Source organism: Actinoallomurus soli, from assembly GCF_024055715.1.
GTDB lineage: Bacteria > Actinomycetota > Actinomycetes > Streptosporangiales > Streptosporangiaceae > Actinoallomurus > Actinoallomurus soli.
In genome coordinates this window covers 1-56,083 of the sequence record NZ_JAMXMV010000036.1, presented here as the reverse complement: position 1 = coordinate 56,083, position 56,083 = coordinate 1, and the positions used below count along the sequence as shown (strand labels likewise).

Annotated in this window: 53 protein-coding genes and 1 pseudogene; 9 read left to right on the top strand and 45 right to left on the bottom strand. The window is 72.0% G+C overall.

The window, feature by feature from the left end:
- Positions 1-12: 12 nt before the first annotated feature.
- A complete protein-coding gene (locus NDW01_RS40770) occupies positions 13-1,323 on the bottom strand; it encodes an erythromycin esterase family protein (protein WP_252829894.1) in 1,311 nt (436 codons plus the stop codon).
- 38 nt (positions 1,324-1,361) lie between these two features.
- Positions 1,362-2,015 carry a CatB-related O-acetyltransferase gene (locus tag NDW01_RS40765; RefSeq protein ID WP_406567807.1) on the bottom strand — a complete coding sequence of 218 codons (654 nt, stop codon included), beginning with the start codon at positions 2,013-2,015 and terminating at the stop codon, positions 1,362-1,364.
- Positions 2,016-2,095: 80 nt separating this feature from the next.
- On the opposite strand from NDW01_RS40765, the gene NDW01_RS40760 reads away from it, so the two are divergent.
- Positions 2,096-2,746: a TetR/AcrR family transcriptional regulator gene (locus NDW01_RS40760; RefSeq protein ID WP_252829892.1), complete on the top strand. Its 651-nt coding sequence runs from the start codon at positions 2,096-2,098 to the stop codon at positions 2,744-2,746.
- 121 nt (positions 2,747-2,867) lie between these two features.
- Here the strand turns inward: NDW01_RS40760 and NDW01_RS40755 are convergent, their stop codons facing one another.
- Genes NDW01_RS40755 through NDW01_RS40740 form a run of 4 tightly spaced genes read right to left on the bottom strand, consistent with a single transcriptional unit; the run spans position 2,868 to position 6,672 of the window.
- Positions 2,868-3,725: a class I SAM-dependent methyltransferase gene (locus NDW01_RS40755; RefSeq protein ID WP_252829891.1), complete on the bottom strand. Its 858-nt coding sequence runs from the start codon at positions 3,723-3,725 to the stop codon at positions 2,868-2,870.
- Between the two features lie 22 nt (positions 3,726-3,747).
- Positions 3,748-4,092 (bottom strand): VOC family protein, encoded by a 345-nt coding sequence (locus tag NDW01_RS40750; protein ID WP_252829890.1) that lies wholly within the window; start codon positions 4,090-4,092, stop codon positions 3,748-3,750.
- Between the two features lies 1 nt (position 4,093).
- Entirely contained in the window at positions 4,094-4,273 is a 180-nt protein-coding gene (locus NDW01_RS40745; RefSeq protein WP_252829889.1) for a ribbon-helix-helix domain-containing protein, read from the bottom strand.
- Positions 4,274-4,320: 47 nt separating this feature from the next.
- Positions 4,321-6,672 carry an HAD-IC family P-type ATPase gene (locus NDW01_RS40740; protein WP_252829904.1) on the bottom strand — a complete coding sequence of 784 codons (2,352 nt, stop codon included), beginning with the start codon at positions 6,670-6,672 and terminating at the stop codon, positions 4,321-4,323.
- 52 nt (positions 6,673-6,724) lie between these two features.
- Here NDW01_RS40740 and NDW01_RS40735 point away from each other — a divergent pair, with 52 nt between their 5' ends.
- The gene (locus NDW01_RS40735) at positions 6,725-7,573 is read left to right on the top strand and encodes a DMT family transporter (protein WP_252829888.1); all 849 of its coding nucleotides are present in this window, start codon (positions 6,725-6,727) and stop codon (positions 7,571-7,573) included.
- Between the two features lie 118 nt (positions 7,574-7,691).
- Positions 7,692-8,162: a DUF2231 domain-containing protein gene (locus tag NDW01_RS40730; protein ID WP_252829887.1), complete on the top strand. Its 471-nt coding sequence runs from the start codon at positions 7,692-7,694 to the stop codon at positions 8,160-8,162.
- Between the two features lie 91 nt (positions 8,163-8,253).
- Here NDW01_RS40730 and NDW01_RS40725 read toward each other — a convergent pair whose 3' ends face one another.
- Entirely contained in the window at positions 8,254-9,501 is a 1,248-nt protein-coding gene (locus NDW01_RS40725) for an MFS transporter (protein ID WP_252829886.1), read from the bottom strand.
- A 129-nt stretch (positions 9,502-9,630) separates the two neighbouring features.
- Here NDW01_RS40725 and NDW01_RS40720 point away from each other — a divergent pair, with 129 nt between their 5' ends.
- Positions 9,631-10,515 carry a LysR family transcriptional regulator gene (locus NDW01_RS40720; RefSeq protein ID WP_252829885.1) on the top strand — a complete coding sequence of 295 codons (885 nt, stop codon included), beginning with the start codon at positions 9,631-9,633 and terminating at the stop codon, positions 10,513-10,515.
- Positions 10,516-10,605: 90 nt separating this feature from the next.
- Here NDW01_RS40720 and NDW01_RS40715 read toward each other — a convergent pair whose 3' ends face one another.
- Positions 10,606-11,199: a TetR/AcrR family transcriptional regulator gene (locus NDW01_RS40715; RefSeq protein ID WP_252829884.1), complete on the bottom strand. Its 594-nt coding sequence runs from the start codon at positions 11,197-11,199 to the stop codon at positions 10,606-10,608.
- Between the two features lie 102 nt (positions 11,200-11,301).
- Here NDW01_RS40715 and NDW01_RS40710 point away from each other — a divergent pair, with 102 nt between their 5' ends.
- The gene (locus tag NDW01_RS40710) at positions 11,302-12,255 is read left to right on the top strand and encodes an NAD(P)-dependent alcohol dehydrogenase (RefSeq protein ID WP_252829883.1); all 954 of its coding nucleotides are present in this window, start codon (positions 11,302-11,304) and stop codon (positions 12,253-12,255) included.
- A gap of 63 nt (positions 12,256-12,318) precedes the next feature.
- On the opposite strand, the gene NDW01_RS40705 is transcribed toward NDW01_RS40710, so the two are convergent.
- Positions 12,319-12,891 (bottom strand): TetR/AcrR family transcriptional regulator, encoded by a 573-nt coding sequence (locus NDW01_RS40705; RefSeq protein ID WP_252829882.1) that lies wholly within the window; start codon positions 12,889-12,891, stop codon positions 12,319-12,321.
- A 107-nt stretch (positions 12,892-12,998) separates the two neighbouring features.
- Between NDW01_RS40705 and NDW01_RS40700 the strand changes: the two genes are divergently transcribed.
- Positions 12,999-13,961 (top strand): zinc-dependent alcohol dehydrogenase family protein, encoded by a 963-nt coding sequence (locus NDW01_RS40700; RefSeq protein ID WP_252829881.1) that lies wholly within the window; start codon positions 12,999-13,001, stop codon positions 13,959-13,961.
- Positions 13,962-13,995: 34 nt separating this feature from the next.
- Here the strand turns inward: NDW01_RS40700 and NDW01_RS40695 are convergent, their stop codons facing one another.
- From NDW01_RS40695 to NDW01_RS40655, 9 genes are all read right to left on the bottom strand, one after another.
- A complete protein-coding gene (locus NDW01_RS40695; RefSeq protein WP_252829880.1) occupies positions 13,996-15,270 on the bottom strand; it encodes a glutamate-5-semialdehyde dehydrogenase in 1,275 nt (424 codons plus the stop codon).
- A 26-nt stretch (positions 15,271-15,296) separates the two neighbouring features.
- A complete protein-coding gene (gene proB, locus NDW01_RS40690; RefSeq protein ID WP_406567806.1) occupies positions 15,297-16,484 on the bottom strand; it encodes a glutamate 5-kinase in 1,188 nt (395 codons plus the stop codon).
- An 18-nt stretch (positions 16,485-16,502) separates the two neighbouring features.
- Positions 16,503-17,933: a GTPase ObgE gene (obgE, locus tag NDW01_RS40685; RefSeq protein ID WP_252829879.1), complete on the bottom strand. Its 1,431-nt coding sequence runs from the start codon at positions 17,931-17,933 to the stop codon at positions 16,503-16,505.
- 85 nt (positions 17,934-18,018) lie between these two features.
- Positions 18,019-18,276, bottom strand: coding sequence for a 50S ribosomal protein L27 (rpmA, locus tag NDW01_RS40680; protein ID WP_252778778.1), 258 nt, complete (start codon positions 18,274-18,276; stop codon positions 18,019-18,021).
- A 9-nt stretch (positions 18,277-18,285) separates the two neighbouring features.
- Positions 18,286-18,600, bottom strand: a complete 315-nt coding sequence (gene rplU / locus NDW01_RS40675; protein ID WP_252778779.1) for a 50S ribosomal protein L21 — start codon at positions 18,598-18,600, stop codon at positions 18,286-18,288.
- A gap of 211 nt (positions 18,601-18,811) precedes the next feature.
- Positions 18,812-21,580 carry an Rne/Rng family ribonuclease gene (locus tag NDW01_RS40670; RefSeq protein ID WP_252829878.1) on the bottom strand — a complete coding sequence of 923 codons (2,769 nt, stop codon included), beginning with the start codon at positions 21,578-21,580 and terminating at the stop codon, positions 18,812-18,814.
- Between the two features lie 167 nt (positions 21,581-21,747).
- On the bottom strand, positions 21,748-22,566 hold the full coding sequence (locus NDW01_RS40665; RefSeq protein ID WP_252829877.1) for a TIGR03936 family radical SAM-associated protein: 819 nt from the start codon (positions 22,564-22,566) through the stop codon (positions 21,748-21,750).
- Positions 22,567-22,634: 68 nt separating this feature from the next.
- Entirely contained in the window at positions 22,635-23,258 is a 624-nt protein-coding gene (locus NDW01_RS40660; RefSeq protein WP_252829876.1) for a hypothetical protein, read from the bottom strand.
- Positions 23,259-23,302: 44 nt separating this feature from the next.
- Positions 23,303-24,361, bottom strand: coding sequence for a LacI family DNA-binding transcriptional regulator (locus NDW01_RS40655; RefSeq protein WP_252829875.1), 1,059 nt, complete (start codon positions 24,359-24,361; stop codon positions 23,303-23,305).
- 96 nt (positions 24,362-24,457) lie between these two features.
- On the opposite strand from NDW01_RS40655, the gene NDW01_RS40650 reads away from it, so the two are divergent.
- Positions 24,458-24,658 carry a hypothetical protein gene (locus NDW01_RS40650; protein WP_252829874.1) on the top strand — a complete coding sequence of 67 codons (201 nt, stop codon included), beginning with the start codon at positions 24,458-24,460 and terminating at the stop codon, positions 24,656-24,658.
- A 198-nt stretch (positions 24,659-24,856) separates the two neighbouring features.
- A complete protein-coding gene (locus tag NDW01_RS40645) occupies positions 24,857-25,255 on the top strand; it encodes a nuclear transport factor 2 family protein (RefSeq protein ID WP_252829873.1) in 399 nt (132 codons plus the stop codon).
- A gap of 26 nt (positions 25,256-25,281) precedes the next feature.
- Here the strand turns inward: NDW01_RS40645 and NDW01_RS40640 are convergent, their stop codons facing one another.
- From NDW01_RS40640 to NDW01_RS40570, 15 genes are all read right to left on the bottom strand, one after another.
- Complete coding sequence (locus tag NDW01_RS40640) at positions 25,282-27,204, bottom strand: TIGR03960 family B12-binding radical SAM protein (RefSeq protein ID WP_252829872.1); 1,923 nt, start codon at positions 27,202-27,204, stop codon at positions 25,282-25,284.
- A gap of 82 nt (positions 27,205-27,286) precedes the next feature.
- Positions 27,287-27,664 (bottom strand): type II toxin-antitoxin system VapC family toxin, encoded by a 378-nt coding sequence (locus NDW01_RS40635; protein WP_252829871.1) that lies wholly within the window; start codon positions 27,662-27,664, stop codon positions 27,287-27,289.
- 2 nt (positions 27,665-27,666) lie between these two features.
- Positions 27,667-27,930 carry a DUF6364 family protein gene (locus NDW01_RS40630; protein WP_252778788.1) on the bottom strand — a complete coding sequence of 88 codons (264 nt, stop codon included), beginning with the start codon at positions 27,928-27,930 and terminating at the stop codon, positions 27,667-27,669.
- Between the two features lie 169 nt (positions 27,931-28,099).
- Complete coding sequence (locus NDW01_RS40625) at positions 28,100-29,284, bottom strand: hypothetical protein (protein WP_252829870.1); 1,185 nt, start codon at positions 29,282-29,284, stop codon at positions 28,100-28,102.
- 27 nt (positions 29,285-29,311) lie between these two features.
- Positions 29,312-31,090, bottom strand: a complete 1,779-nt coding sequence (locus NDW01_RS40620; RefSeq protein ID WP_252829869.1) for an ATP-binding cassette domain-containing protein — start codon at positions 31,088-31,090, stop codon at positions 29,312-29,314.
- The gene (locus NDW01_RS44155; RefSeq protein WP_252829868.1) at positions 31,087-32,880 is read right to left on the bottom strand and encodes an ABC transporter ATP-binding protein; all 1,794 of its coding nucleotides are present in this window, start codon (positions 32,878-32,880) and stop codon (positions 31,087-31,089) included. Before NDW01_RS44155 ends, NDW01_RS40620 begins: the two co-directional genes overlap by 4 nt.
- Before the next feature lie 85 nt (positions 32,881-32,965).
- On the bottom strand, positions 32,966-33,808 hold the full coding sequence (locus tag NDW01_RS40610) for an HAD-IIB family hydrolase (RefSeq protein ID WP_252829867.1): 843 nt from the start codon (positions 33,806-33,808) through the stop codon (positions 32,966-32,968).
- Positions 33,805-34,413: a sugar transferase gene (locus NDW01_RS40605; protein ID WP_252829866.1), complete on the bottom strand. Its 609-nt coding sequence runs from the start codon at positions 34,411-34,413 to the stop codon at positions 33,805-33,807. Before NDW01_RS40605 ends, NDW01_RS40610 begins: the two co-directional genes overlap by 4 nt.
- Complete coding sequence (locus tag NDW01_RS40600) at positions 34,410-36,470, bottom strand: aminotransferase class I/II-fold pyridoxal phosphate-dependent enzyme (RefSeq protein WP_252829865.1); 2,061 nt, start codon at positions 36,468-36,470, stop codon at positions 34,410-34,412. The genes NDW01_RS40605 and NDW01_RS40600 overlap by 4 nt, the downstream gene beginning before the upstream one ends.
- The gene (locus NDW01_RS40595; protein ID WP_252829864.1) at positions 36,471-37,256 is read right to left on the bottom strand and encodes a class I SAM-dependent methyltransferase; all 786 of its coding nucleotides are present in this window, start codon (positions 37,254-37,256) and stop codon (positions 36,471-36,473) included.
- Positions 37,257-38,339 carry a radical SAM protein gene (locus NDW01_RS40590; protein WP_252829863.1) on the bottom strand — a complete coding sequence of 361 codons (1,083 nt, stop codon included), beginning with the start codon at positions 38,337-38,339 and terminating at the stop codon, positions 37,257-37,259. It abuts the gene before it with no gap.
- A complete protein-coding gene (locus tag NDW01_RS40585; protein ID WP_252829862.1) occupies positions 38,336-39,100 on the bottom strand; it encodes a class I SAM-dependent methyltransferase in 765 nt (254 codons plus the stop codon). Before NDW01_RS40585 ends, NDW01_RS40590 begins: the two co-directional genes overlap by 4 nt.
- A complete protein-coding gene (locus NDW01_RS40580) occupies positions 39,090-39,599 on the bottom strand; it encodes a hypothetical protein (protein ID WP_252829861.1) in 510 nt (169 codons plus the stop codon). The genes NDW01_RS40585 and NDW01_RS40580 overlap by 11 nt, the downstream gene beginning before the upstream one ends.
- Complete coding sequence (locus NDW01_RS40575; protein WP_252829860.1) at positions 39,599-39,952, bottom strand: hypothetical protein; 354 nt, start codon at positions 39,950-39,952, stop codon at positions 39,599-39,601. Before NDW01_RS40575 ends, NDW01_RS40580 begins: the two co-directional genes overlap by 1 nt.
- 286 nt (positions 39,953-40,238) lie before the next feature.
- On the bottom strand, positions 40,239-41,246 hold the full coding sequence (locus NDW01_RS40570; RefSeq protein WP_252829859.1) for an NAD-dependent epimerase/dehydratase family protein: 1,008 nt from the start codon (positions 41,244-41,246) through the stop codon (positions 40,239-40,241).
- 223 nt (positions 41,247-41,469) lie between these two features.
- Here NDW01_RS40570 and NDW01_RS40565 point away from each other — a divergent pair, with 223 nt between their 5' ends.
- A complete protein-coding gene (locus tag NDW01_RS40565) occupies positions 41,470-42,357 on the top strand; it encodes a metallophosphoesterase (RefSeq protein WP_252829858.1) in 888 nt (295 codons plus the stop codon).
- Here NDW01_RS40565 and mftF read toward each other — a convergent pair.
- The 12 genes and pseudogenes from mftF to NDW01_RS40505 all read right to left on the bottom strand — a co-directional run bounded on the left by mftF (position 42,354) and on the right by NDW01_RS40505 (position 55,875).
- Positions 42,354-43,727 (bottom strand): mycofactocin biosynthesis glycosyltransferase MftF, encoded by a 1,374-nt coding sequence (gene mftF / locus NDW01_RS40560; RefSeq protein WP_252829857.1) that lies wholly within the window; start codon positions 43,725-43,727, stop codon positions 42,354-42,356. The genes NDW01_RS40565 and mftF overlap by 4 nt on opposite strands.
- 97 nt (positions 43,728-43,824) lie before the next feature.
- Positions 43,825-44,982 carry a rod shape-determining protein RodA gene (rodA, locus tag NDW01_RS40555; RefSeq protein ID WP_406567808.1) on the bottom strand — a complete coding sequence of 386 codons (1,158 nt, stop codon included), beginning with the start codon at positions 44,980-44,982 and terminating at the stop codon, positions 43,825-43,827.
- 15 nt (positions 44,983-44,997) lie between these two features.
- Positions 44,998-47,256: a penicillin-binding protein 2 gene (gene mrdA, locus NDW01_RS40550; RefSeq protein ID WP_252829855.1), complete on the bottom strand. Its 2,259-nt coding sequence runs from the start codon at positions 47,254-47,256 to the stop codon at positions 44,998-45,000.
- 17 nt (positions 47,257-47,273) lie between these two features.
- Positions 47,274-47,819 (bottom strand): rod shape-determining protein MreD, encoded by a 546-nt coding sequence (gene mreD / locus NDW01_RS40545; RefSeq protein WP_252829854.1) that lies wholly within the window; start codon positions 47,817-47,819, stop codon positions 47,274-47,276.
- Positions 47,820-47,822: 3 nt separating this feature from the next.
- Positions 47,823-48,974, bottom strand: a complete 1,152-nt coding sequence (gene mreC, locus NDW01_RS40540) for a rod shape-determining protein MreC (protein ID WP_252829853.1) — start codon at positions 48,972-48,974, stop codon at positions 47,823-47,825.
- Positions 48,975-48,985: 11 nt separating this feature from the next.
- On the bottom strand, positions 48,986-50,017 hold the full coding sequence (locus NDW01_RS40535) for a rod shape-determining protein (RefSeq protein WP_252778807.1): 1,032 nt from the start codon (positions 50,015-50,017) through the stop codon (positions 48,986-48,988).
- A 189-nt stretch (positions 50,018-50,206) separates the two neighbouring features.
- On the bottom strand, positions 50,207-50,617 hold the full coding sequence (gene ndk / locus NDW01_RS40530; RefSeq protein ID WP_252778808.1) for a nucleoside-diphosphate kinase: 411 nt from the start codon (positions 50,615-50,617) through the stop codon (positions 50,207-50,209).
- A gap of 145 nt (positions 50,618-50,762) precedes the next feature.
- Positions 50,763-52,196 (bottom strand): hypothetical protein, encoded by a 1,434-nt coding sequence (locus tag NDW01_RS40525; protein ID WP_252829852.1) that lies wholly within the window; start codon positions 52,194-52,196, stop codon positions 50,763-50,765.
- A gap of 116 nt (positions 52,197-52,312) precedes the next feature.
- Positions 52,313-52,630, bottom strand: coding sequence for a DUF4233 domain-containing protein (locus NDW01_RS40520; protein WP_308211877.1), 318 nt, complete (start codon positions 52,628-52,630; stop codon positions 52,313-52,315).
- 82 nt (positions 52,631-52,712) lie between these two features.
- On the bottom strand, positions 52,713-53,984 hold the full coding sequence (locus tag NDW01_RS40515) for a bifunctional folylpolyglutamate synthase/dihydrofolate synthase (RefSeq protein WP_252829902.1): 1,272 nt from the start codon (positions 53,982-53,984) through the stop codon (positions 52,713-52,715).
- A 96-nt stretch (positions 53,985-54,080) separates the two neighbouring features.
- A pseudogene (locus NDW01_RS40510) lies at positions 54,081-54,569 on the bottom strand (MFS transporter); the annotation flags it as partial.
- A 73-nt stretch (positions 54,570-54,642) separates the two neighbouring features.
- Complete coding sequence (locus NDW01_RS40505) at positions 54,643-55,875, bottom strand: folylpolyglutamate synthase/dihydrofolate synthase family protein (protein WP_252829850.1); 1,233 nt, start codon at positions 55,873-55,875, stop codon at positions 54,643-54,645.
- Between the last annotated feature and the right edge of the window lie 208 nt (positions 55,876-56,083).

Genomic DNA, 56,083 nt, shown 5'->3' with positions numbered 1-56,083 from the left:
GCACGGTGGCGTTCAGCCGGCCGTACGGCTCGTTCGGTCCTTCGGTCGGACGCCGTCGGTGACGGTGGAGGTCGAGGTGCTGAGGACGCCGTCGAACGCGTCGAGAACGGGAGTGTGCACATAGGCGCTCTGGATACGGATGCGGTCGGGGCCGGAGGCGCCAGGGGTCTCCCGGCGTGCCCGGCGAAGATCGGCGAGGCCGAGCCCGAGGCCGGCATCGGCGAACGCGGCTTCGACGCTTCCCGGCTCGGGCGGCTCCAGCGCGGTGTCGTCGACGGCGAAACCGAAGGGCGCCTTCTCGTCGGGGCGCATGTCGGCCGTGTGCCCGTCGACGCTCGTCAGGCCGAGGGCGAAGTACTCGTCACCGAGAACACGGTGCAGGTGCTGCCCCATCGGCAGCCCCGTGAGGTGACCGTCGAACGAGACCGACGTCTTCTGGATGTGGGCGTTGTGAGCCGCCAGCACGACGCGGGTTCCGGGTTCGGAGCGCTCCAGGTGCCACCGGACCGATCCGGCCATGTAGACGTCCCGGGCCGAGGTGTCGGCGGTCAGACCGCTTCCGGCGAAGAGGTCGGCCATGGCGCGGAAGCCGTAGTCCCCATGGCAGGCGGCCTCGATGCGGCGCAGGGCGATGTCGTAGCCGCGCTGGTCGCCGCGGGAGACGTACAGCGGTTCGACGGCACGGAACCGGATGAGCAGGCGCATCAGGATCGCGCTGAGGGCGTCCTGTTCGGCGGTCGCCAGGCGGGTCCAGGCCGGTGCGGCCGAGGCCGCGGAGGCCCCGGCGAACGATTCGGCGATCCGCATCGCCGACTGGACCGCCGGCAGGGCTTCGGGATCGATCTCGCGCAGGTAGTCGGCGACCGGGGCGAGGGCGGGAAGCAACGACCCGCCGGCCGCCGGGATGTCGATCCCGGCGAAGCGCACCGGTCGTGAGGCCGTGCGGTTGTGCCGGCGGATCCAGCGCAGCGGCTCCTCGACTCCCACGGGAATCGTGCCGGCCAGGTGGGTCGACAGGTCATCGTCCGTACCCTCGCCCTGAGCCCAGGCGTCGAGGGGGACGCCTTCGCTGAAGCCGTACTCGAAGGCCAGGACGCTGAAACCACAGCGTTCGACCAGGAACCGCAGGATGCGTCGGCGCAGGAGGGAGAACTCGTCGATGAAGTGGGAGTTCTCCCCGATCGCGACCACGCGCGCGTCGCCGATGACCTCGCGCAGCGGCTCCAGGTCATCGAGCGGCGCGTCAGGTTCGAGGTGGGTGAGGGGGACGGCATGGGCGCGAAGCCAGCCGACGAAAGGGTCGTGGTCGGACGAGACAGACATGCCGGCAGCTCGATTCTCAGTGCTGGAACGCGGGTGGATCACTGGTGCGGGAGCGCGGGCGCGGCGTTCTCCAGGTCGCTGACGCTGCCGGACATGATCGTGCGGAGATGCTCGGTGATGTGCTGGAGCGGCCAGTCCCACCAGGCCAGAGCCAGGAGGCGGTCGACGTCCGCGTCGCTGTAGCGACGGCGGATGAGCCGGGCCGGGTTGCCGCCGACGATGCCGTAGTCCGGGACGTCGTCGACGACGACGGAGCCGGAGGCGATGACCGCCCCGTGCCCGATGCGGACGCCCGGCATCACCATGGACCGGTAACCGAGCCAGACGTCGTTGCCGACCACGGTGTCACCACGTCCGGGCAGACCGGTGATGAGATCGAAGTGTTCGGCCCAGGAACCGCCCATGATCGGGAAAGGGAACGTCGAGGGGCCGTCCATGCGGTGGTTGGCACCGTTCATGAGGAACCGCACGCCTTCGGCCAGGGCGCAGAACCTCCCGATGACCAGCTTCTCCGGCCCGTAGTGGTAGAGCACGTTACGGGTCTCGAAGGCCATCGGATCATCCGGATCGTCGTAGTAGGAGAACTCCCCGACCTCGATCAACGGTGAGGTGATCAGCGGCTTCAACAGCACGACACGCGGCTGTTCGGGCATCGGATGCACCACGGTCGGGTCTGCGGGGAAAGCCGGCATCGATCACTCCACTAGTGCGACAACTGCTGCATTAAGATACTGTCACGACGCCCTTCCCTTGAGCAACCGGATTGCCAGCCATGACTCCCTCAGCCCCACGACCGGACGACCCCCGCCCGGCGCGACCGATCCGGCGCCGCCCCGGCGGCCGCACCGCCCGTATCCGCGCACAGGTGCTCGACGCGGTCCTCGCGGAGCTCGGAGAGCACGGTTACGACGGGCTCACCATGGACGCCGTCGCGGCCCGCGCGGACGTGCACCGCGCGACGGTGTACCGCCGCTGGGGCGACGTCGGCGGCCTGCTCGCCGACGTCCTCGACGCGGCGAGCGACGACGAGTGGCAGCCCCCGGACACCGCCTCCCTGGAAGGCGACCTAGCGGCGCTGAACCACGAGATCCAGGCGGCCCTGACCGCCGAGCCGCCGATCGTCGCGGCCCTGATCGCCGCCTCATTCCGCTCCGAGAAGGCCGACCGCGCCCAACGGCGGCTCTGGGAGGACCGGTACGCCCGCTGTGAGATCATCGTCACCCGGGCCGTCCGCCGCGGCGAGCTCCCGCCGCACACCGACGCTCGGCGCCTGCTCATCGCCGCCACCGCGCCGCTGTATCACCACCTGGTGCTGCTCCGTACGCCGCCCGACCCGCACCTGCCCGACGACGCGGCCAGAACCGCGGCCCTCGCCGCATCCGCCGGCGCCTTCACCGAATTCCCGCCGACCACCGGCACCTGACGGACTCCTCCCCGGCACCCGAGGGCCGTAGCACCGGTGTCCGGGCCTGAGACCGCGGAGGCCGCGGGGCGATCACCGATCCCCCGCGGCCTCCGCGCTCGGAGTGATGTGTCGGCGAGGGTCAGGTGGTGGCCAGCAGCAGGTCCTCTCCGCTCGAGGGTCGAAGGCCGTCGGCGCGATCGGCGAAGTAGCGCTCGGCGTGCGACCTCCCCGACACGTGCCGCACGTCCGTGAAGCCGGCCTCGCGGGCCAGCGCGAGCATCTCGGACGGGGTGTAGAAGCTGACGAACGGCGTTCCGGACGTCTGCGCGCCTTCTTCGCTCGCCCGAAGGCCGGGCCGGTCGGCTTCGTCGAGGAGCTCGAACGGAAGCAGGAAGCTCATCGCGAGCGTCGAGCCGGGCGCGAGCCCGGCGATCTGGCGCAGGGTGGCCGCGGTGGCGTCCCTGGTGAGGTACATGCTGACGCCGGTGGAGACGATGACCGCCGGCCGGCCGGTGTCGAAGCCGGCGGCGACCACCCGCTCCAGCCAGTCTTCACTCGCCTCGAAGTCGACCGGCACCAGGCGCAGCCCGTCGGGGATCCCATAGCCGAGGTCGGCGAGGCGATGGCGCTTCCATGCCTGCGGACCGGGCTGGTCGACTTCGAAGATCCGCAGGCGGGCGGCGAGCTCCGGCCTGCGCTGGGCGAAGGTGTCCAGGCCGGCGCCCAGGATGACGTACTGGGTGACGCCGCGGCCGGCCTGCCCGGCGATCAGGTCCTCGATGAACCGGGCGCGGGCCACGATGGCCGCCCGAAACCCCCGGGTGGCCTGCGGGTCCATGTCCGGGCGGTCGCGCCAGCCGTCGCCCGGGGCCGCGAGCCGCAGGCCGATCTCGTCCTCGACCACATGGGGCGGTGGGTCGACCTGGAGGTGCATCGCCCGCCAGAGGGCGGTCCGCACCGCGGTGTGATCCGGGGCCACGGTCTGCTCGGCCGTCATGATGTCCCCCTTCCCACCGCGGTCAGTTCCCGGCGGGAGCCTGGAGGCTCCACAGACGTCCGTCGGGGTCGCGGACGGTCATCTCCCTGGTCCCGTAATGGGTCTCTTCGAACGGCGTGACCACCTCGACGGCCGGGTCGGGACGGAACGCGTCCGCGTCCGGCGTCTTGAAGACGATCCGCGTCTGAGGCTCTCGGTCCTCGGGGACCTCGGCGACGAACACGTACGGCCCGTCGCCGTTGCGGAACTGGCCCGAGCTGTGGTCCGTCTCGAACTCCAGCTCGTAGCCCAGCGCCTGGAAGAACTTCGCCGCCCTGCCCCAGTTGTGGGTCTCCAGGAACACGGCCTCGATTCCTTCGGTCGTCATGTCAGCTCTCCTGCTCCTTCGGTCGCTCTTCGTGCCCGTGGGCGTCATCGAGGTAGGCGCGCAACGCGTCGGCGACCAGCGCCGACAACGACATGCCCGACTCGATGGCGCGGTATTTGACCTGCTTGATCAGCCCGATCGGCAGGTACACGTTGAACTGCTTGACTTCCTCATCGCCCACGAGCGGATGCTAGCACCCTAGGATGCTAGCCTCCAGCGAGAGCAGGACTATTTCTCCCCCGCCCCCTGAGATCCGGCGCGCCTGGTTCGTCTCCAGGCCGCCTCGAGTGCCGCCGCGGCGAGGGCCGCGATGCCGGCGGCCGTCCAGGGGATCTGGAACCCGACCAGTTTCAGGGCGAAGAAGTGCTGCAGCCACGGCACGACGAGCACGGCGGCGAAGGCCGCGGCCATGGCGGCGACCAGGGCCGCGCGCCATCGCGTGTAGGGGCGGGCGATGATGGCCAGCACCCACAAGGAGATCAGGAAGAGCGTCAAAGTGGCGGCGCTGGTGGCTGCGGCCGTCGCGGTCGTACCGCGGTAGTGGTGGCGGGCGATCAGGTAGGTGGCGAAGGTCGCCGTGCCGGCGATGATCCCGCTGGGCAGGGCGAACCGCATGACGGTGCGGACGAAGTGCGGCCGGGCGCGTTCGGTGTTGGGGGCCAGCGCCAGGAAGAAGGCGGGGACGCCGATGGTGAGCGTCGACAACAACGTGGAGTGACGGGGCAGGAACGGGTAGGGGACCCGCCAGATGACCACCAGCAGGCCGATCAGGACCGCGTAGACGGTCTTGGTGAGGAAGAGATTGGCGACTCGCGTGACGTTGCCGATGACCCGCCGGCCTTCGGCGACCACGGCGGGCAGGGCGGCGAAGTCGTTCCCCAGGAGCACGATCTGGGCGACGGCGCGGGTGGCGTCGCTGCCGGTTCCCATGGCGACACCGATGTCGGCGTCCTTCAGGGCGAGAACGTCGTTGACACCGTCACCGGTCATCGCCACCGTGTGACCGCGTGACTGGAGGGCCCCCACCATGTCGCGCTTCTGCCGCGGGGTGACGCGCCCGAAGACGGTGGCCTTCTCAACCGCCGAGGCCATCTGCGCGGCGCTGGCGGGGAGCCCGCGGGCGTCGAGGGGGTGCTCGGCATTCGGCAGGCGGAGCCGGGCGGCGATCGCCCCGGTGGCCAGAGCGCTGTCGCCGGAGATGACCTTGGCGGCGACGCCCTCCTCGGCGAAGTACCGCAGTGTGGCGGCGGCGTCGGAACGCACCTGTTGATCGAGAACGACCAGGGCCACAGGGGTGTCGTCGCGGGCCAGGGCGGGATCATCCAGCCCCTTGGTGGTCTGGGCGAGCAGGAGGACACGCAGCCCCCGGGCCGCCAGGGCGTCGGCCCTGGCCAGTCGCGGATCGCCCGTGGGCAACAGGACGTCGGGAGCGCCCAGCAGCCAGGTGGTACGCCGGCCGTCGGGACTGTCGAGTACGGCCGCGCTGTACTTGCGGGCCGAGGAGAACGGCAGCGACGCGGCGCAGCCCCAGCCGTCGCGCTGATCTCCGTAGGCGTCGAGGATGGCCTGCAGACTGCCGTTGGGACGCGGGTCCGCGGCGGCCAGACAGGCCAGCGCGGAGGCGGGCCGCGCCGCGCCGGTGCCGTCGAGCGGAATGAGGTCGGTGACGCGCATGCCGCCCTGGGTGAGGGTTCCGGTCTTGTCGAGGCAGACCGTGTCCACCCGGGCCAACCCCTCGATCGCGGGTAGTTCCTGGACCAGGCACTTCCTGCGGCCCAGCCGGATCACCCCGATCGCGAAGGCCACCGATGTCAGCAGAATCAGGCCCTCGGGGACCATGGGGACGATGCCGCCGACCATCCGCCGAACCGCCTGACGCCAGTCATGGTGATAGAGGTACAGCTGGCCGATGATCAGCGCGACCGCGACGGGGATCATCATCCACGTCACGTACGCCAGGATGCGGCTGATGCCGGAGCGCAGTTCGGAACGCACCAGGGTGAAGCGGCCGGCCTCCTCGGCGAGCTGGGCGGCGTACGCATGGCGGCCGACCTTGGTAGCGGTGTAGGCGCCGCTCCCGGCCACCACGAAACTGCCGGACATGATCGCATCGCCGGGATGCTTGGAGACGGGGTCGGGCTCGCCGGTCAGCAGCGACTCATCGATCTCCAGCCCATCAGCGTAGGCGACGATGCCGTCGACAACGCACTTGTCACCGCTGCCCAGCTCGATCACGTCGTCCAGCACGATCTGGGAGACGGGAAGGGCGACGGGCGCGCCGTCACGGCGAACGATGGGCCTGGCCTGGCCGATGACGGCGAGCGCGTCCAGGGCCTTCTTCGCGCGCAGCTCCTGCAGGATCCCGATCCCCGTGTTGGCGACGACCACCAGACCGAACAGGCCGTCCTGGATCGGGCCGACCACCAGCACGATGGCGAACAACGTGCCGATGATCGCATTGAAACGAGTCAAGACGTTGGCCCGCACGATCGCGGCGGTCGAGCGGGAGGACCGGGCGGGCACGTCGTTGACCTGACCGCGCGCCATCCGCTCGGTGACCTGGGCGCTGGTCAATCCCATCACGCCTCCGACGGTACGTGCACCCGCGGCGACCAGCGAGCATGCTGTGATCGTGGCCACTGCCATCGCTGTGCTGACCGCTCTTTCGGCGGCGTGTTGTTTCGGCGTCGCCGCCGTCGTGCAACAGGCCACGGCCTCCTCGATGCCCGAAGCGCAATCCCTGCGGCCGCGGCTGCTCTGGGCGCTGGCACACCGGCCGCTGTGGCTGGTCGGTATCAGCATGTCGGTGGCCTCGTACTTCATCCAGGGGGTCGCCCTGGCCTTCGGCTCCCTGGTGCTGGTGATGCCATTGGCCTCGACCGACCTGCTGTTCGCTCTCCCTCTGGTCGCCTGGCGTCGCGGACAGCGCCTCACCCCGGCCGAGGTGGCCGGCGCGGCATGCACCGCGGGCGGGGTGGCCGCCTTCTTGGTGGTGCTGCCCCATACCGCCGGCGTGACCGCACCAGGACTAGGGGGCTGGTTGCCGCTCCTGCTGGTCACCGCCTCATTGGTGACCGTGCTGGTCTCGGCCGGGCTCCGCAATCCCGGCAGGCGTCGGGCGGGCCTGTACGCGGCCGCCGCCGGGCTGCTCTTCGCGCTGCTCGACGCTCTGACCAAGGCCGCCGCCGATCTTCTTCGAAACGACGGTTGGGCCGCGTTGTGGCACTGGGAGCCGTACGCGCTGCTCGTCATCGGAGGTACGGGGCTGCTCCTGGCGCAGAGCTCCTACCAGGCGGGGTCACTGGCGATCAGCCTGCCCCTCATCGACACCCTCGAGCCGATCGGCGCCGTCCTGATCGGTACCCGGATCTTCCAGGAACGTCTCGCCTCTTCTGGCGCCCTGGCCATCCAGATCCTCGGAGGACTCCTGGCCGTCACCGGGATCATCATCCTGGACAGATCGCCCCTCGTACGGGCCTAGGCCTACCTCGCCGAAGCGTTCGGCACCGCAGCTCGCCCTCGGTGAGCCGGTCATCAGCACTTCCGGTCTTGGCCTGCTCGTTGCGGCCCGTTGAGTCCGCCTGGGGTAGGAGACGGACATGGTCTTCGGCCTGCCGCTGCATCCGCTGGTCGCCCACGCCGTCGTGGTCTGCGTGCCGCTGGCGGCGCTCGGCGCGATCCTCATGGCATTCTGGCCCGCCGCGGCGCGGCGCCTGTGGCCGGCGGTCCTGTTCGTCGCCACCATCGGTCTGATCGCCGTGCCGCTGACCACCCAGAGCGGCGAGTCCCTCGAAGAACGCGTCGGGGAGAGCGAACTCGTCGAGGCCCACGCCAAGCAGGGCGAGCAGGCGTTGCCGTTCGTCATCGTGCTGTGGCTGGCAGTCGCCGGCATCTGCCTCTTGATCTACCTCCTCCAGCGGACGCGTGGCGTAGCCGACGGCCCCAGACCTCGGTGGCGCCCCGTCGTGACGGTCGTCCTCGCCGCGATGGCCCTGGTGGGCGGAGTCGGAGGTGTGGTCGAGGTCGTGCTCGCCGGCCACAGCGGCGCAAAGGCCGTCTGGACGAAGTAGCTCCTCGAACCGGCCGATCAGCACGGCCGGAAAGACGTCTGATCGACCGCATCGGGAACCCACGACTTCCGAGTCGTGGGTTCCCCGATCATCAGGAGCGGCCACCGCCGATCGCCAGGATGAGGCCTGCGGCCAGGCAGAGCGCCGCCGCCACGGCGAATGCGGTTCCGGTCGCCAGGCCGCCCATCACGGCGACGCCCAGCGTGGCGCCGACCTGGCGGACCGCGTTGAGCAGGCCGCTCGCCACGCCGGCCGCGCCCTCGGGTGCCGCCTGCACGACTCCGGTGACCAGGGCGGGCAGGGAGAAGGACACGCCGAAGCCGATCAGGAGCATGCCGAGCCAGGACACCGAGGGCGCGGCGAGACAGCCGAGGGTCAGCAGGGTCAGCCCCGCCAGGACCGGCGGGCGCGGCCCGTACCTCGCGACCAGCCGGCCGGTGACGAGCGGGTTGAACGCGGTCGGCAGCGTCAGCGGCAGGAACGCCAGGCCGGTGGCCACCGGGCCCAGGTGACGCTGCAAGGAGAGGGTGAGCACGAACAGACCGCCCGACAGGGCGAAGTTCACGGCCGCGCCCGCGATCAGGCCACGGCGTACGGCCGGCTCGGCGATCACCGCGCCGGGGACGGCCGGGGATGCGCTGCGCCGGTCGACGACCACCATGACCAGGGCCAGGACGCCCGCCGCGACCGCCGACACGACCCGCCGGTCGACGATGGCGTCGGTGAGCACCGCCAGGAAGGCGCAGGCGACGAGTTGCGCCCGCCAGTCGATGGCCCGCCCCGTTGCGGGCACCTGGATGCCGCGGACGAGCAGAAGGCTGACCAGCGCGACCGGGACGTTCGCGAGGAACACGGCCCGCCAGCCGCCGGCCGACACCAGCAGCCCGCCCACGACCGGGCCGGCCGCCAGCGCGCATCCGGTGATCGCGGCCCAGGCGCCGAGGGCCCGCCCGCGCTCGGCCGGAACGGGGTAGAGCCGAGTGATGATCGCCAGCGAGCTCGGCAGGCAGAGCGCGCCCGCCGCGCCGAGCAGCGCCCGCAGGACGACGAGGACCGGCAGGATCGGCGCGCCCGCGCTGAGCAGGGACAGCAGGCCGAACACCGCGACACCGGCGGTGAACACCCGGTGCGCGCCGAACCGGTCCGACACCGCGCCGGCGGTGGGCAGCAGCGCGGCGAACGTCACCGTGTAGCCGGTGACCGCCCACTGCAGCCCGGCGACCCCGCCACCGAGCGAGGCACGCAGGTCGGGCAGGGCGACGGTCAGGACGGTGGTGTCCAGCAGCACCAGGAAGTAGCCGAGCGACAGGCCGAACAGCCGGCTCGCCCGGGAGGACATCGGAAGGGTTTCCGTTGACACGTGAGACTCCAGGAGAATGGGATGCACCCACGGTCGCGTCACCCGCCCGCCGCCCTCCACCGGCGGCGGCGAACGCCCCGTTCGGCAGAACCGAAAGGCCAGGTCAGCGTGGAGTTCCGGCAGTTGCGCACGTTCCTCGCCGTCGCCACCGAGGGCACGGTCACCGACGCGGCGATCGCCGTGGACCTTGCGCCCTCCTCCGTTTCCGAGCAGGTACGGGCGCTGGAGCGGTCACTCGGCGTCTCCCTGTTCGACCGGACGCCGGAGGGCATGCGTCTCACGGACGCCGGGCGGCGCATGAGGACCTGGGCCCGGCGGCTGCTCGACCAGGCCGATCAGGCACGCCGCGAGGTGACCGGCCGGCCGGCCGTCGTACGGCTCGGGGCCCTGGAGACGCTCGCCGCGGTGCTGGTCCCCGACGTCGTCGAGCGCCTCGCGGTGCGCCGCCCCGGCCTGAACGTCGAGGTGGCTCCGCTGAACCGCCGGGACGTCCTCGCCGGCGTCGAGGCCGGCTCACTCGACGCCGGGCTGCTCCTGGACAGCGGCCCGGCCGTGGGCGGCCTGGGGTTCGACGCGCCGCCGCGACTGGACTTCCTCGACGTGGAGGAGGTCCCGCTGGCGTACGTCACCGCCCCGGGAACCGCCCGTGACCGCCTTCTCGTGACGCCGCCGGGCTGCTCGTTCCGCATCATCGCCGACCGCGTGCTGGGCACCGACGGCGAGCGTACCGAGCTGGGCTCGGTCACCGTCATCCACGGATGGGTGCGCCGTGGGCTCGGCGCGGCGCTGCTGCCGGAGTTCGCCGTCGCCGAGGACCTCCGCTCGGGTGCCCTCGTCGGCCATCCGATCGTCACGCCCGACATCGCGCTGCGCCTCGTCTGGCGCGCCGACCGCGAGGACGCAGTCCGCGAACTGCTGTACGCCGCGGCCGGAGGCGTCCGCGACACGGCCCGCCCGACCGGAGACGTACGGGCGGCAGCGGCGGCGGACTGAGCCCGGCCCACGGGGAGCGATGAAGCGGTAACTCTTGATCAGCGTTCGGTGTGAGCCGGCCCTGCCGTCCGGTGGCCGCACTCGGGTTCCCTATGCGTTCTCGGCGGGCTGGAGGCTGATGCCCTCGATCGCGATGTTCAGCAGCCGGCCCGCCTGCGCGTCGTCATCGTGGTGCTCGGCGGCCAGGGAAATGGCGTTGACCAGCGCGAGAAGGTCCTCGGCGCGAACGCCGGGACGGACGGCGCCCGCTTGTTGTGCTCGCTGCAGGAGTTCGCGCGCCGCAGCAGTGATCATTGCCTGGCAGCCTTCGTTCTGATCCAGCAGGTCGGCGTCCCGCCCGTCGTGAAGCAGCGAGGCGGCCAAGCCACGGCTGCCGGCCGCGTAGGCGGTGAGGTCACCCAGCCATGCCAAGAGCGCGGGGCCCGGCTCGCTCTCCTTGGCGCGTTGCGCCGCGTTGGCGCACAACTCCTCGACGCGGTCGTGGAAGACGGCTTCGAGAAGGGTTCGGCGAGAGGGGAAGAGCCGGTGCAGTGTCGCCGATCCCACCCCGGCTCGACGGGCGATCTCCTTCAGGGAGGCCCCGGCGCCCTGACATGCGAAGACCTCCCGGGCCGCACCGAGGATGCGGTCGTAGTTGCGCTGGGCGTCCGCGCGCAGGGGCCGTCGTTCGGTGGTGTAGGCCATGACGACCTCCGGGCTTTGACAAACGGGCTGGTGCTCCGGTTAGAGTAGCGAAGCATAAGTGGGCCCCCAGCCCACTTATGCTCGAGACGACTGGGAGAGATCATGCGCGCCGTCCAATACACCCGTTTCGGCCCTCCCGAGGTGCTCCGTGTCAACGACATGCCCACGCCTCAGCCGGGGCCGGGAGAGGTACTCGTCGAGGTCCGCGCCGCGAGCGTGGACGCCGGGGAACTGGCCTTCCGTGCGGGCAAGCTGCGCCGCATCAGCCGGGCCCGCTTCCCTCGTGGCGTGGGAAGCGACTTCGCCGGCCGCGTCGCGGCCGTGGGCTCCGGAGTTCACGCCTGGAGGGTGGGAGAGGAAGTGTGGGGGCTGATGCCGCACTTCACTTTCGGCGCCATCGCCGAGTACGTCACCGTTCCCGAACAGCGGCTCGCCCGAGCGCCGAAGAACCTGCGCCTGCTGGAGGCCGCCGCCCTACCGGTGTCGGGCACCACCGCCATGACCGCCCTGACGGACAAGGCCGGCCTCGGCAGCGGTGAACGGCTCCTGGTCCGCGGCGCGACAGGGGGCGTCGGCAGCATCGCCGTGCAACTGGGCAAAGCGCTCGGGGCCCACGTCACCGCGCTCGCCGGCGCCCGCAATCTCGCCTGGGTCACCGAACTCGGCGCCGACGTGGCCCTCGACTACCGTACGACCCGGCCGCAGGATCTCGGCCACTTCGATGTGATCCTCGACGTCGTGGGTACCGACCTCGGGACCTACCGGGCCCGGCTCAGCCCGCGTGGCCGCATGGTCGCCCTCGCCTTCGATCAGGACCGCATCCTGACCTCCATGGCCACCGCAGGACTGCGGGCCGCCCTCTCACCCCGGCGGATGAAACTCTTCAGCAACAACCCCTCTTCCACCCGGATCGCCGAGCTCACCGCCTCCGCCGAGGCGGGAGTCATCCGCCCCGCGGTCGATACCGTCTACCCGATCACCGGCATCGCAGAGGCTCACCGACGGCTCGAGGCCGGCGGCGTGCGCGGGAAGCTCGTCATCGACCTGCAGCGTTGACGAGGAGCCTCGGTTCGTCTTCGTCTTCGTCGTCGACCTCGCCGGGGGCGCGTGGCAGGGCGCTCACGGGGCCTGGAACGCCCGGATCATGAGCGCGGCGAAGCGCCGGGAGGCCGTGATCTGGGTGGCCGTCGACGTGGCGTGGATGCCCCGGTTGGCCATGAGCATGAGGATCAGGTCGTCCAGGACGAAGTCGGGGCGCAGGCGGCCGGTGGCCTTGGCGCGGCGGGCCAGCTCGGCGATCGAGGCCAGCGTGTGTTCCCGGCCCGCGGCGAAGTCCATCGCGTCGGGGAAGGCCGACATGAAGGCGTCGGTGAAGCCCCGGTTGCGCGCGTGCAGCTCACAGAGCCGCTCGATCACGAGGCAGAAGCCGCGCCACGGATCCGGATCGGCACGCCCCTCCTCGACGATGGCGTGACACGCGTGCATCTCGTCCGTGAAGACCTCGGTGACCAGCAGCTGCTTGGTCGGGAAGCGGCGGTACAGGGTGGCGGGGCCGACCCCCGCGCGCCGGGCGATCTCCCGCATCGACACGTCGAGACCTTCCGCGGCGAACAGCGCGCGGGACGCGTCGAGGATGCGCTCGCGGTTGTCGAGGGCGTCGGACCGCAGGGAGTGAGGCAAACGGCCGGTCATCGGTCTCACTTTAGCCAACCGGACGGCGGCGTCCGTTAGCGTCCGTCGACGTCCGGGCGCACGGCGCCCGGAGCGGTCCTGAACGAACGCAGATCATGGAGACGACATTGAAGGCAGTCGCGATCCAGGCATTCGGCGGTCCCGAAGGCCTGGCGGTCATCGACCTCCCTGCCCCGGCTCCCGCCGGCGGACAGGTTCTGATCACCACGGAGGCGATCGGCGTCGGCGGCGTCGACACCGTGATCCGAAGCGGTGCCCTCGCCGCGTACGGGTTCACGGAGGGTCATATCCCCGGAGGTGAGGTGGCGGGCACCGTGACCGCGGTGGGCGAGGGCGTCGACGCGTCCTGGATCGGCCGGCGCGTGTGGGCGTTCACCGGCACGGGCGGCGGCTACATCGAACAGGCGATCGCCCCGGTCGAGGAGATCCTTCCCCTTCCGGGGGACCTGTCCGGCGTCGACGCGGTGACGCTCGGGAGCTCCGGGGTGGTGGCCCACTTCGGGCTCTCCCACGCCCACTTCGCTCCCGGCGAGTCGGTGCTGGTGCGCGGCGCGGCCGGCAGCATCGGGATCATGACGGTCCAGCTCGCGGCTCGCGGCGGTGCCGGCGCGGTGGCGGTCACGACGTCGTCGCCCGAGCGTGGCGCCCGTCTGCGCGAACTCGGCGCGACCCACGTGCTGGACCGCTCCGGAGAGGGAGGCGAGGACGCCCCCGCGGGCTACGACGTCATCATCGACGTCGTCGCCGGTCCGGACCTGCCCTCCTTCTTCGCCAAGCTCAACCCGAACGGCCGCATGGTGGTCGTCGGCGCGGTCGGAGGCCGGCCGCCGGCGGACTTCGGCACCAAGATCATGGCGGACTTCCAGAAGTCGATGTCGTTCGCCGCCTTCAGCGCCGCCACGGTGACCGAAGCCGATCGGCGTGCCGTACGGACCGAGCAGTTCGCCGCCGCGAGCCGCGGCGAACTGCGCACGGTGGTGCATGAACTGCTGACCTTGGAACAGGCCGTGCTGGCGCACCGGAAGATGGACGCGGGCGAGGTCTTCGGCAGGATCGTGCTGACGCCGTAGCCCTCCGCCCGCTCCGTCCGGTCGACCGTGGCGGTCAGGCGCCCTTGAGGTGGCCCTCGCCGGTGACGATGTACTTCGTCGAGGTGAGCTCGGGCAGGCCCATGGGGCCGCGGGCGTGGAGCTTCTGGGTGGAGATGCCGATCTCCGCGCCGAACCCGAACTCCTCGCCGTCGGTGAACCGCGTCGAGGCGTTCACCATGACGGCGGCGGAGTCGACGAGCGCCGTGAAGCGCCGGGCGGCGGACTGGGAGGTCGTCACGATCGCCTCGGTGTGCGCCGAGCCGTACCTCCGGATGTGCGCGACGGCGTCGTCGAGGGAGTCGACGACGGCGGCGGCGAGGTCGAGGGAGAGGTACTCGGTGCCCCAGTCCTCCTCCGTCGCCTCGACCACGGTCGCGCCCTCGCCCGCGTGCGCGCGGACCGCGGCATCGCCGTGCACGGTGACGCCTTTCTCCCCCAGGGCCCGCAGCGCGCGCGGCAGGAACGCCTCGGCGATGTCGCGGTGCACGAGGACCGTCTCGGCGGCGTTGCACACCGACGGGCGCTGCGTCTTGGCGTTGACGAGGATGTCCACGGCCATGTCCAGGTCGGCGGCCGCGTCGACGTACACGTGGCAGTTGCCGGTGCCCGTCTCGATGACCGGCACCGTCGACTCCTCGACGACCGAGTTGATCAGCGAGGCGCCACCCCGCGGGATCAGCACGTCGACCAGGCCGCGGGCCCGCATCAGGTGCTTGACGGAGTCGCGGTCGCGTCCGGGCACGAGCTGGATCGCGTCGGCCGGCACGCCGCCCCCGACGTCGGCCAGCGCCGCCCGCATGACCTCGACCAGCGCGGAGTTGGAGTCGTACGCCGAGGACGAGCCGCGCAACAGCACGGCGTTGCCGCTCTTGAGGGTGAGCGCGGCGGCGTCGACGGTGACGTTCGGGCGGCCCTCGTAGATGATGCCGACCACGCCGAGCGGGACGCGGACCTGCCGCAGCTCCAGGCCGTTCGGCAGCGTGTAGCCGCGGACGGACTCCCCCACCGGGTCCGGCAGGGACGCGACGTGGCGCACCGCGGCGGCGATCGCGGCGATCCGCTCGTCGGTCAGGCTCAGCCGGTCGATCATGTACTCGGAGGTGCCGGCCTCACGGGCGCGGGCGACGTCGGCGGCGTTGGCCTCGACGATCCGCGCGGAGCCGGCCACGAGGGCGTCCGCGATGGCGTTCAGCGCGGCGTCCTTGACGGCGCGCGGCAGCGGGGCCAGCTCGGCGGCGGCCTGCCTGGCGCGCCGCGCCACCTCGAGAACCTGCTCCTGACTGCTCATCTGTCCTCCTCCTGGCCGCGCCGGACTCAGTTCCGGCGGGTCGCTGCCTGCTCGCCGACCAGGACGACCAGGTCGTCCCGGTGGATGATCTCGCGTTCGTACTCCGGGCCGAGCTCCCGCGCCAGCCAGCGCGTCGACCTGCCCATCAGATCCGGGATCTCCGAAGCGTCGTAGTTGACCAGCCCGCGGGCGACGACGCGGCCGTCGTCGTCGCACAGGTCCACGGGGTCGCCCGCGCTGAAGTCGCCCTCCACGCCGGTCAGGCCGGCGGGCAGCAGCGACTTGCGGCGGCGGACCACGGCCTCGACCGCCCCCGGGTCCAGGCGCAGCCGTCCCTGCCCGGTCGTCGCGTGCGCCAGCCACAGGCGCCGCGTCGACGGCTGGACGCCCGCCGGGTGGAAGTACGTGCCGACGTTCTCGCCGGCGAGCGCGGGCCCGGCCGAGTCGGCGTTGGTCAGGACGACCGGGACGCCCGCGATGCGGGCCGCCTCGACCTTGGTCACCATGCCGCCGGTGCCGACCCGCCCCGAACCACCGAGGCGTACGCCGTCCAGGTCGGCGGGCTCGCGGACGTCCTGGATTCGCCGTGCGCCCGGCTCTCTCGGGTCGCCGGTGTAGAGGGCGTCCACGTCGGACAGCAGGATCAGCGCGTCGGCGCGGGTGAGATGGGCGACGAGCGCGGCGAGCCGGTCGTTGTCGCCGAAGCGGATCTCGTCGGTGGCGACCGTGTCGTTCTCGTTGACGATCGGCACGACGCCGAAGGCGAGGAGCTGTTCGAGGGTGCGCTGGGCGTTGCGGTGGTGCGAGCGGCGCATCATGTCGTCGGCGGTCAGCAGCACCTGCCCGACGCACAGGCCGTACCGCGCGAAGGACTCGGTGTACCGGGCCACCAGCAGGCCCTGCCCCACGCTGGCCGCCGCCTGCTGCAGCGCCAGGTCGTGCGGCCGGGAGACCAGGCTCAGCGGGCCGAGCCCGGCGGCGATCGCTCCGGAGGAGACGAAGACGACCTCGCGGCCCCTGACTCCGCCCGTACGACCATCGTCGCGGCCCCTGGCCCCGCCCGTACGGCCGTGGTCGCGGCGCCAGCCGGCCAGGACGTCGACGAGCGCGTCGATGCGGGCGGCGTCGATCGACCCGTCCGGGGTCGTCAGCGAGGACGACCCCGCCTTGACGACGATCCGCCGCGCGCGTGCGACCTCCTCACGCACGGCCACGCCCCCGCTCCGTCCTCATCAGCGGCCCTCCAGGCGCAGGTCGGTGCCGCGGCGGCCGAGAGGCTGCTCGGAACCGGCCAGCACCTCGGGCTCCCAGTCGAACACGATCGACTCCTCCTCGGAGCCGATGTAGACCGTGGCGCCGGGCTCGGCGCCGGCCTCGGCCAGGCGCTCCTCGACGCCGAGCCGGGCGAGCCGGTCGGCGAGGTAGCCGACGGCCTCGTCGTTGCTGAAGTCGGTCTGCCGCAGCCAGCGCACCGGCTTCTCACCGGTCACGAGGTAGGACCCGTCGGGCAGGGCGCGCACCTCGAAGTCGGCGCCGCCGACGGGCGCGGGCCGGATGACCAGCCGGGTCGGCTCCTCCATCGGCAGCGCGGCGCGGTGGGCGGCCACCATCTCGGCCATCGCGAAGCTCAGCTCGCGCAGGCCCTCGTGGGTCGCGGCCGACACCTCGAACACCTTCAGCCCGCGCTTCTCGAACTCCGGGCGGACCAGCTCGGCCAGGTCGCGCGCGTCGGGCACGTCGACCTTGTTGAGCACGACCAGACGCGGGCGGCCCGACAGCGGCTCGTCGCCGAGGCTGTCGTACGCGGTCAGCTCCGCCTCGATCACCTCGAAGTCCGACAGCGGGTCGCGGCCCGGTTCGAGGGTGGCGCAGTCGAGGACGTGGACGAGCGTGGAGGCCCGCTCGATGTGGCGCAGGAACTGCAGGCCGAGGCCCTTGCCCTGGCTGGCACCCTCGATCAATCCCGGCACGTCCGCGACCGTGTAGACCACCTCACCGGCGCTGACCACACCGAGGTTCGGGGTGAGCGTGGTGAACGGGTAGTCGGCGATCTTCGGCTTGGCCGCGGACAGCGCCGCGATCAGCGACGACTTGCCCGCGCTCGGGAACCCGACCAGCGCGACGTCCGCGACGGTCTTCAGCTCCAGTACGACGTCGGCCTCCTCGCCCGGCTCGCCGAGCAGGGCGAACCCGGGCGCCTTGCGCCGGGCGCTGGCCAGGGCGGCGTTGCCCAGCCCGCCGTGGCCGCCCTGGGCGATGACGAACCGGGTGCCGGCTCCGACGAGGTCGGCCAGCACCTCGCCGTCGCGGGTCTTGACCACCGTGCCGTTCGGGACGGGCAGCACGAGGTCCGTGCCGTTCGCGCCGTTCTTGTTCGCCCCCTGGCCCTGCTTGCCCCCGGTCGCCTTGCGGCTGGGCCGGTGGTGGTAGTCGAGCAGGCTGGCGGTGTTGGCGTCGACCTCCAGGATGACGTCCCCGCCCCGCCCGCCGTTGCCGCCGTCGGGCCCGCCGAGCGGCTTGAACTTCTCCCGGTGCACGGAGGCGCAGCCGTGACCTCCGTTGCCGGCCTGGACGTGCAGGACGACCCGGTCGATGAACTGCGCTCCCGGCGGCCCACTGTGACCGCGCCGCACCGGCGTCGGCTGCGGCGTCTCGTCCGGCATGTCCTCACCCTTCGTCAAAAAACGACGAGGGCGGGCCGATCAACGGCCCGCCCTCGTCCTGAAGAAACCTGTCGCGTCGGCGGACCTACTCCGCCGGCGGGACGATGCTCACGGCGCGACGGCCGCGGTAGCGGCCGAACTCCACCGCACCGGGGATCAGCGCGAACAGCGTGTCGTCGCCGCCACGGCCCACGCCCGGACCCGGGTGGAAGTGCGTGCCGCGCTGCCGGACGATGATCTCGCCGGCGTTCACGACCTGACCGCCGAACCGCTTGACGCCCAGACGCTGGGCGTTCGAGTCGCGGCCGTTACGGCTGGAGGACGCGCCCTTCTTGTGTGCCATGTCTGCGACCTACTTTCCGGCCTTGATACCGGTGACCTTGACCTGGGTGTACGGCTGACGGTGACCCATGCGCCGCTTGTACCCGGTCTTGTTCCGGTAGTGCATGATGTTGATCTTCGGGCCCTTGGTCGCACCAAGGATCTCGGCGGTGACCTCGTACTTGGCCACCTCGCCGGGCGCGCTGACGACGTTGTCGCCGTCAACGACGAGCACGGCCGGGAGCGTCACCGTCGAGCCGACCTCACCGGCCACCTTGTCGACGGTGAGCACATCGTCGACGGCCACCTTCTCCTGCCTGCCGCCGCAACGGACGATCGCGTACACCGCGGAACCTTTCCTTTGCGTGCCTCGGGCACGACTAACCGAACAAGCTCAGTTTGGAAGCTGCTGCCCGCACCCACCGAACACCGAGGGCCTCAGGCGCGCTAACAACGGCGCGGGAAAGCGCCGGATACCTAGAGTACCGGATTCCCCTGCCGAAGGTCGAACCGGCGGGCGCCCGGCCGTCCGGAGCGGACGACCGGGCGTCGCAGGCTCACTCCGCGGCGGCCTCGGACCTCGCCCGCGGGGACCGGCGCGTGCGCCGGCGGCGGCCGTTGGTCGAGGGCTCGGCGTCGAGCGTGTCGTGCCCGGCCTCCTCGGCCGCCGCAGGGGCCGTCTCGCCGGTCTCGGCGGGACGAACCTCGGCGGCCTCCCGGTCGCCCTCCACCGGGCCGGACACGGCCTCCGCCGGCTCGCCGGCAGCGGCCGTCGCGGCCTCGGGCTCGGCGGCCGCCTTCTCCGCCTCGGCGGCCCTGGCGTCCGCGCGGGCCGCGCGGCGCTCGGCGCGCGCGAGCTTGTCCTCGACCGCCTTCTCGACCTCGCCCTTGCGCTTCTTGCGGCGGCTGGGCGCGGCGGACTTGTCCGCCTTCGGCTCGACCGGCGAGAGGGTGACGTGGATGCCCCGGCCGTTGCAGCAGTCGCACGGCTCGGAGAACGACTCCAGCAGCCCGCCACCGACCCGCTTGCGGGTCATCTGGACGAGCCCGAGCGAGGTCACCTCGGCGACCTGGTGCTTGGTACGGTCCCGCGACAGGCACTCGAGCATCCGGCGCAGCACCAGCTCGCGGTTGCTCTCGAGCACCATGTCGATGAAGTCGACGACGATGATGCCGCCGATGTCACGCAGCCGCAGCTGGTGCACGATCTCCTCGGCGGCCTCGAGGTTGTTGCGGGTGACCGTCTCCTCGAGGTTGCCGCCCTGCCCGGTGAACTTGCCGGTGTTGACGTCGACGACCGTCATCGCCTCGGTACGGTCGATCACCAGCGAGCCGCCGCTGGGCAGCCAGACCTTGCGGTCGAGGGCCTTGGCCATCTGCTCGTCGATCCGGTACGAGGTGAAGACGTCCTCGTCGTCGGTCCACTTCTGCAGCCGGTCGGCCAGGTGCGGGGCGACGTAGCCGACGTACTCCTCGACCATGTCCCACGCGTCCTCGCCCTGCACGACGAGCTTGGTGAAGTCCTCGTTGAAGATGTCGCGGACCACGCGGATGGTCAGGTCCGGCTCGCCGTACAGCATCGCCGGCGCGGAGGCGGTCTTCGACTGGCGCTTGATGTTCTCCCACTGGGCGGCCAGGCGGGAGACGTCGCGGGACAGCTCGTCCTCGGTCGCGCCCTCCGCCGCGGTGCGCACGATGACGCCGGCGTTCTCGGGCATGACCTTCTTGAGGATCTGCTTGAGCCGCGAGCGCTCCTTGTCGGGCAGCTTGCGGCTGATGCCGGTCATCGAGCCGTCCGGGACGTACACCAGGTAGCGGCCGGGCAGCGAGATCTGGCTCGTCAGCCGGGCGCCCTTGTGCCCGACGGGGTCCTTGGTGACCTGCACCAGCACCGACTGGCCGGACTTCAGCGCCGACTCGATGCGGCGCGGCTGGCCCTCCAGGCCCGCGAGGTCCCAGTTGACCTCACCGGCGTACAGGACGGCGTTACGCCCCTTGCCGATGTCGACGAACGCCGCCTCCATCGAGGGCAGGACGTTCTGCACCTTCCCGAGGTAGACGTTGCCGATGTAGGACTGGTGGCTGGACCGGTCGACGTAGTGCTCGACCAGGACCTTGTCCTCGAGCACGCCGATCTGCGTGCGCTCGCCCTCCGAGCGGATCACCATGATGCGCTCGACCGACTCACGCCGGGCGAGGAACTCCGACTCGGTCACGATCGGCGGGCGGCGGCGGCCCTGCTCCCGGCCCTCCCGGCGGCGCTGCTTCTTGGCCTCCAGCCGGGTCGAGCCCTTGACGGCCTGCACCTCGTCCTCGACGACGCGCGGCTCGCGGACGTGGACGACGGTGTTCGGCGGGTCGTCGGGCGAGATCTCCTCGGTGTCGGCCCCGACGCTGCGGCGGCGACGGCGGCGCCGGCGACGGGTACCGCCGCCCTCGCCCTGCTCGTCGTCGGCGGCGTCCTGCTCGGGCTCCTCCTCGGCCTGCTTCGACCCGGCCTCGGCCTCGGACTCGTCCTCGGTCTGGCCGGTCTCCTCGGCCTCCTGGCCGTCACGTGCCTTGCCCCGGCCCCGGCCGCCCCGACGGCGGCGACGGCGCCCGGAACGGTCCGTGCCGTCCTCGTCCTCGTCCTGCTCGTCCTCCGGCTCCTCGGGGGCCGGCGGGGTCTCGGCCTTCACCTCGGTCTTGGCCTTCTCGGCCTTCGGCTGCGTCTCGGCGCGGGACCGCGAGCGCGGCGCCGCCTGCTCCTCGTCGGGCAGCTGCGGCGGCTGGAAGATGACCATCGGCGGCTGGAACGCGGCCTCGGGAACGGCGGGCGGCGGCCCGGCGGGCCTGGTCGCAGCGCCGGTCGGGGCCGACGGCTCCGCCGCGGACGGCGTGAGCGGCTCGGGCGCGCCCGGCGTGGTCTGCCCGGCCGGCTCGGTCTGCGCGGCAGGCTCGGGCGCGGGCTGCGGCGCGGCGGAGGCGGTCTTGCGGGTCCGGCGGGTGCGCGCGGGCTTGGACGCGCTCGCGGCGCTCGGGGCGTCTTCGCCCTTGGCGCTCGGGGCGTCCCCTCCCGGCGCGCTCGTCGCGGCGTCGCCCGGGGCGCCGCCGGTCCCCGTGTCGCTCTCCGCCGCCGGCGGGGCGGCGGACGTGACCGCCTCTGCGGACGCCGCAGCCGCGGGCCGGGTCACCGGCCGCGGAGTGGTGTCCTCCTCAGGCTCGGGCGGAGGGCCCGCCGGGCGGCTCGCGCGCCGCGGGCGGGTGGTCTTCTTGGGCTGTTCGCCGGCTTCAGGGCCGTTGTCCGCGGTGCCGCCGGTGGCGTCACCGAACTCCTTGTCAAGCATCCGGGCTGTCTCCCGTCAGGCTCCCGGGCGCGACCCGCGAAGGGTGCGCCGCACAGGAACGCTTCGTTTGTCGTTGTCGCCGGCACGGCCCTGGCGGGTCGTGCCGACAAAGTCATCAGGGGCGCGCCCGATCGTCCCCGGGAATCCATGCGACGCACGGAATCCGTTTACGACTGGGCGCCGACGGCGTCCGGCGCCGCTGCTCGTACGGCGTCCGCGCTCGCGGCGGCGTCATCGCCTGCCGGTGCGGTCTGCCGGTCGGAGGCCAGCGGGTCGGTGAGCTCACCGGTGGACTCGTCGAGCGGCCCCTGCGCCAGCCGCGTCACCATGGGCGGTGACGGCGGCGCGAGGTCGGCCACCTGGCGAAGGCCGGTGAGGACGTCGTCCGGTCGAACAGCGGGCGTCGTGTGCCGAACAACCATTCGAAGTATGGCACAGTCGACATCCGCGTCCTGGGTGGCACGCCGGTCGACCTCGCACGCGACTACCGCGGCGCGAGCGTCGAAACGCCGGCGTCCCTTCTTCGTGAGGCGCTCGACCTCGATCTCCTCGGCCGCCGTGAACGCACGGACGGCCGCGTCGGCGACGTCGGGGACGACGCCGTCGAGGCGCACGAGCCACCGTGATGCCTCCAGGCGGTCCGCCAGAGCCCCGGCCCCCGCCTCGACGACCTCGACGATGTCGAGCCCGTCGGGCAGTACTGCGTCGAGGGCGGCCCGGACCTGCTCCGGATCACGGCGGACGGTGAGCCCGATCTCGAGATACTCCGCCTCACTGGCGACCCCGGTTGCCGCCGCACCCGTGTAAGAGATCTTCGGGTGCGGAGAGAATCCGGCGCTGAATGCCACCGGGATCCCGGCACGCCGTACGGCGCGTTCCACGGCCCGGGAGATGTCTCGGTGGCTGGTGAACCGCATCCTGCCGCGCTTGGCGTACCGCACGCGCAGTCGCTGGGTCACGGGGGCCGGCGCCGGGCCCTCCGGCATGGGTGCCAGGGTTTCGGTCCTTCCTACTCGTGCCAATCCAAAAGTCTCTGTCCTCTAAGAGTACGGGGTCACGGGCGCCGTGTATCCAGCCCCAGCGCCCGGAAGACCGAACGAACGGCCGCTCCGGCGGGTTTCAGGACGTTGACGCGCACCCATCTGGCGGGTGTCAGCACGGTGACACGCCATGCCCAGGCCAGCGCGCGCAGGACCGGCCGCAGGAAGGTGCGCCAGAACCACCGCACGGGCCGTACGAGGAGATGGAACAGCACGATTCCGGCGAGCCGCCAGAGAAAGGCGATGCCGCGGCCCAAAGCGGCCAGCAGCGGCCACGCGGCGCGCCACAGGGCGGCCAGGCCCCGGCCGATCCAGTGCGCGGCGTACGCGAAGGGCAGGAGGACGATCGTCAGGCACCAGGCCAGCGCCCGCCCGATCGGCCGCAGGAGATGGCGGTACACCGCCCGGACCAGCGGCGCCAGGACCTCCTCCGCCACCCAGCGCAGCGGGATGATCACCAGCACGCGCAGCAGCCAGGCGACGGGCCGGATGAGGCACTGGTACAAGAGCCATCCGATCGGCCGCAGGACGTACCGGCCGACGAGCCGCCCGATCAGGGCGACCAGCTCCCACAGCAGCCGGATCGGGACGACGATGATCATCGCGGGGACGGTGAGGCAGCCGGGCGCTTCGTTCACGCCGGTACGACGCGCGCTCGTCCGTTCGCGTTTCGTATCCTGCGTCACGCGATGGCACCGGGCGGCGGCGCGGTCGTACGGCGGACGACGAGTTCGGTCCCCATGACCACGCAGGGCGCGGGCTCGCGCGCGGGGTCGAGGAGCAGGCGCCCCGCCGTGGTGCCCTTCTCGGTGATCGGCTGGCGGACGGTGGTGAGCCCGGCCGGAGCGGCCGCGGGCACGTCGTCGAAGCCGACGACCGACAGCTCCCCTGGAACCTCGATCCCCCGGTGCGCCGCGACGTCCAGGACCGCGAACGCCACCTCGTCCGTCGGCGCCAGGATCGCGGTCGGCCGCGGGATCCGGTCGAGGACGCGCTCCGCGGCCTGCCACGCGAGCTCCCGGTCGTTCGCCGTACGGTCGAGGACGACGTCCTTCCACTCCAGGCCGCCCGCCACACAGGCGTCCCGGTAGCCGGCCAGCCGGGCGCGTCCCGCCCCGAACCGCAGGTCTCCCGGCCGGTCCAGGTCCAGCCAGTCGCGGTCGGTGCGCCCCGGGGCGGGCTGCACGCCCAGCACGGCGACGCGCCGGTGCCCCAGGCCGAGGACGTGCTCGGCCGCCGTGCGCGCGGCGACCCGGTCCTCGATGCCCACGAACGGCACGCCCTCGACGTACGGATAGTCCACGGTGACGACGGGCAGCCGGCGGCGCAGCACCGTCTGGACGAGCGGGTGGCCCTCCGGGGAGAACAGGCAGAAGCCGTCCACCACCGCGTCCGCGATCACCTCCTCGGCCACGTCAGGGGACGGCCAGCCGATGAGGTGGAGCCCGGTCCCGGACTGCTCGGCCACGCTGGCCAGCCCGCGCAGGAAGCCGACGGCGTAGGAGTCGGCGAAGGCGTACGACAGCTCCTCGGTGAAGATCACTCCGATCACGCCGGCCCGGCCCCGGCGGAGCGTACGGGCCGCCGGGTGCGGGCCGGGGTAGCCGAGCTCCCCCGCCACCTCGAGGATTCGCCGGCGCAGCTCCTCGTTCAGCTGATCGGGCCGCGAGAAGGCGTTGGACACCGTCGTACGTGAGACGCCGACCCGATCGGCGATCGTCTGCAGTGTGACGCGTTGCACGAGATGCCACCTTAGTTCTGAATTGATTAAGAAGGGGACACGACGTACTCTTGAGGAGGTAACTGAATCGATAAAGATGAACCAGGAAGGGAAGCCATGACTCCGCTGCAGGTCGTCACGTTCATCTCGGCGCAGGAGAAGATGCGCACGCACGCGCAGTCGGCCCTGCCCGACGCCCCCAGGGTCCCCTACGTCCCCGAGGAGCCCCGCACGCCGGTCGTCCGCACCGCCCTCGCGGCGCTGCTCCGGCGCACGGCCGACCGCGTCGACCCCTGCCTGGAGCCGTCGGTGGGATGACGGTGACCAGTGAGCGCGTCCCGCCGACACCGGCGGACGCCGACCCCGCGCGATCCGGCGGGCCCCCTCGGGCCCGCCGGATCTTTTTACGCTCACGCGGCCTTACCGCAGGCTTCGGCCGCGACCCCGGCGATCCGCCGCCCTCTCCGGGTAAGGTGGCGGCGTAAGCGTACGCCGTACTCCTACGCGGGAGATGTCATGGGCTTCAGCACCGACAGCGACGTCACCGACTTCCTGACCGACTACATCACGGCCCTGGGCCTGTCCGACCAGGACCCGGGAGAGATCCTCGACCGCTACTTCGTGCCGGACTTCGAGTACGTCACCGAGGAGGCGGTGCTGGACCGGCAACGGATGATCGACCACGCGCGCCCGGCGCGCAGGAACGTCGGCGGGGCGGAGAGGCCGTCCCTCGAGGTCGACGTGCACGACGCCCTCGTCTCCGGCGACCGGATCGCCGCCCGCTACACCCTGCGGACGACGCTGCGCCGGGGGAAGACCTTCGAGGCGGAGATCTTCATGTTCGGCAGGCTGGCGCACGACGGGCGCATCCGCCGGATCGAGCAGATCAGCAGACCGCCGGCCGCCGGATCCTGATCCTCGCGCCCGGCGGGCGAACACCCTCAGACGACGGTCAGCGGCAGGAGCTTCTTACCGGTCGGGCCGATCTGGATCTCGGTGTCCATGGTCGGGCAGACGCCGCAGTCGTAGCACGGCGTCCAGCGGCAGTCCTCGACCTCGGTCTCGTCGAGGGCGTCCTGCCAGTCCTGCCACAGCCACTCACGGTCGAGGCCGGCGTCGAGGTGGTCCCAGGGCAGCACCTCGACCTCGTCACGCTCCCGGACGGTGTACCAGTCGAGGTCCACCGGCTCGTCGGACAGCGCCTTGTCCGCGCAGGCCGTCCAGCGTTCGAAGGAGAAGTGCTCGCTCCACCCGTCGAACCGGCCGCCGTCCTCCCAGACGGCCTGGATGATCTTTCCGACACGCCGGTCACCGCGCGACAACAGTCCCTCGATGATCGACGGCTGGCCGTCGTGGTAGCGCAGGCCGATGGCGCGGCCGTACTCCTTGTCGCGCCGCAGCGCGTCCTTCAGCGCCCGCAGGCGCCGGTCGACCGTCTCATGGTCGCACTGGGCCGCCCACTGGAACGGCGTGTGCGGCTTCGGCACGAACCCGCCGATGGAGACGGTGCAGCGGATGTCGCGGCGGCCGGTGGCCTGCCGGCCCGCCTGGATGACGCGCCTGGCCATGTCGGCGATCGCGAGGACGTCCTCGTCCTCCTCGGTGGGCAGCCCGCACATGAAGTACAGCTTGACCTGCCGCCAGCCGTTCTCGTACGCCGTGGTGACGGTGCGGATCAGGTCGTCCTCGCTGACCATCTTGTTGATGACCTTGCGCATCCGCTCCGACCCGCCCTCGGGGGCGAACGTCAGCCCGGACCGGCGGCCGCCGCGGGAGAACTCGTTGGCGAGGGTGATGTTGAAGGCGTCGACGCGGGTCGACGGCAGCGACAGTGACGTGTTGGTGCCTTCGTACCGGTCACCGAGGCCCTTGGCGATGTCGGCGATCTCGGAGTGGTCGGCGCTGGACAGGCTCAGCAGGCCGACCTCCTGGAAGCCTGACTCCTTCAGCCCGTTCTCGACCATCGCGCCGATCGTCGTGATCGACCGCTCGCGCACCGGCCGGGTGATCATGCCCGCCTGGCAGAAGCGGCAGCCGCGCGTGCAGCCGCGGAAGATCTCGACGCTGTACCGCTCGTGCACCGTCTCGGCCAGCGGCACGAGGGGCTTTTTCGGGTACGGCCACTGGTCGAGGTCCATGACCGTGTGCTTGGCCACCCGCCACGGCACGCCGGGGCGGTTCGGCGCGACGCGCTGGATCCGGCCGTCCGGCAGGTAGCTCACGTCGTAGAACTTCGGGACGTAGACGCCACCGGACCTCGCGAGCCGCATCAGCAGCTCGTCCCGGCCGCCGGGCCGCCCTTCGCCCTTCCACTCGCGGATCACCTCGGTGATCGCCAGGACGATCTCCTCGCCGTCGCCCAGCACGGCCGCGTCGAGGAAGTCGGCGATCGGCTCGGGGTTGAAGGCCGCGTGCCCGCCGGCCAGCACGATCGGGTGCTCGTCGGACCGCTCCGTCGCGCGCAGCGGAATCCCCGCCAGGTCCAGGGCGGTGAGCATGTTGGTGTAGCCCAGCTCGGTGGAGAAGCTGACGCCGAGCACGTCGAACGCCCCGACCGGCCGGTGCGCGTCCACCGTGAACTGCGGGACGCCGTGCTCGCGCATCAGCGCCTCGAGGTCCGGCCAGACGCTGTAGGTGCGCTCGGCCAGCACGCCCTCGCGCTCGTTCAGCACCTCGTACAGGATCTGCACGCCCTGGTTGGGCTGGCCCACCTCGTACGCGTCCGGGTACATCAGCGCCCAGCGCACGTCACAGGAGTCCCAGTCCTTGACGGAGGAGTTCAGCTCCCCGCCGACGTACTGAATCGGCTTCTGCACCCTGGGGAGCAGCGGCTCCAGCCGGGCGAACAGCGACTCGACGGCCATGACGGAACGCCTCCGAAGACGAATATGGGATCCCCCTCACCCTACCGGCGCGAGCCCCTCCCCCCGACCGCTCACCCGCCTCTCAGACTTTCTGGATCAAGGGCGGGAATGCCGCCTCCGAGGCCGCGACGAGCGTTTCGATGTCCACCGGATCACTTGTCAGGATCATGGCCGCCTCCTGTTCGAGCGCCGTGGCCACGACGAGAGCGTCGACGGCGTCGCTGGTGCCGGTGCGGCCCAGCAGCTCACCGGCGCGCTTGGCGATCCTCTCGGACGGCGACTGGATGACGCAGCCCTTCAGGAAGCGCGCCAGCACGGCTTGCCGAGGGCCGCTTCTCCAGACTTGCGCCAGCACCGGGGTGCTGACGATGAGGACACGTCCGCCTCGACCTCTCTTCTCCAGCGACCAGGCGGCCTTGCTGCGCGCCTCGGCGCTGATGAGGACTCCGGCATCGAGCACTTTCAGCTCGCCGCCCTCTTCATCTTGCGCTGATGCGCTTCTGCGGCCTGCCAGATCCGCTCCGCCTCGATGAGCTCCTCCGGCGTGAACGGCCCTTCCTCCTCCTCGAACCACTGGACGGCCTCTTCACCGGCGCGCTGACGGGCGAGAGCGGCGAGGAAGTCGGCGATGACGGCGGAGACCGAGGTGCCTTCCTCCTCGGCCTGGCGCTTGACCATCTCCGCGAGTTCCTCGGGCAGGGTGATGGACAGTTTCCTCATCGCCATGTCGTCGATCCTACTCGAGTAGGATCGCCCCACCCAGGCGAAATACGTCGGCCGCGCGGGCGCGGCCTCTATGGTTGCGAGCACGCTCCGTACAGTAGTGACTACTCTCGAACGTAGCCACTCATTTACGTAAAGTGACGGGCGCGCGTCGTACGGGGCGGCGCCGGGCTCAGCCGATGTACCAGTCGAGCATCGCCCGCCGCAGGATCGCCGCCGTCCTCGGCATGGGATCGCCGCGCTGCGCCTCATCGAGCGTCCGGAGATAGCCCTCCAGCAGCTCGGCCTCCGCGGGCTCCAGGAGCGCGCGAGGGTCCTCCACAGGCGCGGGGCGTCCCGCCTCGGCGAGCTCCCACAGGCGCTCGGCGCTCCGGTCCAGCTCCAGCCGCCGTCCCGCGCCGACGATCGCGCCGACGCGCTGATCGTCGGCCCAGAGGCCCTCGATCGCCTCGACGATCGCCTCCGGCCGTGCCGGCAGCGGCACCGCCAGTCCCTCCCAGACCAGGTGACGGCCGGCGTCGGCCTCCCAGGGCACATCGGAGGGCAGCAGGGCGGGTACGGCGCCGGCGGCGATCGTCTCCGCGACCGTGGCACCGCTCGGCCTGGTGATCACGAGTCGCGCCTTGGTCATCAGGTCGGACAGGTCCGTCGCGCCGTGGATGATCTCGATGTTCGACGGAGTGGTCCGCGGTGGTGAGTCGGCGGGCTCCCGGCCGGCGCACACCACGACGCGTACGTCGGGGAGCCGCCGTTGCAGGGCCGAGCACATCGCGACCACGTCGTCGAGGGGGATGAAGGGGCGGGCGCCGACCGCGGCGACGATCAGGTTCCGCTCCGCCGCGGGTGGCCCGGGACGCCGGAAGCCGGACCGGACCGGCATGCCGATCGCCCGCTGCCGGGCCCGGTCGGCCGGCGGCAGGATCAGCTTGGGGAACACGCCGGTGTAGATGTCGATGCGCGGGTGGGCGAGGGCGGGGAACTCGTAGAAGTCGGTGTTCACCGCGATGATCGGGCCGTCGAAGCCGTCCCGCCGGGCGAGTTCGGCGAAGAAGTAGGCCGCCCACGGGTGGACGCCGATCAGAACGTCGACGTCCGGGAGCGACAGGCCCGGCAGCATGTCCAGGGCCATCTCCGGTTCGAGCTGCGGGTGTTCGATCACGGGTGGCAGGCCGGGCAGACGCCGGCCGGCGTACTCGCGGAACATCCGGAACAGCACGTCCCTGGCGACGACCGAGTCCTCGGGCCACAGTGCGAACTCCTCGCACGTGTGGCCCCGTGCGACGCCCTCTTCGGCGATCGCCAGGCTCACCGACTTGTGGCCGGAGTCTCCGACGTCGGAGGCGTAGGCCATGCGCATCCAGATCAACCCCTTTCTCGGCGACGACTACTCATAGACGCGGGCGTGCATGCGGAACAGCTCGGCGTACTTCCCTCCCGCCGCGAGGAGGTCGGCGTGCCGGCCGGTCTCGGCCACACGCCCCTGGTCCAGGACGACGATCAGGTCGGCCCTGTGGACCGTCGAGAATCGGTGCGAGACGAACAGCGTGATCGCGCCCCGGCGTTCGGCCGCCCGGCGCGCCGACTCCCGGTACCGCTCGAAGATCGCGCTCTCCGCGGCGGCGTCCAGGGCGGCGGTGGGCTCGTCCATCACCAGCAGCAGCGGCTCCGTCCGCATGAGGCTTCGCGCGAGCGCGACCGACTGCCACTGGCCTCCCGACAGTTCGGTGCCGTCCCCGTACGCGGTGCCGACGAGACCGGACAGTCCCTCGGGCGGCTTCGTCGCGACCCTGCCCGCCCCGGCGCGCTCCAGCGCGCCGAGCACGGCGGCGTCATCCCCGGACCGTCCGAGGTCGCCCACTCCCACGCTCTCCCGCAGCGTCAGCTGGAACCGGGAGAAGTCCTGGTACATCACGGCGAGGTTCCGGCGCCAGGCGTCGGGCGCCACGTCGCTCAGGGGCACCCCGTCCACGAGGATCGAGCCGGCTGTGGGTTCGTACAGGCCGCACAGCAGCTTCACCAGCGTGCTCTTGCCCGCGCCGTTCTCCCCGACGACGACCACGGTGGCGCCCGCCGGCAGGTCGAGCGTGACGTCCCGCAGCACGGGCGGTCGCCCGGCGGAGTAGCGGAAGCCGACGCCTTCGAGACGGATGCCGCGCTCCAGCCGGTCCGGGACGGCGCGCGCCGCGCCGGCGGGCTCGGCGACGTCGTCCGAGCGCAGGCGGTCGAGCCGTCTGGCCGTCCGCCCCGCCGTCTGCAGTGTGGACAGCAGGCTCAGGGCCTCGGACACCTGGGCGCTGACCTGGACGGCCAGGGTGATGATGAGGACCACGTCGCCCAGCCGCGCGTGATCGCGCGCGGCGTACGTCGCCACCAGGAGGACCGCCCCGCCGTAGGCCACTCCGAACACCGTCTGACCGGCGGCCCGGAGGGCGGCGGCGCGCCGGTGCGCGCGCCAGGACGCCGCCGTGATCTGCGACCAGAGGGCCGCCTGCAATCCGGCCAGTTCCCTCTCGGCGCGGTACAGCCGCAGCTCCTTGACCGAGCCGGCCGAGGTGGCCAGCCGCAGGAGGTGGTTGACCAGGCGGGTCCGCTCCGCCTCGGCCTCCTGTGCCCGGTCGATGACCCGCTGGGCGCGCCGGCCGGCGATCACCGGGGGCAGCGCCGCGGCGAGCAGCAGGATCAGCAGGGGGCTCACCCGGGCGAGGATCACCGTGGCGACGGCGGTCTGCAGGAGGACGCCCCCGAGTTGCAGCACGGCCGCCAGGGCCATCCTGATGTTCATCAGGTCCTCGCGCACCAGCCGCAGCGTGTCGGCGAAGTCCGGGCTGTCGAACCGGCGCAGCCCGTCCGGCCGCCCGGCCAGCTCGATCAGCGTGGAGTTGAGGGTCTCCTCCTCCATCTCGCCCAGCTCGAAGTACGACAGGTGGGCGAAGTGGGCCATCATCAGCTCGAAGACGAGCAGGACCGCGGCCGCCAGCGCGGCCCAGAGCGCCCGCGGGTCGTGGGCGACGGCCCGGTCGGTGAGGACCTTCAGGCAGACCGCGATCAGGGGGGTCGCCACGTAGCCGACGAGCATGAGCAGGGCGGCCCGCACGAGGCGGCCGCGATCGGTCCGCCACGCCAGCGTCAGCAGCAGGCGCACGGCGCGGCGGATGTCGCTCATCGCGCGAACCTCTCGGCCTGCAGCGCGAACAGCTTCGCGTACCGACCGCCGAGACCGACGAGCCCGTCATGGTCACCGGACTCGACGACGCGGCCGCCGTCGAGCACGACGATCCGGTCGGCGTGGCGGACGGTGGAGAAGCGATGCGCGACGAGCACGGTGGTCAGTCCCTCGGTCAGTTCGAGGAACCGGTCGAAGAAGCGGGTCTCGGCGCGGACGTCGAAGTGGGCCGTCGGCTCGTCCATCACGAGGACCGACGCGCCGGCGTGGACCGCGTACAGCGCCCTGGCCAGCGCGATGCGCTGCCACTGGCCGCCGGACAGGTCCTGTCCGCCGCGGTACCGGGACGACAACGGCGTGTCCAGGCCGGCGGGCAGCCTCTCGATCAGGTCGAGCGCGCCCGCCCGTTCGGCCGCGTCGAGCAGCGCCGTGTCGTCGCGGGGCAGGTCGGGCGCGCCCATGCGGATGTTGTCGGCGGCGGTGAGGTCGTACCGCAGGAAGTCCTGGAAGATGACGGCGAGCCGGCGCCGCCACGCGCGGACGTCGAGGTCGCGCAGGTCGCGCCCGTCGACCGTGACCCGGCCGCGCTGCGGGTCGTGGAGCCGGGCGAGCAGCTTGATCAGCGTGGTCTTGCCCGCGCCGTTGAACCCGACGATCGCGGTGGAGCGGCCCGCCGTGATCTCGAGGTCGCAGCCGTCGAGGACGGGAACGGGCGCCTCGTCGTAGGCGAAGACGACGCGCTCGAAGGCGATCGAGCGGCGCGGCGCGGCGACCTCTCCGCGCGTGACCTCGGGAGGGGATGCGGGGCCCACCGCGTACCGTTCGAACTCCAGGATCGCCCGCTGGGTCTCGAAACCGTGCTGGGTCTTGATGTCGCTCTCGGGAAAGAACACCCCGAAGCGCATGGCCACGAGCAGGCACTGAACGGCGATGGACAGGGCCCGCAGGTCCACCCGGCCCGCCACGGCCGCGCGCTCCAGCAGCACCATGGTCAGTCCGCCGCCGGCCAGCGCGATCAGGGAGTACCCCACGAAGGGTCGGAAGTAGATGCGGCGGCGCCGGGACCACATCGGAGCGAGGTAGGCCCGCGAGTCGGCGCGATGGCGCGCGCGCAGCCACGGCAGCAGTCCCAGGACGCGCAGCTCTTTGGCGTCCGCGGCGCCGAGACCCACGTCGAGCAGGTAGTTGATCTTCCGGCGCGCTCCGGCCATGCCGGTCCAGGCGGTCGCGAACCGGGCGAGGGATCCGCGCTGGGCGACGCGGACGATCAGCGCGGTCGCGGCGGCGACGAGACCGGCCACCGGGCTCAGCTCGACACCGACGAGGATGACCGCGCCGAGGAGTTGCACGTAGCGGGTGACCAGCGCGATGGCCCCGGCCACCGCGGCGCCCGGCGTCGGCGCCGCGCCCTCGAACGCGGCGTTGACGTCGCCGAGCCGGTCCATGACCTCCGGCCGTTGCAGGGCGGTCATGGGGGTGTCCGCGACGGCCGAGGTGACGACGCGGTTCAGGCAGCGCTCGTCGACCCGGCGGGTCACCAGCTCGGCGAGCGCGGCCTGGAACGGGGCGAGCACCTGCTGCGCCAGCAGGGCGGCCATCGCCAGGCCCGCCGGGGCGATCCACGCGTGCGGGTGCGCCGAGTCCGGGAGCGCGGCCAGCATGGAGCTCGTGCAGAAGATGAACGCGATCGGCAGCAGGCCGGTGACGAGGCTGTGCGCGATGGCCGCCGCCGCGGGCCCGAACCCGGCGTGGGGTACGAGCCGGGCGATGGCCGGCCATCGACGCGTCACAGGCGGGCGCCCCCGTGTCGGTGGACCGGCGCGCTCCCCGGCCGGGAGGGCACGTCGGCCGTGCCGGCCGCCCTTCCGTCGCGCATCATGACCACCCTCTTTGGGAGCGCTCCCATGGTAGGAGCCGTTCGAGGACACGCGCCACCCCATCGGGATCATCCGGCCCGATGACCAGGTCCGCCGCCGCCCGTACGGCGGAGGGCGCGTCACCCGCCGCGACCGCGCGTCCGGCGAAGGCGAGCATGGACAGGTCGTTGTGGGCGTCCCCGATCGCCATGACCTGATGGGCGGCGACACCGAGGCGTCGGGACAGCGATTCCAGCGCCGCGCCCTTGCTCACACCGCGCGCGAGGATCTCGAGGATGGGCCCGGTCGACCAGGTCAGGGTCAGGCCGGCGGCCGCCCGGCGACCGGCGCGCACCCGCGCGGCGAGCTCGGCGGGGCCGAGGACGGGATGGCGGGCCAGCAGCTTGCCGACGGGCCGGTTCAGGAGGTCGGCCGGATCCCCGACCTCGACCGGCGGTTCGACGAAGGGCGTGTTCCAGCGGGTCTCATGGCCGATCCCGTCGCTGTCCTCCCACGCGAACACGACGTCCGGGATCGACGCCCGCACCTGGGCGAGCACCTGGCGCGCGCCGGCCGCGGACAGGAACGACCGCCGGACCGCGGCCCCCGCGCGGAGGTCGTAGACCTCGGCGCCGTTGGCGCACACCGCCAGGTCGTGCACCCCGAGCCCCGCGGTGAGGCGCCTGGCCTGCCGTCCCGGACGTCCGGTGGCCACGACGACGTGGATCCCGGCGTCGAGGACACCTCGCAGTGCCGCGCGCAGGCGGGCCGACGGCGCCGGGGCCGGCGCCGCCGGGTCACGGGCGTGCGGCAGCAGAGTGCCGTCCAGGTCCGCCGCGATCAGGCGGATCCCGCAGCTCACAAGGCGCCCCGGCGCCGCAGCACGGCCGGCGCCGTACGGAGGAGGATGCCCACGTCCCGGGCGAGCCGCCACCCGTCGATGTAGGCGAGGTCCAGGCGTACGCAGTCGTCGAAGCCCAGCTCGGATCGTCCGCTGACCTGCCACGCCCCGGTCATGCCGGGCCGGACCTCCAGCCTCCGCAGCTGCCACGGCGCATAGGCCCGTACCTCCGACGCGAGGGCCGGGCGCGGGCCCACCAGGCTCATCTCGCCGCGGAGAACGTTCCAGAGCTGCGGTAGCTCGTCCAGCGACCAGCGCCTCAGGAAGGCGCCGACCCGGGTGATGCGCGGGTCGTCCTGGAACTTGTAGAACCGCTCGTCGGTACCGCCCCGTGCCAGCAGCTCCGCCACCATCCGGTCCGCCCCGTCGACCATGGTCCGCAGCTTCAGCATCGTGAACGGGCGGCGTCCCCGGCCCACCCGCTCCTGCCGGAACAGGACCGGCCCGGGGGACGACCACTTGATCGCGATGGCGAGGGCGCCCAGCAGCGGGGCGGACATCACCATGGCGAGCGCGCCCACGAGGAGGTCGACGGCGCGTTTGGCCCGGCCGTTCGGACCGGTCATCGCGTCAGGTCCGCGTAGCAGTGCCGCACGGTCATGACGATCTTCTCGGCCTCCTCCACCGTGAGCTCCGAGGACATCGGCAGTGCGAGCGCCTCGGCGTCGAGCCGCTCGGTGACGGGCAACCGCTCGCCGTTTCCGAAGGCGGCCAGGTGCGCCGCCCGGAAGTAGGGCTTCGTGTGCACGCCGCGCTCCAGCAGCGCGCGTTCCAGCGCCGGACGGCCCGGCGGGTCCGGGATCCGGACGACCCAATGGACGTAACAGTTCAGGTCGTCCGGGTCGGTCTCCTGCGGCCGGAGCCCGGGGAGGCCGGACAGACCGTCACGGTAGATCTCGGCGACCCGGTTGCGGCGCCGTACCAGGTCCTCGAGCACCTGGAGCTGGTCCAGGGCGTAGATCGCGTGCAGTTCGTGCATCAGCTCCGAACGCCACCACGCCGACCGGTCCGCGAGCATCCTCTCGGCGGCGTCCGCCGGGAGCACGGCGGCGCCGCCCGCCCCGCCGGCGGACAGGACCTTGGCGAAGCTCATCGAGTACGAGTGGCCGTCCGCCTGCGACGCCACGGGGCGGCCCCGGTAGCGGCTGCCGAGCGCCGCCGCGGAGTCCGCGACGAGAACGGCGCCGTGCTCCGCGCAGACGCTCGACAGCTCCTCATAGCGGCAGGGGTTCCCGAACGTGTCGACGCAGACGACCACGCGGGCCGGCTCCTCGCTCAGGGCGGCGCGCAGGGCCTCGGGATCGAGCGTCCACCCTCGCTCGTCCACGTCGATGAAGCGCAGCCGGTACCCGAGTTGAAGCAGCACCTCCGCGGTGGCCGGGAAGGTGAACGAGGGCAGCACCGCGGCCTCGCCCGGCGCCGCCGGGCCGGCGACCGCCGCGATCACCAGGCGCAGGGCGGACGTCCCGGAGGTGGTCACGAGGAGGGTCCGGCCGGCCGGGACGTCGAGTTCCTTGGCCAGCCGCTCGCGCAGTTCCTCCGACCAGCGGTTGCCGTGCTTGATCTCGCCGGTCCACAGGCACTGCTGCTGGCGGGCGGCGACCTCGTCCGGGAGGGCCGCGCGAGGAGGGATCACCACCGGGACCGGCGGATCGAACGAGGGCGTGCCGTCCCGGCGGAGGGACGTGACGATCTCTTCGAGGCACGGCCGCAGCTCTCCCACCCGGTGACCCGCGGCCGCGAGGGCCGAGACGTCGACGACCCCGCAGGTGTCGTCGGCGGGCGGCGGAACGGGCCGGATCGGCGACTCCGAACCGCACAGGTCCCGGACCTCCTCGGCGACGGAGACCAGGGAGGTGGCCGGCGCGCCGACGTTGTAGATCCCGGGCCCGACGCCCTCCTCGATGATCCGGCCGAGGTCGCGCACCGGCACGAAGCTGCGGACGGTGTCGGTGACCGGCAGGGGGTGACCGGCCAGCGCCTTCCTCGTGATCCTGGCGACGAACCGGTCCTGGCCGACCCCGACCACGTTGGCGAGGCGCAGGACGGTCAGCCGCCCGGCGTCGACGGCGTCCCGTACCAGGCGTTCCTGCGCCAGTTTCGACATGCCGTAGATCCACCGCCCCGTCGGGTCGGCCTCGGCCATGCGGCGGCCCAGCGGCGCGACCCGCCACAGGGGGCAGGCCTCACGGGCCGCCAGGAGCGCGTCGTCGCACCATCCGCCGAGCTCCTCCCCGGTCCACGGGAGCACGGGGGCGGTGTCCTCGCGCAGCGGCGCCTCCGCGCTGCCGTAGACCTCCACCGAGGACAGCAGCACGACGTCGTGCCCGGCCAGCGCCGGCAGGATCCGCGCGGTCGACACGGCGTTGCCCACGGGCAGCAGCCACGGCCATCGGGGACGCGGATCGCTCATGCCGAGCGAGACGACCACGGTCCCGTCCGGGAGCCGTGGCGGCTCGTCGGTGAGGGCGTCGACGGCCAGCCACCGGGCTCCCGCCGTCACCAGCCGATCCGGCGGCGGACGGCGATCGACCACGGTCACCTCATGGCCGGCGGTCAGCAGCGACTCGCTGATCCTGCCCCCGATGAAGCCGGACCCTCCCAGAACAACGAACGTCTCCATCTATCCCTCATCACCGTCGGAGGTCGGACGACGGCCCGTCGCCAGCAGCTGCTTGCCGGCGTCGGCCATGGCCGGGTCGGCGAGCAACTCGCGTTCGAGGGCCAGGTGCGCGTCCCAATCACGTTGAAGTTCCTCGGTCAGCCGGCCGACGCCCAGCGGTGCGGCCGTCACGAGCAGGCCGTGCACCTCCACGTCGGTCAGGCCGGCGTCCTCGAACGCCCGCCGCAGCCGGGCGGCGTCGAAGAGGTGCATGTCGGCGTGCTGACCGTCGACCCGCCATACGCCCATCCGTGTGCGCAGGCGCTCCGTCGCCTCGGTCGGCCTGCCGTCCCGCAGCAGTTCGAGGACCAGGCCCATGAGGGAGTCGACGAGCACGACCACCCGGCCGCCCGGCCGCACCCACCGGGCGAACCGGCGCACCGTCGCCTCCGGGTCCGCGGTGTACTGCAGCGAGCCGAGGGCCATCACCATGGCGGCCGAGCCCTCCGCGAGCTCGGCCGTCTCCATGGAGCCTTCGACGAGGGTGAACCCCGGGCGGTCGGCTCGTCTCAGCTCCGCGAGCATGCCGGGCGACTGCTCGATCCCGATCACCGTGTGGCCCGCCCCGACGAGGCGCTCCACCCAGCGGCCCACGCCGCATCCCGCGTCCACGATCGGCCCGCGGCCGGGCAGCACGCGCCGCACGCGTTCCCACGCGAGCGTGTCGTACGCGCGCCGGTGCGGCACCTCGAAGTGCTCTTGGTACGTCGGCGCGAGCGCGCTGTAGAGGGCCTGGCTCGGCCGCATTCAGGTGTCCCTTCCGAGGTGGCGGCGCCCCGCTCGCCACATCAGGTCGTTCACGTAGGTGGTCGGCCGCCAGCGGAGGTTCAGGCTGTAGTTGCTGCCGCAGCCCACGCACTCCTTGCGGAACAGCCGCGCGTGCTCCTCGCGGTACTCCTCGGACTCGATCACCTCGGAGATCCGCCGTTCCCGCACGTTGAAGGTCGGGTCGTGACCCCAGCAGCCCCCGATCTCCCCCCTGGAGTGGATCATCAGCTTGAGCTGCGACTCCGCGCAGGGAATGTCGCGTTGCACGATGTCCGAGAAATGCCGGGGGATGTATGACATGTCCGAGTAACGCGGGAGCCAGCGCCCGTCCGAGCGCATCACCTCTTCCAGGCGCCCGAGGGCCTCGGTGATCTCGTCGGCGTCGACCTGCTTGAGCTCGGTGACCTTCGGGGCCCGGAACAGGAAGGTCTGGTCCGTCGCGAGGTTGAGGTAGAGCCGGACGCGGAGTTCCTGCGCCAGCCGGGCGATGTCGGGCAGGTACTCGACGTTCTCCCGCATCACGGTGAAGTTCATCCGGACCTTGAGCCCGTACCGTTCCCGCTGGTCGATGACCCCGCGGAGGTGCTCCATCGTGGTTTGGAACGCGCCAAGACGGCCCCTGATGCGATCGTGGACAAGGCCGTTGGGCCCGTCCACGGAGATGTTGAAGCTCCGGACCCCCGCGTCGAGGACCTTGGTGAGCATGGCCGGCGTGAGCCTGATGCCGTTCGTGTTCAGGTGCAGGTGCTTTATGCCCTGCTCATGGGCGTACGCCATGATCTCCAGCGCGTCCGGCCGGATGAGCGGTTCTCCCCCGGTGAAGTTGGCCTTCAGGATCCGCAGCCGGACGAGCTGCCGCAGGACGTCCTTCCACTCGTCGGTGGTCAGCTCGCCCTTGGTGTTGTCCAGCCAGCAGCTGCAGCTGACGCACCGCAGGTTGCAGTTCTCCGTCAGGAAGAGCTCGGAGACGAGCGGCCGGACGCCGAGCCGGGGGGCGACGCGTTGCTTGACGGCGAGCTGGGCGAAGAACTTGGCCAGGCGCACGTTCTCGTGGATCTTCATGGAACCCTCCTGGCGGCCACGTGGATGTTGGCCGATTTGAAGATCACGCCATCGAGGTAGATGAGCCTCTCGAGCAGCGCCCGCAGCCGGCCGCCGGTCAGTAGCGCGGGCGCGTGGAGCCAGCGCCAGAAGAGGTTGGCGCCCTCGACGGCCGTGGGTTCGAAGCCGCTCCCGCGGAGCAGGCCGATGAGGTCCGCGGGCCGGTAGTTGGTGTGCTCGTGCTTGCCGACCGACATGTCGCCGCGCAGGTCGTCGCTGAGGTCGACGAACCGCTCCCGGTAGACCCGGCGTCCGAATCTGGCCGTGTAGACGAACCGGTGCAGCCGCGGGAAACGGAACTTCGCGTTGTCCGGATCGAGGAAGGAGAAGATGTGCCGCCGCGGCACGGTGAGGACGAGGAGGCCGCCGGGCGACAGCACGCGGTGCACCTCGTCGAGGAAGCGGGACTCGTCCGGCACGTGCTCCAGGACGTCGAGGAGCGACACCGAGTCGAACTCACCCGTGTCGAAGGGGAGCTCTCCCGCGATCGTCAGCCGGTGCAGGCGCAGGTTCCCGTTCCGGTGCCGCGCCACCTCCAGGTAGCCGGGATGCGGGTCGGCGCCGGAGCATTCCAGCCTGGTGGTCGTCTGAAGCGTCGACAGGAAGTACCCGTCGCCGCATCCCACGTCCAGATGCCGTCCGTCGCGCTGCGCGAGCCGCTGCCAGGAGAAGGCGTACCGGCGCAGCGGATGCCGCGCGAACGGATTCTGATCAACGATCATGGGCGTCCCCACAGAGCCTCGCGGACAGCGAGGTCATGACCTCGACGATGTGTTCGGGCGTCGCCGCGGGTGGCAGGGGACGCTCCTTCAGCAGCCACGCCTGCCGCTCACCGTGGCGGGCGACCTCGCGGGGCAGGTCCCGTACGTCCCACACGGCCACGACTGGGCCGAAGCGCTCCTCCTGCCGGAGGTAGGCGACCTGGTGGTCGTTTCCCATCTCACCGAGGGCGGACGTACGGGCGACGGCGATCGGCACCCTTCCCGACCGCTGGACCAGCCGTACCGTGTTGCCCGCGTGCGTGATGATCACGTCGGCCTCGTCCATCCGCTTCCCGAGGTCGTCGGCGGGGAGGAACGGCTCGTGCGGGCACGGCGGCCGCAGCGACGACGTGCCCGTCTGGGCGAAGACCTCGTGGTCGGAGCACAACGGCGCGATCGCGCCGATCAGCCGGTCGAACGGCCAGGGCCCCATCCCGACGGTGACGAGGATCCGCGCCATCAGTACAGCTCGCCGATCAGCACCGCGCGCGGCCGCACGTCCAGCAGCGAGGGCCGTTGGACCAGCACCGCGGCCGCGAGCCGGGAACAGAGCCTGCTGGCGATGCCCGGGGAGTCGACGATGTTCAGGGTCTCCAGCCAGACGGCGGGAACCCTCCGGAGCCTCGCCGCGAGGAAGACCCCGACCGCCACCCCGGTGCCGGCGGAGACGATGAGATCGGGGCGTTCGCGCCTCAGGACGCGGACCGCGCGTGCGACGGACGCGAGCACGCCGATCGGCCGGCTCGCCGAGCGCTCCGGCGCCCAGTGGACCCGGTGCCCGGCGAGGAGGCTCTCCGTGTCCGGAGCACGCACGGCGATCCACGCGATGTCATGCCCGGACCACCACGGCCGAAGAGCGAGCAGATCGAGAAGTACGCCTCCGCTGCTCGATACGAGCAGAACCTTATAACGGCCCTCGTTCAATGCTCAGCACCCTTGCGTCGCTCCAGTCAAAAGCGACAATAACAGGATATTCAGCATGTGTCTGCACCAAAGAGGTCCCGTTTTCACGCATTTTCGGATGACGGTTAACCGCAATAAATACCGACCAATCAAGATTCGGTTACGAAGTTATTCGTATTTTGGTTCTCCGAGATGGTCAGATCAGGTGATCGACCCAGGTCGACGGCGTCGCCGCCGTGGGGATCTCGATGTCCAGGTCGTACCGGAAGGGCACCGGCTCCTGCGCCGCGATCCACTCGACCATCTTCTTCAGGCCGTCGCGCAGCGGCACCGTCGTCCGGTACCCCAGCAGCCGGCGCGCCTTGTCCGCGCTGCAGGTGGCGAACGGCACCTCCAGCGGGCGGGCCGGGACGAAGATGGGATCGAGGGGGAAGGAGAGGATCGCCGCGATCTCCTCGGCCAGACCCAGGATCGAGACGGTCTCCTCGTCCGGCCCGACGTTGATGACCTCGCCCGCCGCGGCCGCGTCCGTGCCCATGCGCTCCAGGCAGCTCAGGACGTCGTCGACGAAGCTGAAGCACCGCAGCTGGCCGCCGTCCCCGTAGATGACCGGCTGCTCGCCGCGGAGCATGCGGCTGATCATGATCGCGGCGACGTTGCGGTACGGATCGAAGTAGCGCTGCCGCGGCCCGATGATGTTGTGCGGCACGGCGATCGCGTACTCCCCGCCGTGCGTGGTGAAGAGCGTCCGGACCATCGTCTCCGACGACAGCTTGGCCAGGCCGTAGGGGCTGACCGGCTGCGGCGTCATGTCCTCGGTGAACGGCGCGGGCAACGCGCCGTACCGGGCCATCGACGAGCAGTGGACGAACCTGCCGACCCCGGCCGCCAGCGCGGCGCTCGCCAGGTCCACCGTGGCCTGCGCGGTGTTGCGATGGACGAAGGACGGCGAGAAGACGCTCAGCCCGTCGTACGCCGCGGACGCGCAGTGAAAGACCAGGTCGCTGCCGCGCAGCAGGCCGGCGTACGACGCGCGATCGCAGCAGTCGGCGACACGGAACTCCACGCCGTCGGGAACGTTCCGCTCGGATCCTCCGATGAGGCTGTCCACGCCCACGACGTCCCAGCCGAGGTCCACGAAACGCTCGGCCAGGTGACTCCCGAGAAAACCGGCGACTCCGGAAATGAAGGCCTTCCCCGCCATCACGATCCCTTCCGTTCGAAGTCGGCTGACCGGACGCGGCCATCGCCTTTCACGCGGCTCCCGCCGCCGACCGGAGGAGCACGCCCCGCATTTCCGGCGGTGGCATGGTGCGTACCTCCTCGTGATATCCGGTTCAGAGTACTCCGGAATGGTCGGCCGGTCTCATGCAGAAGCCGGACCGAATTGCCCTATTCTGGTCACGGCCGCCTTTGGGGAGGACTCAATGCCGAACGCCCGCACGGTGCTGCCGCTGTCCGCCCTCGGCGCGGTGACCTACGTATCGCTCGTCGAACGCGGGTGGTTCCGGCTGCGGCGTCAGGAGATCCCCCTGCTGCGGCCCAGGCGCCCGCCGCTCAAGATCCTCCACATCTCCGACCTCCACCTGACACCGCGGCGACGGCGGCTGATGTCCTGGGTCCGGGCACTGGGCCGGCTGCGGCCGGACCTCGTCGTCAACACCGGCGACTCGATCGCGCACCCCGCGGCCGTCCCCGCCCTCGTCCAGGCGCTCGGCCCGTTGCTCGAGCGCCCGGGGGTGTTCGTGTACGGCTCGAACGACCTGTACGCGCCGCGGCCCGAGAACCCCCTGAGCTACCTGCGCAGATCCACTCCGTCGGACTTCCACGAGCACGTGCCCCCCGACCTGCCCTGGGAGGAGCTCGGCGCGACCCTGCGCGCGGCGGGCTGGTCCGATCTCAACAACGCCGCGGACCGCGTCGAGGCCGGTGGACTGTCGGTGGAGGTCCGGGGCGTCCACGACTCCCACATCGCCCAGGACGACTACGGCCGCGTCGCGGGTCCCGCCGATCCGGGCGCGGACGTCCGCCTGGGCGTCATGCACTCGCCGGAGCCCCGCAACCTGGACGCCTTCACCGCCGACGGCTTCGACCTCCTCCTCGCCGGCCACACCCACGGCGGCCAGATACGGATCCCGTACCTGGGTCCCCTCATCACCAACTGCGGTATCGACCGCACCCGGGCTCGGGGCCTGCACCGCAACGGCGCGGCGTGGCTGCACGTCTCCGCCGGCCTGGGCACCTCACCGTACCTGCCCGTCCGCTTCTGCTGCCCACCGGAGGCGACGCTCCTGACGCTCGTGCCCGCCGCCTAGAGCCGCCGCTGCAGGCCCGGCGCGCCGTGGAGGTCCGGGATGAGCGGCGCGAAGGTCCGGTTCCGGAGACAGCCCGCCCAGATGCCGGTGCCGTAGGAGACGTCGTCCGCCAGCCGGAGCAGACACCACGGGACGAGGCCGAGGGTCGACTTCTGGTCCCGCCACTCGTCGACGTACGTCGTGAGGACGGTCGCCGCGACGAGCCTGCGGGCCCGCGAGGACCCGATCATCGCGGCCAGCGTGCCCGGCCACCAGGCACGGGTCAGCGCGGCGACCAGACCGCGGCCGGCCGACAGATGACCGGCCGCAGCGACGCGCAGCGCCCGGTGCGGCGGAACCCCCAGCTCGCCGAGCTGGCGGGCGGTCAGCAGGGCGGAGCCGGCCGCGGCCGTGGCCGCGAGACCGAGCCTGCCGGCCCCGGCCAGCGCCCACGCCGCGACGCTCCAGGGCGAGGCGGTCAGCGGCGCCATCGATCCGGGGTGCCGGGTCAGCAGCGGCGCGTCCGTGGTGCCGTAGCTGAAGCGCTGGTGGACCCATTGGCGGGGTTTCCTCCGGGCGAGGTGGGTGGCCACGGACGCGGGTTCATAGCGGACCTTCCACCCCCGCTTCAGCAGGCGGAACACCAGATCGAGGTCCTCGCCGAAGCGCATCTCCTCGCTGAGCCCGCCGGCCTCGGACAGGACCGGCCGCCGGACGACCAGGACCGTCGTCGACACATAGCCCACCGGGCCGCGCGGCCGGACCTGTCCGGGCGAGCTCCCCAGGTCATGCGGCGAACGCGCCGTCTCGTACCGTTCGAGCAGTGATCCGCCCGGCGCGCTCGCGATGCGCGGGGCGACGGCCGCGACCTTCGGGTCGGCGAAGTGCGGGAGCAGCGCGTCGAGCCATCCCGGGCTCGGCGAGCAGTCCGAGTCGACGAACGCGACGAGCTCGGTCTTCGCCAGGCGCCCGCCCGCGTTCCGGGCCGCAGCGGGTCCGCGCGGACGCTCGTGCCGGATCCGCGCGCCGTCGATCGGGACGCGCGAACCGTCGTCGACGACGATGACGTCCGCGACCTCGCCGAGCTTCGGGACCAGCGCCGCGACGAGCCCGGCGCGGTCCTTCACCGGGATCACGACGGTGACATCGGCGGGCCCGAAGGGGCCGGACGCCCACGTCGGGTGGGCGACGCCGGCGTCGATCAGGCGCCGGGCCAGCTCCGCCTCCGCCTCCGCGACCGCCTCACCGGCGGTCCACCGGTCGAGTGTCCGGCTCTCCTCTTCGGACAGGCGGAGAGTGCGCAGCGGGCGCGTTCGTACCAACAGGCGTCCCTCGTCCATGCGGACGATGCCGTCGTCGAGCGTCAACCGGAACTCCGCCGCCGTCGCCATTGGATCATCGTCCCCCATCCGGGCTCCGGCGGCCAGAACGCCTCCGTAGCACGATGATCACTCCGCACGCACGCCCGGACGGGATGCGCGGGCCGGCTCACTCGTACGGGTTGTGGCGGAGGTGGACGGTCTGGAGCAGGCCGACGGCGATGAAGTTGGCGAAGGCGGCCGAGCCGCCGTACGACACGAAGGGCAGAGGCAGGCCGGTGATCGGCATGATGCCGACGGTCATGCCGATGTTCTCGAAGGTCTGGAACGCCAGCCAGCACACCACGCCGGTGGCCACCAGCGCGCCGAAGAGGTCGGCGGCCTCGCGGGCGATCCGCAGGCCGCGCCACAGCACCACGCCCAGCAGCGCGATGATCAGGACCGCTCCGATGAATCCGAGCTCCTCCCCCGCCACGGTGAAGATGAAGTCGGTGTGCTGCTCGGGGACGAAGTGGCCGTTCGTCTGCTCGCCGTGGAACAGCCCGTTGCCGAAGACGCCGCCGGAGCCGACGGCGATCCGGGCCTGCTGGGCGTTGTACCCGGCCCCCTGCGGGTCGGCCGACGGGTCGGCGAAGGCGGTGAAACGGTGTACCTGGTACGGCTTGAGCAGGTGCAGCCACCAGACCGTCAGCGCGAGCGCGGCCGCCGCCCCGACCAGCCCGCCGACCCACCGTTTCGGCGCTCCGGACATCGACAGCACGCCGATGATCACGGTCGCGAACACCAGCGTGGTACCGAGATCCGGCTGCAGCATCACCAGCCCGGCGGGCAGCGCGGCGAGCGCCAGGGCGAGCAGGATGTCGCGCCGGCCCGGCCCGACCTCACCGTCGCGCGGCTCGCCCAGGATCATCGCCAGCAGCACGACCATCCCGACCTTGGCGAACTCCGACGGCTGGATCTGGAACCCGCCGCCGACCACGATCCACGAGTGGGAGCCGTTCACCGTGGCCCCGACCGGCGTCAGCACGACGGCGAGCCCGAGGCAGGCGGCGCCGTAGACGATCGGCGCGTACGCGCGCAGCAGCCGGTAGTCCAGGGCCGTCGTCACGCCCCCGAGGATCAGCCCGATCGCCAGGTTGAGGATGTGCTTCTTCACGAAGCCCTCGGAACCGTCGGCCTTGGTGGCGGAGTACACGAGGACGGAGCCGATGACCGACAGCGCGAGCACGGCGAGGAGCAGGGCCCAGTCCAGTCGCCGCGCGGGTGAGGCCAGCAGCCTGGCCGGGAGGGAGCGCCGCCGGCCGAGCGCTCCGCCGTACTCACTGATCACGTCGCCACCCCGTCATCGCGGTCTCCGGCGGTGCTCGGTCGCGGGTCGCTCGACCTTCGCGGTCGCGGGGTGCCTGCCCGGCGCGGGCGTAGGCTGCTCGTCCTTCACCGGCGCGGGCCGGTCGCCCTTCGCGGGGGCGGGCCGGCCGCTCGCGGGCGCGGGCTGGTCGTTCTTCGCGGTCACGGCGAATCCCGGCGGGGCGTTGACCGTGCCGTCGGGCGCGAGGGTCGGCAGCCGGTCCGGGACGTTGCCGTCGGGCAGTGCCGGGGGCTGTCCGGTGAGGCCGTACATGCCCTCCCAGATCTGCCGGACCGCGGGCGCCGCCGTGGTGGCGCCGGTGCTCGCCTGGGTGACCATCGCGACGACGACGTAGCGCGGCTTGTTCGCCGGGGCGAACGACGCGAACCAGGAGGTGTCCTTCTTGCCGTACACCTCCGCGGTACCGGTCTTGCCGGCGACGGCCAGCCGGTCGAAGGGGAAGCCGGCGAAGGGTGCGGCGGCCGTGCCCTCCTTGGGCACGTCCGTGAGCGCCTTCCTGATGTAGGTGAGCACGTTCGACGGCACGGGCAGGCGTCCCGTCTTCACCGGGTCGATGCGGCGCTTGACGGAACCGTCGGGCGCGATGACCGCCTTGCCGACCCGGGGGCTCCACAGCGTGCCGCCGTTGGCGAGCGCGGCGTACGCGCGGGCCAGCTGCAGCGGCGTGACGAGCACGTCGCCCTGGCCGACGGAGAAGTTGGCGGCGTCACCGGCGCGGAAGACGTACCCGTCGACGCAGTTCTCCGAGGAGATCGCCTTGAGGTACGCCGCGCGGGCCGGGTCGGTCTTGGCGATCTCCGGATAGCCGGTCTTGGCCCGCTTGCAGTCGGTCTTCTTGGTGTCGTTCCAGTAGGCGAGCTTCCAGGCGCGGTCCGGGATCCGGCCGGACGCCTCCCCGGGCAGGTCGATGCCGGTGCGCTTGCCGAAGCCGTACGCCCGGGCCATCTTCTCCATCGGGTCCTTGGGGTTCTTCACCGGGTGCACGCCGCCGTCGCGGAGCCACTCCTCGTACGCGAACTTGTAGAAGATCGTGTCGCAGGACATGACCAGGGCCCGGTGCAGGTCGATGTCCCCGCCCGACTCGCCCTCGAAGTTGCTGAACGCCCGGGCCCCGACCATGTACGACGACGGGCACGGGTAGATGCCGTGCAGGGAGTACCCGTCCTTGACGGCCGCCGGCAGCGAGGAGATCTTGAACGTCGATCCGGGGGCGAACTGGCCGTCCGTCGCCCGGGAGATCAGCGGCTGGCCGTGCTGCTTGCTGAGCAGCGCGTCGTACTCGTCCTGGGAGATGCCGCCGGTCCACACGGACGGGTCGTAGGTCGGGAAGCTGGCGAGCGCGATGATCCGCCCGGTGCGGACGTCCATGACCACGCTCGCCGCCGAGTCGGCCGGGTCACCGCGGTGGCGGGCGTCCTGCATGGCCTGGGCGAGGGCCTTCTCGACGATCCCCTGCACCTTGGCGTCGATGCTGGTGACGAGCGTGCCGCCGCCGACCGGTGGCTGCTCGGAGGCGATCCCGGTCACGCGTCCGCGGTTGTCGACGAGGAGCCGCCGGTCGCCCGGTACACCGCGCAGGTCGCCGTCGTAGGTCGCCTCCAGACCGTCGCGGCCGATCAGGTCGACGCCGCTGAACCCGGTGACCTTCAGGCCCTTGCGGCTGTTCAGCTCCTCCTGAGTGATCGGCTGGAGGTAGCCGAGCGCCTGCGCGGCGGTGGCCCCGTCGGTGCGCGGGTAGTCCCGTACCGGTTCGAGCTGGGCGGTCACGCCGGGGAAGTCCTCCTGGCGCTCCATGATCTGCAGCGCCTTGCGGGCGTCGACGCGGTCGTCGATCGGGATCGGCTGGTACGGCGAGCCGGGCCAGCAGGGCCGCTTGATCCCCGGGCCGCAGAGCCGGGTCTTCAGGGCGAGCTGGTCGTACGGGGTGCCGAGCAGGGTCGCCAGGCGCTGCAGCACGGCCTTGCCGCCGTCGCGCTGGCGGACCAGCGCCGTCCGGTCGACGGAGACGACCAGAGCGGTCCGGTTCCGTACGAGCGGCCGCCCGACGTCGTCGACGATCTGGCCCCGGACGGCGGGCACCACGATGTCGCGGATCCGGTTGTCGGCGGCGACCTTCTTGTAGTGCGCGCCGTTCATGACCTGCAGGTACCACAGCCGCCCGCCGAGCGACAGCAGCAGCGACATGACGAGCACGTGCAGGACGACGAGGCGCACGTGCGAGCGCGGACCCAAGACTCCCCCTCCTCCGTCTAGCGCGCCCGATAGAACCCGGGGACCGCGTCGAGTCCGCCCGGGTCGTGCTGGCGTTCGGCCCTCCTGGTCAGCCGCAGGACGGCCCAGACCACGAACGGGCTGGCGATCACGTCGTAGAGGACCTGGACCGGCAGCTGGTGGGACAGCACGGGCCAGCGGGTGCGCGGGTCGCCGAGCAGCATGCCCACCATGGCGTACAGCACCGACCCGGCGAGCGCGCCCGCGGCCACCGCGACGAACGGCAGCACGGGTGAGCGCTCGAGGTCGTCGGCGGCGAGCCCGCAGACGTAGCCGATCAGGCAGTACACGAAGGCGTAGCGGCCGATGGTGTGGTCGGCGGGCGGCACGATGTCGGTGGCCAGCCCGGCGAAGAAGCCGGTGACCAGGCCGGTCATCGATCCGTTCACCAGCGCCAGCGCCACCACGGCCAGGAGCACGAGGTTCGGGCTGACCGAGGCGGGCAGCGGCAGCCGGTTGGCGACCGCCACCTGCAGCAGGAGCGCGGCGGCGGCGACGATCGTGGCCAGGACGTTGCGTGACATGGCTCAGTCTCCCGGCGAGTGAGGCGTGCGCGGTCTGCGCTGCCGTGGTGGTTCGGTGGAGGTCAGCGTCCGGCGGGCTCTGGGTGCCTCGGTCGCCGTGGACGACCTGCGTCTTCGGGACGGTGGCCCGGCGGAGGCGGACTCCTCCGCGCTCGGCATCGCCCGCGGGGCCGCCGACGGCTCGTCCGACGCCCGTCGCGTCGGCGCGGGAGCGGGGGCGCCCGCGTTGGGCGGGCCCGCGTTGGACGGGCCGGGGTTGGACGGGGACGGGCTGGGCGTCTTCGGCTTGGGCGGCGCCGGCGGCAGAACGGCGTCGCGCGGGTTCTTCTTCGGCGGCGCGACGACCACGCCGACGACGTCGAGGGCCGTGAAGTGCGTGAACGGCCGGACGATGGCGGTACGGGTCAGCGATCCGGGCGTCCGCTGGATGCGGATGACGGTGCCGATCGGGACCCCCGGGACGTACGGCCGGTTGCCCTGCGAGCCGAAGGAGACGATGCGCTGGCCGGGTTTGATCTCCACGGTGGAGTCCAGGAGCTCGAACGTGAGCGGTGAGCCGCTGCGCCGGCCGGTGCCCCGTACGACGCCGATCTCTCCGGAGCCCTCCAGCCGCCCGCCGACCGAGGAGGCCGCGTCGGTGGCCAGCAGCACCGTCGAGGTGGCCGGCCCGACCTGCGTGACGCGCCCGACGAGGCCGTCTCCGGTGATCACCGTCATGTCGGTGCGGATGCCGTCGCCGCTGCCCGCGTCGATGGTGACGGTCTCCTCGACGCCCTCGCCGGCGGAGATGACCTGGGCGGCGACGATCCGGTAGCCGCCGAGACCGGCGGTGCCGAGCAGCCGGTGCAGCTGCTCGGCGCGGCTCTTGTCGATCTGCTGGGCGCGGAGTTGCTGGCGCAGCCGCTGGTTCTCGCGTTCGAGCCGGTTGATGCGCCGGTGCGCGTCCGGACTGCCGATGATCGTGTCCAGCGCGTGCCCGACCGGCGTGACGACGGCCGCCGCGGCGTCCTCGATCGGCCCGAAGATCGCCTCGCCGAAGGCGCGCAGCCCGCGCAGTGGTGAGTGCTCGCCTCCGCGGTAGTCGACGGTGATCATGGCCAGGGAGATCAGCAGCAGGACCCCGAGGACGGCTCGGGTTCGCCGGGTGTCGTTCACCGGCCGGTTCCCTAACGTCGTGGTTCGGGCACGAGGACCTGGCGCAGCGCCTCGAAGTCCTCGACGCACTTCCCTGAGCCGAGGACGACCGAGTCGAGCGGGTTGTCGACCATGTGGATCGGCATGCCGGTCTCTTCCCGGAGCCGTTCGTCGATGTTCTTGAGCAGGGCGCCGCCGCCGGTGAGGGCGATGCCGCGGTCCATGATGTCGCCGGACAGCTCGGGCGGGCACTTGTCGAGCGTCGTCTTGACCGCGTCGACGACCGCGTTGACCGGCTCCTCGATGGCGCGGCGGATCTCCTCCGCGGAGATCACGATCGTCTTCGGCAGGCCGCTGACGAGGTCACGGCCGCGGATCTCCGCGTGCGGCTCGTCGTCGAAGGGGTACGCCGAGCCGATCGCCATCTTGATCTCCTCCGCGGTGCGCTCCCCGAGCATCAGGGAGTACTCCTTCTTCGCGTAGGAGATGATCGCCTGGTCGAGCTCGTCGCCGCCGACCCGGATCGACTGGCTCGTCACGATGCCGCCGAGGGAGATGATCGCGACCTCGGTGGTGCCGCCGCCGATGTCGACGACCATGTTGCCGGTGGGCTCGTGGACGGGCAGGCCGGCGCCGATCGCGGCGGCCATGGGCTCCTCGATGATGTACACCCGCCGGGCGCCCGCCTGGTAGCCCGCCTCCTTCACGGCGCGCTGCTCGACGCCGGTGATGCCGCTGGGCACGGCCACGACGATCCGCGGCTTGGCGAAATGTCGGCGTTTATGGACCTTCTGGATGAAGTACCGGAGCATGCGTTCAGTGACGTCGAAGTCGGCGATCACACCGTCCTTGAGCGGACGGACCGCCACGATGTTGCCCGGCGTACGGCCGATCATCCGCTTGGCCTCGATGCCCACCGCCACGATCTTGCCCGTGTTCGTGTTGATGGCCACGACCGACGGCTCGTTCAGAACGATGCCCCGACCGCGCACATAGACCAAGGTGTTCGCCGTACCCAGATCGACTGCCATGTCACGGCCCAGGAACGACAGCTTGTTACCCATGAAGAAAGGGAGCCCTTCCGGATTGGCGGGCGTGCGGAACGCATTCTCATGGTAACGCGAGAGATCCTGGTTGACGCAGACCCGATCCCGCGCGTCGTGGTCCGGGTCAGGGCCGTCTCACGTGCCGGGCCTGGGAAAACAAACGCGCGGGCCGTAGGTACCCGGCCCGCGCGGTTATGCGACCAATGTTCAGAAAAGGTCGGGGAAGAACAACTTGATCTCGCGCTCGGCGGACGCGGGCGAGTCGGAGCCGTGCACGACGTTCTCCTGGATCTCCAACGCATGATCGCCACGGATGGTTCCGGGGCCGGCCACGACCGGGTCGGTGGCGCCGGCCAGGGCGCGGAACGCCTCGATCGCGCGCGGCCCCTCGACCACCATCGCGACGAGCGGACCGCCCGTGATGAACTCGACCAGCGAGCCGAAGAACGGCTTCTCCCGGTGCTCCTCGTAGTGCGTCTCGGCGACCTCGCGCTCCAGCGTACGAAGCTCCAGGGCGGCGAGCTTGAGGCCCTTGCGCTCGATGCGCGCGATGACGTCCCCGACGAGGCCGCGGCGCACGCCGTCGGGCTTGACGAGGACAAGAGTGCGTTCGGACACGGAAGATTCTCCTTGGTTCACAGGTTGCGATCACCGGTGCGGGCCACCGACCCGCCCGCCGCGGCGGAAGGTCACCGGCCGACCGGGGGCCCTGACCGTATCCGCGCAGGTCGCCACGGCCGGGCTGCCGCGTATCGGTGCGATCTTACCCGGCGGGCAGCACGGCTCCGTCCGAGTCCGCGGGACCGGGCGGCGAGCCTCGCGTCCGGCTCCGGCTCACCCACGCGGTCACGGCGGCGAGGAGCACCGCGATGAGCCCCGCGGCGACGAGCCACAGCCGGTACGCCGCGGTCAGGGCGTACAGCGCCGCCATCGTGCCGCCGCCCGCCCGGGTGACCGCGCCGACCCTCGCGATCTGCAGCGGGCCGACGACGAGATGGCCGCCGAGGACCGCCGGGAAGCACAGCGACAGGCCGAACAGGGCCGGGCCCGCCTCCGTGTGGCGGAGCGCGGCCCCGACCGCCAGCCCCGTGCCCGCGCCGAGGACGCACAGCGCGGCCAGCAGCGTCCAGAGGCTCGCCGCCGCCCCCGTCACCAGCAGCAGGACGATCGCCACGACGCCCAGGCCGTATCCGCACAGCACCGCGCCGCGCCCCGTCCCGCGGCCGAACGAGCCGGCCAGGAGGGCGGCGGCCAGCGCGCCCGCCGCACCCGCCAGGAACGCCGTCAGGGGCACGGTCCGGCCGCCGGCCAGCCCGGCCAGCGGCCCGGTCACCGGCATGGTCAGCAGGCCCGCGGCCAGCATGACGACGGCGTACCCGAGCGGGCTGCCGGCGGCCGCGTCGCGGGTGCCGACCACGGCCAGCCCCAGGAGCCCGGCGATCCCGCACGCCGCCAGCAGCAACTGCGCGCCGGGCGACCAGTCGTATGTCGTGACCACCGCGAGGAACGCGAACCCGCCCGCGGGGACGACCGGCAGCAGCAGCTGCACGCGCTCCGCACGGGAGACGGTCACCGGGACGGCGGGGCCGGCCGGCCGCGCCCGCAGCAGGCCGAGCAGGGCCGTGCCGACCAGCGCGATCCCGCTCAGCCACCAGTACGGGCGCAGGATCGCCCGCCACTCCACCGCGCCGGGGTCCGGGCCGCCCGTCGCGGCCAGCGCCAGGGGCGTGGCGAGCAGGAGCGCCGCGACGAGGACGCCGGCCCAGACGGAGGACGCCGCACGGCGCTGCCGTCGCTCCCGGGCCAGCGCCAGCGTCGCGGGCAGGACGGCCCCGGCGCCGGCACCCTCGGCGACGCGTACGGCGGCGACCACCGGAACCGACGTGACGCGCACCGAGAGCGCCTGGGCGACGAGCAGGAGGGCGAGCCCCGCGAACAGCACGAGCCGGGCGGGCGCATGGCGGACCAGCGCGGCCCCGAGCGGGGCCGTGAGGAGCAGGGCGGGCAGCGCCAGGCCGCAGGCGCGGACGAGCCCGGCGGCCTCACCGTCGGACAGCGCGAGGTCGCGGACCGCCTGCGGCATGACGTACGGCGCCGTGTCGGGCAGCACGACGACGGCGGCGGGAACCGCCGTGGCGATGACGACCACCAGCACGGCGAATCCGGCGGCGTCGCGTTTTCCGGGGGGCGTGGACATCCGGGATTCCCCTCAGGAGACCATTGGCCCCGCCCGCTAGATTTACGCCAAATGTCCAACTTCTGGCATTTGACGCAATTGACGGAACGGGGCCATCGGAAAGGCCGCCCGTGACTTTAGCGTGGTTGCGCGCTCTCCACTCGGTGACCGACCCAAATCGATGCCACCCAGAGAAGACCGAAAATGACACCGAGGAAGAACATCACCGGAACCACGAAACCCGTCGCGATGACCAGAATCTGCAGCACACTGCCCGCGACGTAGGCCCAGCGGTACCGCAGCAGCCCGGCGATCACCAGCCCGGCGAAGGCCAGCACGCCGCCCACGATCCCGGCCGTGGCCGCATCCGCGTGCGCCACCGAGATCGCCACGGGGATCGCCAGCAGGGTCACCACCGCCTGCAGCGTGAGCATGACGGCGCACAGCCTCCTCACCGCCGCTCCCCCTTCCCCGTGGTCCGCGCGGCACCCGTACGGCGGACCGCCCGCCCGCCGCCGGCAGCACCCGTACGGCCGCTCACGCGCCCGCCCTCAGCAGCACCCGCGCGTCGCCGGCCGTCGTGACGGACCCCGTGATCAGCACCCCGGCGCCCGCGAACTCCCCGGACTCGTCGGCCAGCGCGATCGCCTGGTCGATCGCGTCGTCCAGCCGGGGCACCAGGTGCACGCGATCCTCGCCGAAGACCTCCTCCGCCAGGTCCGCCAGCTCGCGGGCGGGCATCGACCGGGCGGAGGAGTTGCGCGTGACGATGACCTCCTCCAGCACCGGCTCCAGCTCCTCCAGCAGACCGGTCACGTCCTTGTCGGCCATCGCCGCCACCACACCGATCAGCCGGGTGAAGCCGAACTCCTCCGTCAGCGCCTCCACGCTGGCCGCCATGCCGGCCGGGTTGTGCGCGGCGTCGACCAGCACGGTCGGCCCCGTCCGTACGACCTCCAGCCGCCCCGGCGAGCTCGCGTTCACGAACGCCTGGCGCACGAGTTCAAGGTCGAGCTGGTCGCTGTCGGTCTCCGACTCGCCGGTCGCCCGGCCGCGCGCGAACGCCTCCACCGCGGCCAGCGCGCACGCCGCGTTGCCCGCCTGGTGCGCCCCGAAGAACGGCAGGAACACCTCGTCGTACACGCCGTGCAGCCCCTGCAGCCGGACGAGCTGGCCGCCCACGGCGAGCTCCCGGCCGAGGACACCGAACTCCAGTCCCTCCCGCGCGACGGTCGCCCCGACCTCGGTCGCACGCCGCACCAGCACCTGCGCCGCCTCGACCGGCTGCTGGGCGAGCACGGCGATCGCGTCGGGCTTGATGATCCCGGCCTTCTCCGCCGCGATCTCCTCCACCGTGGACCCGAGCCAGCGGGTGTGGTCGAGGCCGATCGGCGTGACCACCGCCACCGCGCCGTCGGCGATGTTGGTCGCGTCCCACGTGCCGCCCATGCCGACCTCGACGACGGCGACGTCGACGGGCGCGTCGGCGAACGCGGCGAACGCCATCGCGGTCAGCGTCTCGAAGAACGACACCTTCACGTCGTGCTTGGCGTCCGTCAGCTCGATGAACGGCAGGACGTCCTCGTACAGCTCGGCGAACCGCTCCTCGCTCACCGGCGCCCCGTCGATCGCGATCCGCTCGCGCATCGAATGCAGCTCGGGGCTGGTGTACAGGCCGACCCGCAGCCCTCGCTCCCGCAACAGCGCCTCGATCATCCGGGCCGTGCTGGACTTGCCGTTCGTCCCGGTGATGTGGATGACGGGGTACGCCCGCTGCGGCGACCCGAGAACGTCCGCCAGATCACGCATCCGGTCCAACGTGGGATCGATGTCCCATTCGACCCCCCGGGCCCTGATGCCCTTGACGGCCTCCTCATACCTGGTCGCACTCACCCCAGCAGCCTACTAACGCGCCGCCCCCACGTCAGACCGGCATGATCCCGAGCCGATGTCGTACGCGTCGGGCGGCGGCAGGTCGCGCATGGTGCGCAGGGGTGAGAGCAGGAGCCACAGCGCGGCGAGCAGGACGCCCGCGGCCGCGGTCCAGAGTGTCGCGCGCAGTCCGGCGGCCGTGGCGAGAAGGCCGCCGAGGACGCTGCCGAGCGGCATCCCGCCCCAGATGAGGAACTTCATGGTGGCGTTGACGCGGCCGAGCAGCCGTTCGGGGCAGACCGTCTGATGGAAGCTCACCTGGACGATGTTCAGCCCGATGAGGCAGAAACTGGTGACGAGGTCGGCCAGCGCGTAACAGGCCAGGCGCCGCCCAGGCCCTGTCAGCGGAAACAGCAGGAACGCCGCACCATTGACCAGCGCGGCCAGCCGCATCAGCCGGGCCTGGCCGATCAGCCCGGCGAGGCGGCGCGTGCCGAGCGCCGCAACGATGGCTCCGGCGAGCCCAACGCTGCCCTCATGCGGTGGATGGTGCGCCCGGGCAGACGGTCGTGCAACGGCAGTGGAACGCGGGTGGTCAGGGCTCGAAGAGGCGCTCGGTGCCGGCGTCGAGGAGGTCGAGGAGGCGGGCGGTGAAGTAGACCGTCCCGAGCCCCATGATCCGCCGGCCGAGAGAGGCGAGTCGCGGTCGTGTCAGGTCAGCGTCGTCGATGACCGTCCAGTGGCCGGGGATCGGATGGGTGAATCCCAGATGCGGGTGACCGGGCATCCGGACGTACGTCACGGGCAGATCCGCCAGCTCGGCGACGACCCCCGCGACGTCCTTGTGGTCCGGCAGCCCGAGGAGGACGTGGTCGACGCCGTTCCAGCGCCGGTACGCCTCGGCCAGTGCCGTCGCCGCGCCGGACCGGTCGATCGCCGAGTCGACCAGGATCGTCGTGCCGGCGAGCCGATGCCACGACAGGCGGCCGGGAAGCCGCACCGAGGACAGCACTCGGCGCAGCCGGTCGGAGGACGCCCGCGGGCGTCCGGCCGCGTCGAGCAGGCGCCCGGCGGCCACGAAGCCCAACTCGGCGTTCCGCCGCCCGTGGGCCACCGGCAGGACGGTCTCCGGGAGCCCGGTCGCACCGACCACCTCCGGCTTCACCCGGCCGCCGGTGCGGTCGGCGACGGTCACCGCGATCGCCTCGGTGACGGAAGAATCCTGGGGAAGGGAGAGGACGGCGGAGGTGGTGCCGGCCGCGACGCCCGCCTTGTTCGCCGCGATCTCGGCGGGAGAGTCGCCGAGGACTCCGAGGTGCTCGGCGAAGACCTCGGTGACGGCGACGACGTCCGGGGCGAACAGGCTGACCTCGTCGGAGACGCCGCCCATCCCCGCCTCGAGGACGATCGCGTCCGCACCGACGGCTCGCGCGTGCATCACCCCCGCGATCGTGAACAGGCCACTCGGGGACAGGTAACCGTCGCCCGGCCGTTCGGGCAGGCGGCGGATCGCGTCGCGGATCCGCTCACCGAGCCGGGCGAGGTCCGCGTCGGAGATCGCGGCCCCGTTCACGCGGATGCGCTCCCGCTCCCTGCGCAGGGCCGGGCTGGTGACGGTGACCACGCGGCACCCCGCCGCGGCGAGGACGGCGGACGCGTAGGTGGCGGCCGTGCCCTTGCCCTTGGAGCCGACCACGGTCAGCAGCGGCGTCCCGGCCGTGCCGGCGTTCAGCGCGCGCAGGAGAAGGCCGGCACGCTCGAGGCTCCGCTTCGCGCCGGGACCGCGTCGATCCCACTCCGCGAAGAACACGTCCGTCCCATCGGCCACCCTCCGACGATAGCGACGACCGGGCGGTCCTCCGCCGACGCATGACCACTGGCCTGCGCTGCCGTCTTCGCGGCACCGCAGGCCAGTGATCTGTGAGTGTTTGGGTGGCGCTTGTGGGTGGAGTGCTGTCAGGCTCGGTGCCCGGCGATCTGGGTTGACTCTCCAGTGATCTGGCCGTCCTTTGAGGGCGTGCCTTGGACTTGACCTG

Excerpts from the sequence above, each read along its gene's own strand:
- NDW01_RS40645 (WP_252829873.1), top strand. The coding sequence starts at position 24,857 with ATGGGCTTCAGCACCGACAGCGACGTCACCGACTTCCTGACCGACTAC.
- NDW01_RS40725 (WP_252829886.1), bottom strand. The coding sequence starts at position 9,501 with ATGTCCTCCCGGGCGAGCCGGCTGTTCGGCCTGTCGCTCGGCTACTTC.
- NDW01_RS40740 (WP_252829904.1), bottom strand. The coding sequence starts at position 6,672 with ATGGGATTGACCAGCGCCCAGGTCACCGAGCGGATGGCGCGCGGTCAG.
- NDW01_RS40730 (WP_252829887.1), top strand. The coding sequence starts at position 7,692 with ATGGTCTTCGGCCTGCCGCTGCATCCGCTGGTCGCCCACGCCGTCGTG.
- NDW01_RS40565 (WP_252829858.1), top strand. The coding sequence starts at position 41,470 with ATGCCGAACGCCCGCACGGTGCTGCCGCTGTCCGCCCTCGGCGCGGTG.
- NDW01_RS40705 (WP_252829882.1), bottom strand. The coding sequence starts at position 12,891 with ATGACCGGCCGTTTGCCTCACTCCCTGCGGTCCGACGCCCTCGACAAC.
- NDW01_RS40585 (WP_252829862.1), bottom strand. The coding sequence starts at position 39,100 with ATGATCGTTGATCAGAATCCGTTCGCGCGGCATCCGCTGCGCCGGTAC.
- NDW01_RS40535 (WP_252778807.1), bottom strand. The coding sequence starts at position 50,017 with ATGGGTAACAAGCTGTCGTTCCTGGGCCGTGACATGGCAGTCGATCTG.
- NDW01_RS40670 (WP_252829878.1), bottom strand. The coding sequence starts at position 21,580 with ATGCTTGACAAGGAGTTCGGTGACGCCACCGGCGGCACCGCGGACAAC.
- NDW01_RS40665 (WP_252829877.1), bottom strand. The coding sequence starts at position 22,566 with ATGCCGGAGGGCCCGGCGCCGGCCCCCGTGACCCAGCGACTGCGCGTG.
- NDW01_RS40630 (WP_252778788.1), bottom strand. The coding sequence starts at position 27,930 with ATGGCGATGAGGAAACTGTCCATCACCCTGCCCGAGGAACTCGCGGAG.
- NDW01_RS40515 (WP_252829902.1), bottom strand. The coding sequence starts at position 53,984 with ATGCGTGATCTGGCGGACGTTCTCGGGTCGCCGCAGCGGGCGTACCCC.
- NDW01_RS40770 (WP_252829894.1), bottom strand. The coding sequence starts at position 1,323 with ATGTCTGTCTCGTCCGACCACGACCCTTTCGTCGGCTGGCTTCGCGCC.
- NDW01_RS40625 (WP_252829870.1), bottom strand. The coding sequence starts at position 29,284 with ATGCGCATGGCCTACGCCTCCGACGTCGGAGACTCCGGCCACAAGTCG.
- mftF (WP_252829857.1), bottom strand. The coding sequence starts at position 43,727 with ATGGCGACGGCGGCGGAGTTCCGGTTGACGCTCGACGACGGCATCGTC.
- NDW01_RS40640 (WP_252829872.1), bottom strand. The coding sequence starts at position 27,204 with ATGGCCGTCGAGTCGCTGTTCGCCCGGCTGGAGCCGCTGCTCCCCAGG.
- NDW01_RS40580 (WP_252829861.1), bottom strand. The coding sequence starts at position 39,599 with ATGGCGCGGATCCTCGTCACCGTCGGGATGGGGCCCTGGCCGTTCGAC.
- mreD (WP_252829854.1), bottom strand. The coding sequence starts at position 47,819 with ATGTCACGCAACGTCCTGGCCACGATCGTCGCCGCCGCCGCGCTCCTG.
- NDW01_RS40600 (WP_252829865.1), bottom strand. The coding sequence starts at position 36,470 with ATGGAGACGTTCGTTGTTCTGGGAGGGTCCGGCTTCATCGGGGGCAGG.
- NDW01_RS40715 (WP_252829884.1), bottom strand. The coding sequence starts at position 11,199 with ATGGCCTACACCACCGAACGACGGCCCCTGCGCGCGGACGCCCAGCGC.
- NDW01_RS40750 (WP_252829890.1), bottom strand. The coding sequence starts at position 4,092 with ATGACGACCGAAGGAATCGAGGCCGTGTTCCTGGAGACCCACAACTGG.
- NDW01_RS40650 (WP_252829874.1), top strand. The coding sequence starts at position 24,458 with ATGACTCCGCTGCAGGTCGTCACGTTCATCTCGGCGCAGGAGAAGATG.
- NDW01_RS40695 (WP_252829880.1), bottom strand. The coding sequence starts at position 15,270 with ATGAGCAGTCAGGAGCAGGTTCTCGAGGTGGCGCGGCGCGCCAGGCAG.
- NDW01_RS40595 (WP_252829864.1), bottom strand. The coding sequence starts at position 37,256 with ATGCGGCCGAGCCAGGCCCTCTACAGCGCGCTCGCGCCGACGTACCAA.
- NDW01_RS40765 (WP_406567807.1), bottom strand. The coding sequence starts at position 2,015 with ATGCCGGCTTTCCCCGCAGACCCGACCGTGGTGCATCCGATGCCCGAA.
- NDW01_RS40525 (WP_252829852.1), bottom strand. The coding sequence starts at position 52,196 with ATGTCCACGCCCCCCGGAAAACGCGACGCCGCCGGATTCGCCGTGCTG.
- NDW01_RS40570 (WP_252829859.1), bottom strand. The coding sequence starts at position 41,246 with ATGGCGGGGAAGGCCTTCATTTCCGGAGTCGCCGGTTTTCTCGGGAGT.
- NDW01_RS40620 (WP_252829869.1), bottom strand. The coding sequence starts at position 31,090 with ATGAGCGACATCCGCCGCGCCGTGCGCCTGCTGCTGACGCTGGCGTGG.
- NDW01_RS40710 (WP_252829883.1), top strand. The coding sequence starts at position 11,302 with ATGCGCGCCGTCCAATACACCCGTTTCGGCCCTCCCGAGGTGCTCCGT.
- NDW01_RS40605 (WP_252829866.1), bottom strand. The coding sequence starts at position 34,413 with ATGACCGGTCCGAACGGCCGGGCCAAACGCGCCGTCGACCTCCTCGTG.
- obgE (WP_252829879.1), bottom strand. The coding sequence starts at position 17,933 with ATGCCGGACGAGACGCCGCAGCCGACGCCGGTGCGGCGCGGTCACAGT.
- NDW01_RS40590 (WP_252829863.1), bottom strand. The coding sequence starts at position 38,339 with ATGAAGATCCACGAGAACGTGCGCCTGGCCAAGTTCTTCGCCCAGCTC.
- NDW01_RS40755 (WP_252829891.1), bottom strand. The coding sequence starts at position 3,725 with ATGACGGCCGAGCAGACCGTGGCCCCGGATCACACCGCGGTGCGGACC.
- rpmA (WP_252778778.1), bottom strand. The coding sequence starts at position 18,276 with ATGGCACACAAGAAGGGCGCGTCCTCCAGCCGTAACGGCCGCGACTCG.
- NDW01_RS40760 (WP_252829892.1), top strand. The coding sequence starts at position 2,096 with ATGACTCCCTCAGCCCCACGACCGGACGACCCCCGCCCGGCGCGACCG.